General features: G+C 32.2%; 56 protein-coding genes, 1 other RNA gene and 1 pseudogene (2 of these 58 only partly in view). 41 read left to right on the top strand and 17 right to left on the bottom strand.

All coding sequences use genetic code 11. The features are described 5' to 3' along the window. Together BN863_RS07035 and kdsB are read right to left on the bottom strand one after the other, a co-directional pair. On the bottom strand, positions 1 to 571 hold the 5' portion of the coding sequence (locus BN863_RS07035; protein WP_038529039.1) for an HAD family hydrolase. 134 nt of this gene lie to the left of the window's left edge; 571 of the gene's 705 nt are visible here — the first part of the coding sequence; it begins with the start codon at positions 569 to 571; its stop codon lies beyond the left edge, outside the window. Continuing rightward, positions 562 to 1,290: a 3-deoxy-manno-octulosonate cytidylyltransferase gene (gene kdsB / locus BN863_RS07030; RefSeq protein WP_038529036.1), complete on the bottom strand. Its 729-nt coding sequence runs from the start codon at positions 1,288 to 1,290 to the stop codon at positions 562 to 564. The genes BN863_RS07035 and kdsB overlap by 10 nt, the downstream gene beginning before the upstream one ends. A 182-nt stretch (positions 1,291 to 1,472) precedes the next feature. Between kdsB and BN863_RS07025 the strand changes: the two genes are divergently transcribed. The 5 genes from BN863_RS07025 (at position 1,473) to BN863_RS07005 (ending at position 5,858) form a co-directional block, all read left to right on the top strand. Further along, positions 1,473 to 2,117, top strand: a complete 645-nt coding sequence (locus BN863_RS07025) for a DUF937 domain-containing protein (RefSeq protein WP_038529033.1) — start codon at positions 1,473 to 1,475, stop codon at positions 2,115 to 2,117. A gap of 115 nt (positions 2,118 to 2,232) precedes the next feature. Next, the gene (locus tag BN863_RS07020) at positions 2,233 to 2,673 is read left to right on the top strand and encodes a DUF6146 family protein (RefSeq protein WP_038529030.1); all 441 of its coding nucleotides are present in this window, start codon (positions 2,233 to 2,235) and stop codon (positions 2,671 to 2,673) included. Positions 2,674 to 2,698: 25 nt separating this feature from the next. Further along, on the top strand, positions 2,699 to 3,193 hold the full coding sequence (locus BN863_RS07015; RefSeq protein ID WP_038529027.1) for a DUF6787 family protein: 495 nt from the start codon (positions 2,699 to 2,701) through the stop codon (positions 3,191 to 3,193). Between the two features lies 1 nt (position 3,194). Beyond that, on the top strand, positions 3,195 to 3,527 hold the full coding sequence (locus tag BN863_RS07010; RefSeq protein WP_242404080.1) for a hypothetical protein: 333 nt from the start codon (positions 3,195 to 3,197) through the stop codon (positions 3,525 to 3,527). Between the two features lie 57 nt (positions 3,528 to 3,584). Next, positions 3,585 to 5,858 (top strand): TonB-dependent receptor, encoded by a 2,274-nt coding sequence (locus tag BN863_RS07005; protein ID WP_038529025.1) that lies wholly within the window; start codon positions 3,585 to 3,587, stop codon positions 5,856 to 5,858. A gap of 34 nt (positions 5,859 to 5,892) precedes the next feature. Here the strand turns inward: BN863_RS07005 and BN863_RS07000 are convergent, their stop codons facing one another. Beyond that, complete coding sequence (locus tag BN863_RS07000; protein ID WP_038529022.1) at positions 5,893 to 6,204, bottom strand: hypothetical protein; 312 nt, start codon at positions 6,202 to 6,204, stop codon at positions 5,893 to 5,895. Positions 6,205 to 6,258: 54 nt separating this feature from the next. Further along, positions 6,259 to 6,855, bottom strand: coding sequence for a GTP cyclohydrolase I FolE (gene folE, locus BN863_RS06995; RefSeq protein ID WP_038529019.1), 597 nt, complete (start codon positions 6,853 to 6,855; stop codon positions 6,259 to 6,261). A gap of 371 nt (positions 6,856 to 7,226) precedes the next feature. On the opposite strand from folE, the gene BN863_RS06990 reads away from it, so the two are divergent. The 6 genes from BN863_RS06990 (at position 7,227) to BN863_RS06965 (ending at position 12,029) form a co-directional block, all read left to right on the top strand. Then, positions 7,227 to 7,889: an ABC transporter ATP-binding protein gene (locus BN863_RS06990; protein ID WP_038529017.1), complete on the top strand. Its 663-nt coding sequence runs from the start codon at positions 7,227 to 7,229 to the stop codon at positions 7,887 to 7,889. Then, positions 7,870 to 8,454, top strand: coding sequence for a CPBP family intramembrane glutamic endopeptidase (locus BN863_RS06985; RefSeq protein ID WP_051774593.1), 585 nt, complete (start codon positions 7,870 to 7,872; stop codon positions 8,452 to 8,454). The genes BN863_RS06990 and BN863_RS06985 overlap by 20 nt, the downstream gene beginning before the upstream one ends. Further along, complete coding sequence (locus tag BN863_RS06980) at positions 8,454 to 9,218, top strand: TIGR02757 family protein (protein WP_038529014.1); 765 nt, start codon at positions 8,454 to 8,456, stop codon at positions 9,216 to 9,218. Before BN863_RS06985 ends, BN863_RS06980 begins: the two co-directional genes overlap by 1 nt. A 64-nt stretch (positions 9,219 to 9,282) precedes the next feature. Continuing rightward, positions 9,283 to 10,779, top strand: coding sequence for a S10 family peptidase (locus BN863_RS06975; protein ID WP_038529011.1), 1,497 nt, complete (start codon positions 9,283 to 9,285; stop codon positions 10,777 to 10,779). 157 nt (positions 10,780 to 10,936) lie between these two features. Then, positions 10,937 to 11,137, top strand: a complete 201-nt coding sequence (locus BN863_RS06970) for a hypothetical protein (protein ID WP_038529008.1) — start codon at positions 10,937 to 10,939, stop codon at positions 11,135 to 11,137. Positions 11,138 to 11,168: 31 nt separating this feature from the next. After that, the gene (locus tag BN863_RS06965; protein ID WP_038529005.1) at positions 11,169 to 12,029 is read left to right on the top strand and encodes an SDR family oxidoreductase; all 861 of its coding nucleotides are present in this window, start codon (positions 11,169 to 11,171) and stop codon (positions 12,027 to 12,029) included. 131 nt (positions 12,030 to 12,160) lie between these two features. Here BN863_RS06965 and BN863_RS06960 read toward each other — a convergent pair whose 3' ends face one another. Further along, positions 12,161 to 13,633, bottom strand: a complete 1,473-nt coding sequence (locus tag BN863_RS06960; RefSeq protein ID WP_038529003.1) for a potassium/proton antiporter — start codon at positions 13,631 to 13,633, stop codon at positions 12,161 to 12,163. A gap of 364 nt (positions 13,634 to 13,997) precedes the next feature. Here BN863_RS06960 and BN863_RS06955 point away from each other — a divergent pair, with 364 nt between their 5' ends. Next, positions 13,998 to 14,405 carry a UPF0158 family protein gene (locus tag BN863_RS06955; RefSeq protein WP_038529000.1) on the top strand — a complete coding sequence of 136 codons (408 nt, stop codon included), beginning with the start codon at positions 13,998 to 14,000 and terminating at the stop codon, positions 14,403 to 14,405. 133 nt (positions 14,406 to 14,538) lie between these two features. On the opposite strand, the gene BN863_RS06950 is transcribed toward BN863_RS06955, so the two are convergent. Further along, positions 14,539 to 16,614, bottom strand: coding sequence for a hypothetical protein (locus tag BN863_RS06950; RefSeq protein ID WP_038528998.1), 2,076 nt, complete (start codon positions 16,612 to 16,614; stop codon positions 14,539 to 14,541). A 615-nt stretch (positions 16,615 to 17,229) separates the two neighbouring features. Here BN863_RS06950 and BN863_RS06945 point away from each other — a divergent pair. Next, positions 17,230 to 19,083 (top strand): MutS-related protein, encoded by a 1,854-nt coding sequence (locus BN863_RS06945; protein ID WP_038528997.1) that lies wholly within the window; start codon positions 17,230 to 17,232, stop codon positions 19,081 to 19,083. A gap of 123 nt (positions 19,084 to 19,206) precedes the next feature. Beyond that, on the top strand, positions 19,207 to 19,635 hold the full coding sequence (locus BN863_RS06940) for a PH domain-containing protein (protein WP_038528994.1): 429 nt from the start codon (positions 19,207 to 19,209) through the stop codon (positions 19,633 to 19,635). 279 nt (positions 19,636 to 19,914) lie between these two features. On the opposite strand, the gene BN863_RS06935 is transcribed toward BN863_RS06940, so the two are convergent. Next, complete coding sequence (locus BN863_RS06935; RefSeq protein ID WP_038528992.1) at positions 19,915 to 20,796, bottom strand: NAD(P)-dependent oxidoreductase; 882 nt, start codon at positions 20,794 to 20,796, stop codon at positions 19,915 to 19,917. Positions 20,797 to 21,266: 470 nt separating this feature from the next. Here BN863_RS06935 and BN863_RS06930 point away from each other — a divergent pair, with 470 nt between their 5' ends. The 5 genes from BN863_RS06930 to BN863_RS06910 all read left to right on the top strand — a co-directional run bounded on the left by BN863_RS06930 (position 21,267) and on the right by BN863_RS06910 (position 26,914). Beyond that, positions 21,267 to 21,695, top strand: a complete 429-nt coding sequence (locus tag BN863_RS06930; protein WP_038528989.1) for an FKBP-type peptidyl-prolyl cis-trans isomerase — start codon at positions 21,267 to 21,269, stop codon at positions 21,693 to 21,695. Between the two features lie 261 nt (positions 21,696 to 21,956). Then, positions 21,957 to 23,930, top strand: coding sequence for a YgiQ family radical SAM protein (locus BN863_RS06925; RefSeq protein WP_038528986.1), 1,974 nt, complete (start codon positions 21,957 to 21,959; stop codon positions 23,928 to 23,930). Positions 23,931 to 24,147: 217 nt separating this feature from the next. Then, positions 24,148 to 25,068 (top strand): alpha/beta hydrolase, encoded by a 921-nt coding sequence (locus BN863_RS06920; RefSeq protein WP_038528983.1) that lies wholly within the window; start codon positions 24,148 to 24,150, stop codon positions 25,066 to 25,068. 287 nt (positions 25,069 to 25,355) lie between these two features. After that, positions 25,356 to 26,267, top strand: coding sequence for a polysaccharide lyase family 7 protein (locus tag BN863_RS06915; RefSeq protein WP_038528980.1), 912 nt, complete (start codon positions 25,356 to 25,358; stop codon positions 26,265 to 26,267). A gap of 194 nt (positions 26,268 to 26,461) precedes the next feature. Further along, positions 26,462 to 26,914 carry a GNAT family N-acetyltransferase gene (locus BN863_RS06910; RefSeq protein ID WP_038528977.1) on the top strand — a complete coding sequence of 151 codons (453 nt, stop codon included), beginning with the start codon at positions 26,462 to 26,464 and terminating at the stop codon, positions 26,912 to 26,914. A gap of 86 nt (positions 26,915 to 27,000) precedes the next feature. Here BN863_RS06910 and BN863_RS18930 read toward each other — a convergent pair whose 3' ends face one another. Then, positions 27,001 to 28,752: a polysaccharide lyase family 7 protein gene (locus tag BN863_RS18930; protein ID WP_051774589.1), complete on the bottom strand. Its 1,752-nt coding sequence runs from the start codon at positions 28,750 to 28,752 to the stop codon at positions 27,001 to 27,003. A 213-nt stretch (positions 28,753 to 28,965) separates the two neighbouring features. After that, positions 28,966 to 30,267 carry a leucine-rich repeat-containing protein kinase family protein gene (locus BN863_RS06900; protein WP_038528974.1) on the bottom strand — a complete coding sequence of 434 codons (1,302 nt, stop codon included), beginning with the start codon at positions 30,265 to 30,267 and terminating at the stop codon, positions 28,966 to 28,968. A 191-nt stretch (positions 30,268 to 30,458) separates the two neighbouring features. Here BN863_RS06900 and BN863_RS06895 point away from each other — a divergent pair, with 191 nt between their 5' ends. Continuing rightward, on the top strand, positions 30,459 to 31,280 hold the full coding sequence (locus BN863_RS06895) for a sulfurtransferase (protein ID WP_038528971.1): 822 nt from the start codon (positions 30,459 to 30,461) through the stop codon (positions 31,278 to 31,280). A 58-nt stretch (positions 31,281 to 31,338) separates the two neighbouring features. Then, entirely contained in the window at positions 31,339 to 31,632 is a 294-nt protein-coding gene (locus tag BN863_RS06890) for a hypothetical protein (protein WP_038528968.1), read from the top strand. An 87-nt stretch (positions 31,633 to 31,719) separates the two neighbouring features. Here BN863_RS06890 and BN863_RS06885 read toward each other — a convergent pair whose 3' ends face one another. Together BN863_RS06885 and BN863_RS06880 are read right to left on the bottom strand one after the other, a co-directional pair. Next, the gene (locus tag BN863_RS06885) at positions 31,720 to 32,388 is read right to left on the bottom strand and encodes a haloacid dehalogenase type II (RefSeq protein WP_038528965.1); all 669 of its coding nucleotides are present in this window, start codon (positions 32,386 to 32,388) and stop codon (positions 31,720 to 31,722) included. Between the two features lie 45 nt (positions 32,389 to 32,433). Beyond that, positions 32,434 to 33,267 carry a DUF6503 family protein gene (locus BN863_RS06880; RefSeq protein WP_038528962.1) on the bottom strand — a complete coding sequence of 278 codons (834 nt, stop codon included), beginning with the start codon at positions 33,265 to 33,267 and terminating at the stop codon, positions 32,434 to 32,436. Between the two features lie 206 nt (positions 33,268 to 33,473). On the opposite strand from BN863_RS06880, the gene BN863_RS06875 reads away from it, so the two are divergent. From BN863_RS06875 to BN863_RS06825, 11 genes are all read left to right on the top strand, one after another. Then, positions 33,474 to 33,926 (top strand): hypothetical protein, encoded by a 453-nt coding sequence (locus tag BN863_RS06875; protein WP_242404079.1) that lies wholly within the window; start codon positions 33,474 to 33,476, stop codon positions 33,924 to 33,926. Between the two features lie 221 nt (positions 33,927 to 34,147). Continuing rightward, positions 34,148 to 34,489 (top strand): hypothetical protein, encoded by a 342-nt coding sequence (locus BN863_RS06870; RefSeq protein ID WP_038528957.1) that lies wholly within the window; start codon positions 34,148 to 34,150, stop codon positions 34,487 to 34,489. A 73-nt stretch (positions 34,490 to 34,562) separates the two neighbouring features. Further along, positions 34,563 to 34,910 (top strand): hypothetical protein, encoded by a 348-nt coding sequence (locus tag BN863_RS06865; RefSeq protein WP_038528954.1) that lies wholly within the window; start codon positions 34,563 to 34,565, stop codon positions 34,908 to 34,910. A gap of 61 nt (positions 34,911 to 34,971) precedes the next feature. Further along, positions 34,972 to 37,197 carry a TonB-dependent receptor gene (locus BN863_RS06860; RefSeq protein WP_038528951.1) on the top strand — a complete coding sequence of 742 codons (2,226 nt, stop codon included), beginning with the start codon at positions 34,972 to 34,974 and terminating at the stop codon, positions 37,195 to 37,197. A gap of 145 nt (positions 37,198 to 37,342) precedes the next feature. After that, positions 37,343 to 37,804 carry an SRPBCC family protein gene (locus BN863_RS06855; RefSeq protein ID WP_038528947.1) on the top strand — a complete coding sequence of 154 codons (462 nt, stop codon included), beginning with the start codon at positions 37,343 to 37,345 and terminating at the stop codon, positions 37,802 to 37,804. Between the two features lie 92 nt (positions 37,805 to 37,896). Further along, a complete protein-coding gene (locus tag BN863_RS06850; protein WP_038528944.1) occupies positions 37,897 to 38,865 on the top strand; it encodes a YheT family hydrolase in 969 nt (322 codons plus the stop codon). A gap of 115 nt (positions 38,866 to 38,980) precedes the next feature. Continuing rightward, complete coding sequence (gene xerA / locus BN863_RS06845) at positions 38,981 to 40,111, top strand: site-specific tyrosine recombinase/integron integrase (RefSeq protein ID WP_051774587.1); 1,131 nt, start codon at positions 38,981 to 38,983, stop codon at positions 40,109 to 40,111. A gap of 115 nt (positions 40,112 to 40,226) precedes the next feature. After that, complete coding sequence (locus BN863_RS06840; protein ID WP_038528941.1) at positions 40,227 to 40,772, top strand: hypothetical protein; 546 nt, start codon at positions 40,227 to 40,229, stop codon at positions 40,770 to 40,772. 147 nt (positions 40,773 to 40,919) lie between these two features. Beyond that, complete coding sequence (locus BN863_RS06835; RefSeq protein ID WP_038528938.1) at positions 40,920 to 41,342, top strand: hypothetical protein; 423 nt, start codon at positions 40,920 to 40,922, stop codon at positions 41,340 to 41,342. 165 nt (positions 41,343 to 41,507) lie between these two features. Then, the gene (locus BN863_RS06830) at positions 41,508 to 41,783 is read left to right on the top strand and encodes a hypothetical protein (RefSeq protein ID WP_038528935.1); all 276 of its coding nucleotides are present in this window, start codon (positions 41,508 to 41,510) and stop codon (positions 41,781 to 41,783) included. Between the two features lie 58 nt (positions 41,784 to 41,841). Further along, complete coding sequence (locus tag BN863_RS06825) at positions 41,842 to 42,471, top strand: DUF4145 domain-containing protein (protein ID WP_038528932.1); 630 nt, start codon at positions 41,842 to 41,844, stop codon at positions 42,469 to 42,471. Positions 42,472 to 42,518: 47 nt separating this feature from the next. Here BN863_RS06825 and BN863_RS06820 read toward each other — a convergent pair whose 3' ends face one another. Then, entirely contained in the window at positions 42,519 to 43,490 is a 972-nt protein-coding gene (locus BN863_RS06820) for an IS110 family RNA-guided transposase (RefSeq protein WP_038528929.1), read from the bottom strand. A 199-nt stretch (positions 43,491 to 43,689) separates the two neighbouring features. On the opposite strand from BN863_RS06820, the gene BN863_RS06815 reads away from it, so the two are divergent. Both BN863_RS06815 and BN863_RS06810 read left to right on the top strand, forming a co-directional pair. After that, positions 43,690 to 43,878: a PLDc N-terminal domain-containing protein gene (locus tag BN863_RS06815; protein ID WP_242404078.1), complete on the top strand. Its 189-nt coding sequence runs from the start codon at positions 43,690 to 43,692 to the stop codon at positions 43,876 to 43,878. A 160-nt stretch (positions 43,879 to 44,038) separates the two neighbouring features. Further along, complete coding sequence (locus tag BN863_RS06810; RefSeq protein ID WP_158408975.1) at positions 44,039 to 44,767, top strand: hypothetical protein; 729 nt, start codon at positions 44,039 to 44,041, stop codon at positions 44,765 to 44,767. A gap of 51 nt (positions 44,768 to 44,818) precedes the next feature. On the opposite strand, the pseudogene BN863_RS19010 reads toward BN863_RS06810, so the two are convergent. Then, positions 44,819 to 44,920, bottom strand: a pseudogene (locus tag BN863_RS19010) (IS110 family transposase); the annotation flags it as partial. A 354-nt stretch (positions 44,921 to 45,274) separates the two neighbouring features. Here BN863_RS19010 and BN863_RS18740 point away from each other — a divergent pair. From BN863_RS18740 to BN863_RS06790, 4 genes are all read left to right on the top strand, one after another. After that, positions 45,275 to 45,682, top strand: a complete 408-nt coding sequence (locus BN863_RS18740; RefSeq protein WP_316930388.1) for an alpha/beta hydrolase — start codon at positions 45,275 to 45,277, stop codon at positions 45,680 to 45,682. 371 nt (positions 45,683 to 46,053) lie between these two features. Continuing rightward, entirely contained in the window at positions 46,054 to 47,751 is a 1,698-nt protein-coding gene (locus tag BN863_RS06800; RefSeq protein WP_038528920.1) for an amidohydrolase, read from the top strand. Positions 47,752 to 47,889: 138 nt separating this feature from the next. Next, positions 47,890 to 49,086, top strand: coding sequence for an IS256 family transposase (locus tag BN863_RS06795; RefSeq protein ID WP_038527458.1), 1,197 nt, complete (start codon positions 47,890 to 47,892; stop codon positions 49,084 to 49,086). Positions 49,087 to 49,196: 110 nt separating this feature from the next. Then, entirely contained in the window at positions 49,197 to 50,084 is an 888-nt protein-coding gene (locus tag BN863_RS06790) for a TlpA family protein disulfide reductase (protein WP_084817484.1), read from the top strand. A 231-nt stretch (positions 50,085 to 50,315) separates the two neighbouring features. Here BN863_RS06790 and rny read toward each other — a convergent pair whose 3' ends face one another. The 4 genes from rny to BN863_RS06775 all read right to left on the bottom strand — a co-directional run bounded on the left by rny (position 50,316) and on the right by BN863_RS06775 (position 52,737). Beyond that, a complete protein-coding gene (rny, locus tag BN863_RS06785) occupies positions 50,316 to 51,890 on the bottom strand; it encodes a ribonuclease Y (RefSeq protein ID WP_038528914.1) in 1,575 nt (524 codons plus the stop codon). Positions 51,891 to 51,951: 61 nt separating this feature from the next. Further along, a non-coding RNA gene (gene ssrS, locus BN863_RS18235) (6S RNA) lies at positions 51,952 to 52,079 on the bottom strand. Positions 52,080 to 52,132: 53 nt separating this feature from the next. After that, entirely contained in the window at positions 52,133 to 52,426 is a 294-nt protein-coding gene (locus BN863_RS06780; RefSeq protein WP_038528911.1) for a cell division protein ZapA, read from the bottom strand. Between the two features lie 20 nt (positions 52,427 to 52,446). Then, complete coding sequence (locus BN863_RS06775; RefSeq protein WP_038528909.1) at positions 52,447 to 52,737, bottom strand: hypothetical protein; 291 nt, start codon at positions 52,735 to 52,737, stop codon at positions 52,447 to 52,449. Between the two features lie 179 nt (positions 52,738 to 52,916). Between BN863_RS06775 and BN863_RS06770 the strand changes: the two genes are divergently transcribed. The 3 genes from BN863_RS06770 to BN863_RS06760 form a co-directional block, all read left to right on the top strand. Further along, complete coding sequence (locus BN863_RS06770) at positions 52,917 to 54,605, top strand: M23 family metallopeptidase (RefSeq protein ID WP_038528906.1); 1,689 nt, start codon at positions 52,917 to 52,919, stop codon at positions 54,603 to 54,605. Further along, a complete protein-coding gene (locus BN863_RS06765) occupies positions 54,605 to 57,079 on the top strand; it encodes a TonB-dependent receptor (protein WP_051774581.1) in 2,475 nt (824 codons plus the stop codon). Before BN863_RS06770 ends, BN863_RS06765 begins: the two co-directional genes overlap by 1 nt. A gap of 251 nt (positions 57,080 to 57,330) precedes the next feature. Further along, positions 57,331 to 57,671, top strand: the 5' portion of a protein-coding gene (locus BN863_RS06760) for a phosphoglycolate phosphatase (protein ID WP_038528903.1). It continues 331 nt past the right edge of the window; the window shows 341 of its 672 coding nt (coding positions 1-341); it begins with the start codon at positions 57,331 to 57,333; its stop codon lies off the right edge, out of view.

Here is a 57,671-nt window from a genome sequence, read left to right as displayed (position 1 = left end):
GTATTAATGGAAGAACATCTGATTTTAATGAATTTCCTACCATTAAAAATTCGCTTGGCTTGATATCTAAGTGATTCAATAAATTTGAATAATTTTCTTCTTTTTTATCGCTAACCACTTCTATATGATGAAAATAATCAAGCAATCCCGATTGTTTTAATTTTCGTTCTTGATCTAATAAATCGCCTTTAGTAATTACAATTAGACGATAAGATTCTGATAATGTTTTTAAAACTGATTCTACACCATCTAACAATTCTACTGGCTTATTAATCATATCTTTTCCAATATCTAAAATGGCTTTAATGGTATTATTAGACACTGTATTGTTGGATATTTCTAAGGCCATTTCTACCATCGAGAGCACAAAACCTTTAATACCATACCCATACAGAGGTAGGTTTTTAAGCTCCATTTTAAATAGCTCTTGATCTATTTGGTTTATGGTCTCGAACTGCGATAATAATTTACCAAATTCTGCTTCGGCATCTCTAAAGTACGTTTCGTTAACCCAAAGCGTATCGTCTGCATCAAAACCAATAACTTTAATGTTACTGTAATCTATTTCCATAATTTCTTAGCGCGTTCTAAATCTTCTGGTGTATCTATTTCTACACCTTGTACATCTGTTTCTACCATTTTAATGCGCTTGCCATACTCTAAATAACGAATGCATTCAATTTTTTCTGAAGCTTCTAAAGGCATCATTGGTAATTTATAAAAATCTAAAATGGCTTCTTTTCTAAAGGCGTAAACGCCCTTATGTTTAAAATATTTTACATCAATAGTTTTGTCTCGCGGATAAGGAATTGGGCTTCTAGAGAAATACAATGCGAAATTAAAATTATCAACTATAACTTTAACCGTATTTGGGTTATTAATTTCATCTACTTCGGTAATATGTACCATTAAAGACGCTAAATCGATTTGCTTTTCAGTATCATCTTTAAAAACTTCTATTAATTTTCTCAACGATTCTACATCTGTAAAGGGCTCGTCGCCTTGTACATTAACAACAATATCTATGTCTAAACCTACTACCGCTTCGGCAATTCTATCGCTTCCGCATTCGTGTTCTTTAATACTCATCATGGCTTTACCTCCATTATCTATAATTTCTTTATAAATAATATCGCTATCTGTAACCACAATTACATCGTCGAATAATTGAGTAGCTACGGTAGCTTCATATGTCCGTAGAATTACTGTTTTCCCTCCTAAATCTTGCATTAATTTTCCCGGAAATCGAGAAGCGCTATAACGCGCAGGAATCATTGAAATTATCTTCATAAAATAAAACTAAATCAGTTTCAAAAATAAGGTTTTTCAAGTACAATTTAGGTGTGGTTGTTCCTAAAATTTTTATAAGACTGCATTCTAAATCGCATTCTTTTAAATAATCTGTAATTTCAAGGTTTCAATTTGTCCAATTTTTGTACCTTCAGTAAAATATTAATCAAAAAAATTAAACCATGTCTGGTATATTAGATTTATTAAATAGTGACCTAGGAAAGGGTCTTGTTAGCAACCTTGCTGGCCAAACGGGTCAAGACTCAAACAAAACAGGAGATATGCTTTCTATGGCACTTCCTGTGCTAATGCAAGCAATGAATAGAAATGCAACGGCCTCTCCAGAAGGTGCCGATAGCTTATTAAATGCTTTAGACAGTAAACACGACGGAAGTATTTTAGATAACTTAGAAGGTTATTTTAATGGTGGTGTAGACGAAAGTGAAATTAATGAAGGTAGCAATGTTTTAAACAGTGTTTTAGGTTCTAAACAATCGAATGTAGAAAACGCTTTAAGTCAGAAATCTGGAATTGATGCAGGAACAGTATCTCAAATTCTAAAAATGGCAACACCACTTGTCATGGGGTATTTAGGACAACAAAAACGTCAGAATAATATAACAAATTCAAGCGATTTAGGAAGTATGCTTGGTGGAATGGTAAAAGGAAACTCGCCACAACACGAGCAAAGTTTTTTAGAATCTATTTTAGATGCCGATGGAGATGGTAGTATTATGGACGATGTTGCAGGTATGTTTTTAGATGGAAAAACTAGCACTAAAAATAGTGGAGGAATTTCTGGAATGTTAGGCGATTTATTAAAATAAATACCGCTTATTTATAATATTAAAGCCAAGCAATATTGCTTGGCTTTTTTACATCTTGTAATATCACTTTTTTTATCTACAACTTAAAATTGTATATTTAATAAAATCAATTTAAATGAAATCTATCTATTATATTATACTAATTAGTTTGTGTTTTATTGGATGTAATGCTAGTAAACCAAGCACAAGTTCTACTAAAAAGGCTTCGGAAATAAAAGTCGCGGATAACGATACCCTAAGAATTGAAAACGACAGTTTAGAATATCAAGTTATTATTATAGAACCTGGATTTAATTTTTGGCTAGAAAGCACAGCCAAACCCGAAGGCTATTATTCGCAAGAGTTTTTAGAATCTAGAAATTACATTTATGTTGTAGAATGGAACAATAGAGTAATGAATCCAAGCCAATACGATCCTAATTTATACGAGATGCGCATAGACTATCGTCCAGATATAAATTATGGTTACGAGGTAAATTATAAAATGTATAATTACTTCATCTATTTTCAGCTTAAATACAAACAGAAATTGTCTGGTTTTATTCCTAGAATTTAATATATATTTGCAGCTGGAAAAAAATATGGAAAAATTTAAACAACATTGGGAAATCACAAAGAATTGGCAATTTATCTTTCCAATTGCTGGGGTTCTCATTCTTATTTATAGTGCTTTAAAAATATCCATTTTAATTTTCGGAAATAACACGCCTGTAATTATTGGTTTAAGTACAGCTGTCTTTACCTTTGTGTTATTAAAATTCTTTCTTTTTCTCTTCAAAAAACTAGAACACAAATGGGTTTTAGAATATAAATGGGAAATGATTCGCGTATTTATGGTGTTTGCCATAACGGGATCTTCTTCTTTATTTGTAGGACGACCTATTATTAAGTGGCTAGGTGTTACTAAAGATAATTTAAGTCCGTTTTTGTACTGGACGTTATATATCTTTTTAGGTATTATTTTCTATCAGATTCTTCTTGTTTTTTACGGTTGGTTATTCGGTCAGTTTAGGTTTTTCTGGGAATTTGAAAAGAAAATGTTACGCCGATTTGGATTAAATCGGTTTGTAGATTAATATGAATCATTTAAAAACATATATCGTTTTTAAAGTGTTTACAATTGTTTTAGTGTTAGCCTTTTTAGCACCTACGTTTGTAAAGTTTAATCATGTGTTTGAAACGCACCTTCATGAGGTTTGTCATGGTGAAAAAAAAGCGCATTTACATACTGCAGACATCGATTGTGAATTTTATAAATTTCAATTAAATCATCATTTTACCATACCTGTATTTACTGCTGAAATACTTGACGTTAAAGAGAATCACTCTTTAATTTCTACACAATATTTCTTTTTAAATACGTTTCAACAACTTCATTTCTCTTTAAGAGCTCCTCCTACTATAATTTAAACGCTCGTACTTAGACTGATTACAATCAGCATTATACATCATTTAAATTATAAAAAAATGAAATCATTCATATTATTACTATTATTATGCATTGTCGCGACGCCTAGTTTTGCACAAAACATAATACAAGGACGTGTTGTAGAAAACGATACTCAACAAGGCTTGTCTATTATAGACGTTTATTTTCCACTGCTTGAAAAAGGAAGCATTACAGATGACGACGGGTATTTTTCAATAGAAAACATTCCTAACGGCACTTACAAAATTGTTTTCTCTTCTATAGGATACGAATCACAAACTCAAAATATTTCTATTCCATATACCGGTGAGCTTAAAATATCACTAAAAACTTCGGTAACAGAAATGGAAGAAGTTATTATTTCTACGCCATTTCATAAATTACAACGCGACAATGTTATGATGGTTGAACGCGCAAAGGTATCTGATTTAAAAGCTAGCGGTGCAGTAACCCTTGCCGATGGTATTACAGATATTCCAGGTGTTGAAAGTATTACAACAGGTACCAGTATTGGAAAACCAGTAATTCGTGGATTAAGTTCTAACCGTGTTTTAGTATATACTCAAGGTGTGCGTCTAGAAAATCAGCAATTCGGAGACGAGCATGGTTTAGGGATTAGCGATGCCGGAATTGAAAGTGTTGAAGTTATTAAAGGCCCTGCTTCCCTACTCTATGGTAGTGATGCTTTAGGAGGTGTATTGTATTTAAATCCTGAGCGTTTTGCTGCACAAGACGAATCTCATGGGGATTTTGGTACAACTTATTTCGGAAATACTCAAGGTTTTAGTTCTAATGCTGGATATAAAACTTCTGGAAACGGATTTAAATTCTTAATTCGTGGAAGTGCTTCAGAACATTCAGATTACGATACTAAAGACTACCGTGTAACTAATAGTAGATTTAAAGAAAAAGATTTAAAGGCAGGTTTCGGATATCAATCCACGAACTTTAAAACTGAAGTGAGATATAATTTAAATGATTCTAAATTAGGAATTCCTGAAGAAATTGGAGAACAGTCTACAGACAAAACACCACTTCTACCTTACCAACAAGTAACTAATCATATTTTTAGTTCTAAGACCAATATCTTTTTTGAAAATTCGAGTTTAGATGTTACACTCGGATATTTATATAATGACAGAAAAGAGTTTGAAGAAGAACACGATCACGACCACGGTGATGAAGATGATCATGATGACCATGACCATGATGTTGCTGATGAAGATCATGACGATGACCACGATGATCATGATGAACATGAGGAATTACATCCTGCTTTACAAATGAAATTAAAAACATTTAATTACGATGTAAAATACCACATGCCAACTTTTGGTAAATTTGAAACTATTGTTGGTGTTCAAGGCATGAACCAAGTAAATACCAATTATGGTGAAGAAATCTTAATCCCGAATGCAACTACTAATGATATTGGTGTTTTAGCCATGTCGCATATTCATTTTGATAAAATGGATATTCAAATAGGTGCTCGTTTTGACAATAGAAACATTTCTACCGAAGACGATTTAAACAGAACCTATAATAGCTTTAACGGTGCTGCTGGTTTAAAAACTAACATCACTAAAAACACATCTTTACGATTAAATTTAGCTTCTGGATTTAGAGCTCCAAACTTAGCAGAATTAACATCTTATGGTTCTCACGAAGGGACTAACCGTTTTGAAATTGGTAACCCCGATTTAAACAACGAGCAAAATTATCAATCAGATTTAGCTTTAGAATATAAAAACAGACATATTGAAGTTTATGCTAACGGATTTTACAATAAAGTAAACAATTATATTTACCTATCGCCAAATGGAGAGCTTATAAACGACGACCCTGTTTATTTATACTTACAAGATGATGCTGCATTATACGGAGGTGAAATTGGAATTCATATTCACCCGCACCCTATTCACTGGTTGCATATAGAAAGTAGTTTTGAATCGGTAACAGGAAAACAAGATAACGGAGACTATTTACCTTTAATACCTGCAAATAATTTTAAAAACACTGTTCGCGTTGAGTTCGAGAAAAACTGGATTCAGAAAGGATATGCTTTTGTAAAATTAAGCTCAACTTTAGCTCAAAACAATGTCAGTGCAAACGAAACTACTTCAGATAGTTACAACCTATTAAGCGCTGGTATTGGTGGAGATTTTCAGTTGTTTAAAAACACTCTAAACGTAAGTATTACGGGAAGTAACTTAACAGATAAGCAATATATAAACCATTTATCGCGATTAAAAACAGACGGGATTTATAATATTGGAAGAAATTTAAGTGTAGGTTTAACCTATAAAATCTAGTTTCTTATTTAATAAATACACACAAAAAAGTCCCTTAAATAAGGGACTTTTTTGATTCTATTTCTTTCTCTTTACTTGAACTGGAGCTAAACACATAAGTGTAAAACCACATTAATGTAAAGGTTGGTATAATATCTAAGCCAGGCATTGCTTCTTCTAAAAACGAAATTCCTGCTGCCACTTTTCCTTGCTGTCCTTTATATAATTTGGTCATGATGTAAGCTGACGCTGGCGCCCAAATAATATCGGAAAACTCACCTATTCCTGGCACAATAAAACTAACATAACCAACAGCATCTAAAAGAATACTCAAGGCTAATTTTTTATAATTTTTATTTTTAGGCATAATATGTTTTAAAGGTTACAACACTCTATTTGCAAGAAACATACCAAAAATATATTATGACAAATCTTCACTTATCAACTTTAAAAATTCATTTCTTGTTTCAATCTTTTCAAACTGACCACGAAATCCAGAAGTTGTAGTTACCGAATTTTGTTTTTGTACGCCACGCATCATCATACACATATGGCTCGCTTCTATAACCACTGCTACTCCTTGTGGTTTTAAAGTATCGTTTATACAGTCTAATATTTGCTTTGTTAAGCGTTCCTGAACTTGTAAGCGTCTTGCAAAAACATCTACTATTCTGGGTATTTTACTTAACCCAACAATATGTCCGTTAGGAATATATGCAATATGCGCTTTACCAAAAAAAGGCAATAAATGATGCTCGCAAAGTGAATACAACTCTATGTTTTTCACGATTACCATTTCGTTATACGACTCTTTAAACATAGCGCTTTTTAAAATCTCGGCAGCATCTAATTCGTAACCTTGAGTTAAAAACTGCATGGCTTTAGAGGCGCGTTCGGGTGTTTTTTGTAACCCATCTCGCGAAACATCCTCGCCTATGTTTGTAATAATATTTTGGTATTGCGATTTTATTTCATCTGTAATTTCCAGATTATACTCTTCGTAATGTTTATAAGGCATTGATACAATTATTTAGTAATAATAAAGATTTGCGAATCTGTATTACATCATTAGGTTTAAAAAATTTCTAAGGTTGAATTTTAGAATGCTTTTAATTATGCTTCTAAAATCGTCTTAAAATGAATTTGCTATAAACCTAAATTTTTATCTTAAGGCCTTAAAGCAGATTTAAATAACAAAGATATAGTTTTTAATCTTCACTACTTTTAATGAACTTCAATGTTTAATAGTTGAAACCATTTAATTGTTATAATAAACGAATTGAATGCCTTTGTAAAACAGCAGCTTTAGTTAAACCTTTTTAAACTACAGCTATTTAATTTTGTGAGATTGTTTTTAAAGTATTACTTTAATCATCTTAATTACAATGCATGATTCAAGCAAAAAACATTCATAAATATTACGACGATTTTCATGTTTTAAAAGGTGTAAATCTTCATATAAAAAAAAGTGAAATCGTATCTATTGTTGGTGCTTCTGGCGCTGGAAAAACTACTTTACTTCAAATTTTAGGCACTTTAGATTCTCCTTCAAAACAAGATGCTTGCAAACTTGTAATCAATGGTATAAACATTCAAGAGTTAAAGGAAAAAGGCCTAGCGAAATTTAGAAATGAGCATATTGGTTTCATATTTCAATTTCATCAATTATTACCTGAATTTAGCGCTTTAGAAAACGTATGCATACCCGCATTTATTAAAGGCGTTAATCCTAAAGAAGCAGAACCCAGAGCTAAAGAATTACTTGACTTTTTAGGGCTTTCTCATCGCTATCATCATAAACCAAACGAATTATCGGGTGGAGAGCAACAGCGTGTTGCCGTGGCTCGTGCACTTATAAACAATCCAAGTTTAATTTTTGCAGACGAACCTTCGGGAAATTTAGATAGTGAATCTGCAGAACAATTGCATAGTTTGTTCTTTAAATTACGTGAACAATTTGGACAAACCTTTGTAATTGTAACGCACAATGAAGAATTAGCCAACTTGGCCGACAGAAAATTAGTTATGGTAGATGGAAATATTACAATCTAAAGTAGAAATATTTACAGGAATTTCAAAAGTCTTTATAAGCTATTTAAAGGCGCCTTATAATAACGAAGAAAAAACGTTATTTCAAGGGTATTCTAAAGCTAGTGTCTTTATTACGGCACTTATAATTGCCTTTTTTCTAAACTTTTGCTTTACCATAGTGTTTTCTATTATTGAAACCATGGGCCTTGTAGATTTTGAAGATCATGCTTCTACAAAACTGTTTGAAGATTACCCACCATATGTTATTGTATTACTAGGCGTGCTCGCAGCTCCTATACTTGAAGAACTTATATTTAGAGGACCTCTTACCGCGTTTACAGGAAAAAAAGGATTTAAATACGTATTTTATTTTTTCGCTTTAGCCTTTGGTTTGGTACATATTACAAACTTCGAAATCACTCGAAATGTTTTAATCTTAGCTCCAATTTTAGTCGCTCCTCAAATTATTATCGGATTATTTTTAGGAATCATCAGACTACAATATGGGTTAATATACTCGATATTATTTCATGCAATTTATAATGGTATTATAATTATTCCTGCCGTTTTACTTATGACTGAATAATGACAAAAAACGAACTCAAAGAATTTCTAGACGAGAAAGTCATCCTTTACAATAACCCTAAATTTATTGAAAGCGACCCTATTCAAATTCCACATCAGTTTACCTTGAAGGAAGATATTGAAATCTCAGGTTTTCTAACCGCGACTATTTCATGGGGGAACAGAAAAAGCATTATTAAAAATGCAAAATCGATGATGGAATTATTAGATAATTCACCTTATGATTTTGTAATTAATCATTCCGAAAAAGATTTAGAATCCTTAAATGCCTTTGTACATCGCACCTTTAATGGAGACGATTTGTCTCAATTCATTAAAAGTCTGAACCATATTTACACCCAACATTCCGGATTAGAGATGTTATTTTCTAAATACGCCTCTACAGATTCTTTACAACCGTCTATACATGAGTTTAAAAACGTGTTTTTTGAGAATCCACATTTACAACGTACACAAAAACACATTAGTGACCCATTGAAAAATTCGGCGGCAAAACGCATTAATATGTATTTACGTTGGATGGTAAGAAACGACAATACCGGAGTCGATTTTGGAATTTGGAACAGTTTATCTCCGTCACAACTTTCTTGTCCGTTAGATGTACATTCTGGAAACGTGGCTAGAAAACTAGGTTTGCTAAGTAGAAAACAAAATGACGGAAAAGCATTATTAGAATTGGATACTGCGCTTAGAGCTTTAGACGAAAATGACCCCGTAAAATACGATTTTGCACTCTTTGGTCTCGGTGTTTTTGAAGGGTTCTAATTATTGTTTTTAGTACATTTGTATAAATTAATCATTTCCTTAAATCCTTCCAAAAAAATAATTTATGAAACAGTATTTAAATATTCTCTTTGTTCTTTTATCGATAAGTGTTTTTTCTCAATCTCGAAAAATCCCAATAGATACTATGGTTGTAACAACTCATACATCTACTATAAAAGGCAAAAGTATTTCTTATACTGCTACTACAGGAACACAACCTGTTTGGGATAAAAATGGTAATCCTATAGCTTCACTTTATTACACTTATTACGAGCGTAATAATGTAAAAAACAGCACAAACAGACCTCTTTTAATTTCATTTAATGGAGGGCCAGGCTCTGCTTCTGTGTGGATGCATATTGCTTACACAGGACCTAAAGTATTAAACTTAGACGATGAAGGTTATCCGGTTCAGCCTTATGGTGTAAAAGACAATCCGAATTCTATTTTAGATATAGCCGATATTGTTTACGTAAACCCTGTTAACACTGGATATTCTAGAATGATTGCCGATAAAGAAGGAAAATTTCCTGACCGTAAAGTCTTTTTCGGGATTAATGCAGATATTAAATATTTAGCAGAATGGGTGAATACCTTTGTTACTAGAAAAAACCGTTGGGAATCTCCAAAATATTTAATTGGTGAAAGCTATGGAGGAACACGTGTTATGGGATTAGCTAAAGAACTACAAAATAGTCAGTGGATGTATCTAAATGGTGTTATTATGGTATCGCCAGCCGACTATAAATTGTACAGTACGGGACAACCCATTTATTCAGCATTAAATTTACCTTATTTTACTGCAACCGCATGGCATCACAAGGTCTTACCTCCGGAATTACAACAGAAGGATTTATTAGATATTCTACCAGAAGTTGAAAATTACAGTATTAATACTCTTATGCCAGCAATTGCCAAAGGTGGTTTTATATCGGAAACAGAAAAAAAACAAGTTGCAGATAAAGTAGCTTATTATTCAGGTTTAAAAACTGAAGAAGTATTGCAAAGCAACTTAGAAGTACCAAATAATTATTTTTGGAAATCTTTATTACGCGATAAAACAGGTCAAACTGTAGGACGATTAGATTCTAGGTATTTAGGAATTGATAAAACTGAAACTGGTATTTCTCCAGATTATAATGCCGAAATTAGCTCTTGGTCGCATTCTTTTACGCCCGCAATTAATTACTACTTAAGAGAACATTTAAATTTTAAAACCGATATTAAATATAATATGTTCGGTAATGTTCATCCTTGGAATAAAGAAAACAACAACGTAAGAGAAGGCTTAAGACAAGCTATGGCTCAAAATCCTTATTTAAAAGTTTTAATTCAGTCTGGCTATTACGATGGTGCCACTACCTATTTTGCTGCAAAATATACTATGGGACAAATAGACCCTAGCGGAAAAATGAAAGACCGTTTTACTTTTAAAGGATATAGAAGCGGACATATGATGTATTTAAGAAAAGACGATTTAAAGACTGCAAACGATGATATCCGTGAATTTATAAAAACAGCGTCTAGTAACGGAAAAGCTGCCAAATACACGAAAGACTAAGCATAGTCAATTAAAAATAAATTAAACGGTGTTACATTAATTTTCTATAACTCAACATTCTAATTTTACAGCAATTGGTCACACATTTACCATTTTACGCTTAAGATTAACCTTTCGTAAAATCAACTTAAAACAGACCTTTGTAAAAAAATAAATTATGAGCGATGTAGCTAAATGTCCCACTTGTGGAAGTCATTCAAGAATAAAGACTAAAGACGGAGAAATCACATATCAGGCAGTGCAAGATGAAGATGCCTTCAAAAAAGTTGGTCAGATGAAAAAGGCTTTAGAAAAATTTAAAGCTAAAGCAGAAGCGCTTGAAGCAGAATTGAAAGCTTTAAAAACGGATAAAACATAAACCCTTTTCTAAACTTAATACATATTGCGTTATGAAAATTGCAGTTACATCAGCCAGCGGTCAGTTAGGATCTGCCATTGTAAAACAACTAATACAAGAAATAAGTTCAGACCAAGTTATTGCCATTGCAAGAACTCCTGAAAAGGCAAAACACCTTGGTGTAGAAGTTAGAATTGGAGATTATAATAATCGAGAAGATTTTAACAGCGCTTTAAAAGGTGTAGATATAGTTTTATTGGTCTCTGGAATGGACGATCCCCAAAAAAGAATACAACAACACAGAAATGTTATAGACGCTGCAAAACAAAATGGGGTAAAAAAAATAGTGTATACTAGTATTATTGGCGACTCTGAAAACACGGCTTTTAGCCATGTTGTTAAAAGTAATAGACAAACTGAAGAGGATCTTAAAAACTCTGGTTTAGTATGGGTAATTGGAAGAAATGGTATTTATATAGAACCCGATTTAGAGTTTATAGACACTTATATAAAAGAAGGCGAAATTAGAAACTGTGCTCAAACTGGTAAATGCGGTTATACAAGCAGACCTGAGTTAGCTTACGCCTATGCACAAATGCTCTTACATAGTAAACATAACGGAAAAACATATAATTTAATAGGAGAAGCCATTACACAATCGGAATTAGCAACCTATATAAACACCGTTTATAATACAGATTTAAAATACACATCGGTTTCTGTTGAAGAATATAAAAAAGAACGACAACATGCTTTAGGTGAATTTATAGGAACCATAATATCGGGTATCTATGAAGGTATAAAAAACGGAGTTAATAATGTACCTTCAGATTATGAAAAAGCAGCGGGTCGACCGCATAAATCTCATATAGATAGTATTAAAGATTACAAAAGCAATCATACAACGTCTTAATTGACGGATATGCTTAACTTTAAATAATGGTTCAGAAAAGAATTACATTGTAATATTATGCAGATACACACCTAATCTTTCTAGAATCCTAAAAAGGATTGGCAAAATAATATTAATATTAATTCTAGTAATTAAGCGATGGACGTTTGGGCAAGTAACGTTTTCACTTCATCTAAACTTTCATCGTTATCTAATAAAATTACCAGAGTATCGTTAGCTTCTATAACCGTAGAACCGCCTGGACGCACAAATTTACCATTCCGCTTTATCATTACAATAAACGCTGATTTTGGAAAATGCAAATCGATAATTCGTTTATTTACAGCATAACTATTTGCGGGAATTTCAGTTTCCTCCATGGCCGATTTTGGTAAATCTAAAATGTAACGCTCATCGTCTGATGCGCGTTTTATCTTTTCAGGAAGGGCAACATTCAACCATTTTGCTACAACAGATAAGGTTGTTCCTTGAATTAAAATAGAAGTCACTGAAATAAAGAATACAATATTAAAAATCATATTGGCTTTGTCAATTCCTGCCAATAACGGATAGGTTGCAAATACTATCGGTACAGCGCCACGTAACCCGACCCACGAAATATAGAAACGACGTCGCATTTTCATTTTAAAAAACATCGTACTAATTAACACACTAACCGGGCGAGCAACTACCATTAGGAATAATGATATTAATAAACCGATGCCCATATAAGGGATAATTTGCGAAGGAAATACAAGTAATCCTAAAGTAAGGAATAATACAATTTGCATTAACCAAGCCATACCATCGAACATTTTTAAGATAGTAGATTTATGAATTAAATCTTGGTTTCCTAAATATACAGAACAAATGTAAATAGCGAGAAATCCGTTACCACCAAGTGTATCGGTAGCAGAAAATGTAATAAACATTAGTGCAATTACTAATACCGGATACAGTCCTTCAAAATCTAAAGTTATTTTGTTAATAATAAGTTTACTAAGTTTTCCAAATCCAAATCCAGCAATGGCTCCAACTATCATTTGTTGAAAAAACATAAAAATGATTGTAGAAACGTCTTGATCTTGATTGATTACTAACGACAAGAAAGCCAAAGTTAGTACATAAGCCATAGGGTCGTTACTTCCACTTTCCAGCTCTAATGTAGGTCTTAAATTCGCTTTTAAAGCTAGATTTTTAGATCGTAAAATGGAGAAAACGGCAGCAGCATCTGTAGACGATACGATAGATCCTAAAAGCATACTTTCAAAGATTGTAAAATCGGTGACATACCATACAAATACTCCTAATGTAACAGCTGTAAGCAAAACACCCAAAGTAGATAACACCAACCCTTCTTTAAGAATAGGTTTTACGGTATTCCATTCTGTATCGAGACCTCCTGAAAACAAAATAAAGTTAAGTGAAACAATACCAATAAATTGTGCAATTTTAGGATCATTAAATAAAATACCTCCAATACCTTCGGAGCCAGCTAACATCCCTATAGATAAGAATAAAATTAACGTAGGAACCCCAAATTTATATGATGTTTTACCAACGATTATACTTATAAAAAGTAAAAGGGAACCAACTAATACAATATTTTCAATTGTTAAATTCATGCATTTTTATCTTAAATCAATCAAAACAAATTTAGTTTATTTATAAGTAGACCTGAAGAAAATCGATATGCAATTGTAATATTTTATCGATAAACATCATCAAAAGACCTAATCTCTTATTTTGATTTCTATTTAAAAATAATTCCTTTTAACGATTAACACCTTTAAAAAAGAAATTACCTGCTATTATTATCAAATTAACAATTCACAACCAGCTAATTCATTAAATACCTATAATTACAACTTTAAATATATGATATTCGGAATACTTGATTTATGCGTAATAATGGCGGTTCAAGATTTTAAAAAGTGCTCTAAAAATTAATACCTTAGTGTAACTACCAACAAATCAAATCCTTTAGAAATGACTTTAACTGATGACAAAATTAAAGAAATCGCTGAATTATTAGAATGTGGCATGGTATGTTATATTCATAAACACACATTAAATATAGAATATTATCCTGATTATAATGAACTGTATATGGATCCTGAAGAGTGGGAAGATACTATTAAAAAAGTGCAGTCTCATCTAGACGAATATATATGTATAAAGAAAATGGATGCCAAACATGCATTTCAAGTTATGGAAGCTTTTACTCGAACTCTAACTGACTTGGAATTTAAACAAGAATTAGAACACTGTTTATCTACCAAAAAACCGTTTCAGAATTTTAGATTCTTAATGGTTAACTCTAAATACAAAAGCATGTGGCTAGAACATAAAAAACAGGCGATTATAAATTGGGTAAGACACCAATTAGACTTCTAGGGATTAGGGAATCTTAATCTAATTTCACTTCAAAGCTCAACTAAAAAAAACACACAAAAGATTTGAAACCTACAGAATTATAGATCTGCTCCTAACCTCTTGTATGCTTTAATTTTTTATATTGAAACGGCCTTTAATCTAATAAATCAGGTGTATTTAAAATCAGTTCAATTTTTCTGATAATCACGATTACTTGATTCATTTGGGCTTCAATATTTCTAAAATAAATACTAATATCTCGGTTTACCCAACTTTCTGAAATAACTCGAGCTCCAAGACTAATTCTTAAAATAGCACTTGGTAAATCGTTTCCATATTTTACATTAACTGCTTGCCCTATATGACATTTTTGGGCTGCAAGTCGAACAATTTCTAATGGTGAACCTTCAAACAAATCAGATATATCTGAATTTAACAGCACATAAAGTTTCTTAACCTTATCTACAGTAAGTGCTTGATTGTCTTTTATAATGAAAAACGGAAAAATGGTACGTATGCTTCTTATTCCGAAATCATAACTCTTATTACTAGCATCTGTTTTAGTTAAATCGCTATAAAGTGGTTCTAAAAATGAAACATCCTTTATAGAATCTTCAATAAAATTACAGAACATCTCGATACCTAAATTACGGTATAAAATTGGCGTTTTGTAATATCTATCCATTTCTACAATAGCAGCATTCCAACGCATGTAAGAGCCATAATTAAATCCGTCTGATAAATCTTTCGAACAAAACCACGTTGTTGGCCAATCTGATCGGTTATAATATTGATTTAAACTTACAGGTAACTTTACTTTAGACGACTCAATAGATTCACATATTGTTTCTGGTATAATAAGTGCACCTGCATACGGAGGTCCTGTAAAATATTTACTTCCGGTTATAGACACTATATATCCAGCTGATAAATAATTCTGAATATCTGAAGGATCTAATCGAAGCTGTGCGGCATCAACCACAATCTGTAAAGGAATGTCGTTTAAGGTGTTTAATTTTTGCATCATGTCTTCACTAGGCGATTGATATCCTAATTTTGAATGATCCATAACATGCAATACAATTTGATGTCCTAATTTATTAGTTTCAGTAATTGCATTTAAAACTTCTTCATCTAATTGATCTGCAGATTTTAAAATACCACATTCATCTCTAAATGGAATTTTAATGACATTAACATCTCTAAAACCGTCCATTTTTTCACCCTTTTTAACCTGGTAATTTAATGCCGTTGTATTTTCGAAATGACACCCTTTTAAAGCTCCTGCTACACCACTACCTGTTTCATCTGAAGCAACTAAAATATGTGTGATATCTTTTTCTGTAATAATTTGAGTTATGGCCGCAACTTGAAGTGAAGAATCTGTACCCGATGGAGAAAATATAATCTGACACTCGTCGTTTAATTCAAAAATATTTTTAAGGTTATTTTTTAAAGATTCAGCATAGGCAATAGTCGTGTCTTTAAATCCATTCTTTAAACTATCTTTAATTAATATACTTCTAACTTTTGCAGCTTTATCGAACGCAAAATTAGACACACTAGTAGCTGTAGACGATGCAAAAGTAAAAGCTTCTGGCCTTGGAAATGGTCGACAACCATATTTATTTAGCAAATCAATTTCGTCTATATTCAATCTAAGATCACCACCAGACATAAGTAAATACTCTGTTGGCTTAGCTAAATTTTCAATTATAGGCTCCCAAGATGGTTTAAATAATTTATCTGTATTTTCTAATCCATGGAAAGCTTGTAACTCTTCATTTTCTAACAGAGCTTCTGGACTAGAAAACGTATCGTTTTTAATTAAATTTATTAATACATAGTCTAAAGATTCTAACTTCTCTTTGTCTTCTTTTGGTAATAATTTATAAAATATTCGAGCGACTTCAAAAGCAGCTATATCGCATAAAACAGTATCGTTTTCTTTATCATTTAATGCTTTATACCACAGTTGCCATTCAATTGCATATCTTAAATACACCAATGCCAACACAGGTTTTCTTAAATATAAAGAGCCAATTACAATGGCTTGATTAGGTATAATTTTAAATATTTTAGGTTCCTTTTCGGAAGTAATAATATTTATGTTGTTTAATTTAGGTACCGTATTAAATCTTTTTAAAACGTGAATTAAAAAATTTACATTTTCTTTTTCGAACAAAGGCGTTCTTTTATATTGATTTTCAATAGGTATGCTATTCTTCATAGGTGCTTTAATTAATTACGTTCCACAGAACGGTGGTTCTCTCTCCAGAGTAATTGCCTGATAACTTTATCAGTTTAGGGATTTAGAACAATCTAAAAATTTTATAAAAATAGGATTATTTTAAAAATTAAAAACCATTACTCTTTTTAATTATGTAATTAAATATATAGCTCGGTTTTATAACTGATTAATAAAACGCACGTAATACACAGTATGTCTAGCTCTTAGACGCTTTTAGTAATAACTATTATCTTGTTTTTCATTAAAAAGCTATTAACAGTTTTTAACAGTATTATTCCTATAAATAGCAACTTTGCATAGTGGATTAAACATTAAAATTATAAGACCATTTTAACTTCTACCAACATCATACATAAATTACATCTCATTTAAAGTATACATGACTTCTCAATATTGTTTTTCGGAACACAGTTTTTAATTTAAAGAGAAAAGAAACTTAGATAACATACAGTGTTTACTTATAACAATACACCTGATTTAAAAATGTCTTTTGCAAAAAAACATCTATATTTAGATATTAAGCATAACAACTTATTATTAACTGACTCCCGGCATTGTGCATATGTACAACCTCATATTCTTTAAAGCTAATTGATGGAAATTTATAAAGACAATATAAAAAAATACACAGTTAGAATAGCCGCTTTAAAGCAAGTTTTACGTAAATTATCATTTATCAGGCTGACTGTTTTTGTAACATCTATAGCTATTATAATTCTACTATTTAATCTAAAACTCACTATTCTTGGCTTCATATTTATACCCGTTACTATTCTATGTTTTGGTTTTATATTAAAGCGCCACGACAAAACAGCTTACCAAATACAACATACCAAATTTTTAAAACACATCAATGCATCTGAAATTCTAAGAGAAAATTGTGATTTGAACGGATTTAATGCAGGAGCCCAATTTAGTGACCCCAACCATCCGTATGCATCGGATTTAGATGTTTTTGGAGAACATTCTATTTTTCAGCTGCTAAACAGAACGACGACAGAATCTGGAGAAATACGTTTATCGGAATGGTTAACTAAGCCTGCTACTAACACCGAAATTTTTAATAGACAAGAAGCTATAAAAGAACTCGCTCTTAAATTAGACTGGAGACAAAATTTTCAAGCATCGGGTTTACATTTTCAAAATAAAAAAAGTGATTATCTTAAGTTGTTAGATTGGGTAAAACAACCTGTGGTTTTAATAAAAAAACAATATCTATATATAGCCATAGCTAGTATTCTTCCCATTCTTTTTTTTGTAAGTGTTTATTTCTTTTACGTTAATTTAGGGGCTTCAAGATGGTTCATGTATTTATTATTTATGATTTCAATTTTGGCTATCAACTATTTCATTTTAAAACAAATGAAATTCATTGCCGAAGATATTGTATTTACATCTACAAATAACCTTAGTACATTAAAAGGGTATCAAGCACTTCTAATTCATATTGAGAGCGTCACGTTAAAGTCTAAAAAATTACACGAATTACAGGCTATTCTATTACAGGAAAAGTATTCAGCAAGTAATGAAATTAATAAGATTTGCCGATTATTAGAATTCTCGCATCAAAGACCTATAAAAAAGATACCTATTGGAGGAAACTACATGTATCCGCTATTAAACAGTGTATTTCTATTAGACATTTACTTAATTCTTGGAACCGAGAAATGGAAATTAAAGAATAATACATTTTTAAAATCTTGGGCGAATATAGTAAGTGAATTTGAAGTTGTAAATAGTTTTGCTGGCTTTACCTATTCAAATCCGTCGTATAACTTTCCAGAATTAACAGACCAACATAACTATATCCATTTTAAATCTTTAGGACATCCTTTATTGCATCCGGATTCACGTATTTGTAACGATTTTCATTCCGAAGGTCATGGTCAAGTTGTCATGATTACGGGGTCCAACATGGGTGGAAAAAGTACATTTTTAAGAACCGTTGGGGTAAACCTTGTATTAGCTCTTGCTGGTGCTCCGTGTTGTGCAAAACATGCTAAAGTTGCAAACATGAACATCTTTACAAGCATGCGAACTCAAGATAATTTAATGAAAGGCGTGTCCTCGTTTTATGCTGAATTAAATAGAATAGAACACATGCTAACATGTATCGATAAAAGTGAAAATGTTTTTTTCCTATTAGACGAAATGTTTAAAGGGACAAATTCAGAAGATAGACAAAGAGGTGGTTATTCTTTAATTAACCAGATAAGTAAATTGAAAACGTCTGGTATAATAGCGACGCATGATATTGAACTTGCAAAACTTTCAGGGCAAAAAAACTTAGTAACAAATTACAGTTTTAACAGCAAGATTGAAGATAACACCATGGTTTTTAGTTATAAGTTAGATCCATTTATTTGCACAGATTTTAATGCCAGTGAACTTATGAAAAAAAGCGGTATTAAAATTTTATCGGATATTACAGATGAATTAAATACCTAAACTGCAACGTTTGTTACTAATCTATTTATTTTACTTAGAATGCGTGAAACATGACTTATAAGTGATGAAAAAAATTTAAACACGAAATAGAATCATAATTCAAATTATAAAAAAGTACTATAGATGACGATATACAAATCTAAATTTGGTTACGAAACCATCATACTTTTAACCTTAATTCTAGTTTGTACTTTAGGGTTTATGATTTATAATAATGAACCCGTTGAGGCAATGTTAACAGTTGGAGGTGTCTTTGCGCTAGTATATACATTTTGTTTGTATATAAGTTTTAAAACCAAGTATACTATCGCCGATGAAGGCACATTAAAATTAACCTGCGGATTTTTATATTCTAAAACTTACGATATACAAAAAATTACATCTATATCTGAAAGCAATAATCTAATGTCGTCTCCGGCACCTTCTATAGACAGACTTGAACTTAGTTATGCTAAGTACGATTTAATTATTGTATCTCCTAAAGACCAAATAGGCTTTGCTAACTTATTGAAAAGTTTAAATCCCAATATTGTAAATAAATTAATTGGATAATATATTCACTCCTTTATATATTTTAAATTAAGTGCTTCACCTATTCACGAAAACTATGTTTTCTATAAAGAGTTCTAGATGATAAATTCAATAATCTAAAAACGAAACAAAACACAATTTTAATTAGATTGCATAAAAAAAACCTAAGACATCATTATTAAATGGTGCCTTAGGTCATTATAAAGGTTGTTATGCTTTTATTAGTAACATGAACCTACAGAACATATTGCTTATTAAAGTGTAACTATCTATTTACACATTACTTGTGTATAATCTTGATTACTTCTTTAAATCTACGAAATAATCGAAAATTTCTGGAACATTTCCGTTACCCATATCTGCAGCTACAGCAGCTTGAAGGTTAGAAGATGTTGCTTCAGCAATTGCAGAAGTTGATCCAAGATCATTCATCATTTGTACAAAGTATCCAAGATCTTTGTTCGCATTGTTAATAGAGAATCCTAAATCACTTACGTTATCTACAGCATAATTCTTACAGAATTTCATAAATGGAGAGTTAGAAGGACCTGCAGACATAATGTCGAACAATTGTTGTGTGTCTACACCTGCTAATTTTGCTGCTGCAAAAGCCTGAGACATTGCAACTACAGTTGTCATACCCATAAAGTTGTTGATGAGCTTAGTCGTATGACCAGCACCTAGAGCTCCTAAATAGAATACGTTTTCACCTTGTTCGTCTAAAACTGGTTTAACCTTCTCGAAAGTCTCTTTATTACCAGCAGCCATAATATTAAGTAATCCATCTTTTGCATGCGCTGGTGTGCGTCCTAGTGGAGCATCAATCATACCAGCACCTTTTTCAGCTAGATCTTTACCTATCTTTTTAGTAGATGCAGGAATAGATGTTCCAAAATCAATTAAAACAGCACCTTCTTTAATACCGGCTAAGATACCTTCTTCACCATAAACAATCTTTTCTACAACTGCAGAAGTAGTAAGACAGAACATAATGATGTCGCTTTTTTCAGCTAATTCTTTAGGTGTAGTAGCTTCGGTAGCATTACCGCGAGCGATAACCTTTGCAACTTCATCTTTATTAAGATCCATTACTGTTAGCTCGAAACCTCTCTTTTGAAGATTTTCAACCATGTTACCTCCCATAAGGCCAAGTCCGATAAATCCGATAGTGGGTTTTTTCATATTTAATTATTTAATTATTTAACTTTAAAATGTTAGCACAAAGATAGGCATCTGTTCGCATTTACAAAATTATTTCTAACTTTCAGTGATTCAAATACTTCAAAAAAACAAAATCCACTAATTTTAAATGTGTTAGTCTCTTATGAATTATAATCTGAAGAATTCATATAACCCATCTGTAGTTATTAAAACAACTTAAAATACTACTCCCACTCCCCTTTAATCACGATTTAAATACTACATCTCAGTAAAACAGAGTCAAATTAAATGCATAGTGTAACTATTAACTTAAATCAGTCCCATAACAACTAACACACTAATAATCTTATATTTAAAAACTATAAATACATATTAAGTTCGTGTAATTAGACGTTAAACCTTTCTTAATTATTTAAGATTTTAGCCATATTCTATGCTCTTCCAACATATAAACCCTAGTTTTGCCTTTTATTAAACATTAAAAATTTAGTATGAGTCAAGTAAAAGAGAATGATACAGTAAAAGTGCATTACACAGGTAAATTAAGCAACGGTCAAGTATTTGACAGCTCTTTAGAGCGTGAACCATTAGAAATTACTATTGGTCAAGGTATGTTAATTCCTGGTTTTGAAAATGCTATCATTGATATGAAAGTGAATGAGAAAAAAACAGTTGAAATAACTAAAGCGGACGCATACGGCGACATAAATGAAGCGTTATTCCATGAAGTAGCTAAAGAACAGTTACCTCCAGATGTTAAGCCAGAAGTTGGAATGGGATTAACCTCTAAAAGTGAAGATGGAAGAGAACACCAATTTAGAGTTGTAGATGTTAAAGATGATCATATTGTTGTAGATGGAAATCATCCACTTGCAGGTCAAGATTTAGTATTTGATTTGGAATTAGTGGAAATTAAATAAGAATTTCAATCCATATAAAACATTAAAATCCGAACACTAGTTCGGATTTTTTTTTATGAAATAGATTAGCTTTCATCCTACTCCAATACGTCTATATTCAAGACCTATTTTCTTTAAACATAGACACTTTATATATAAGAGTCTACCTGATTTAAAAATCTCAACTTTTATTTCAATATAAAATTCACTTTGGAGCACCTTTTGATAGACAGGTTTTTAGTATTGATTAGTAATAGAATTTAATTGTACCTTTGCAACCATATGCATATAAACAAACTCACAGACTGGTTACCAACAACTAACAAAGAAGTAAAGCTTCGTGGTTGGGAAGAACTTGACGTTATTTTATTTAGCGGAGACGCTTACGTGGATCATCCATCTTTTGGACCTGCCGTTATTGGTCGTATCTTAGAAAGTTACGGACTAAAAGTTGCTATTGTTCCGCAACCCAGTGTTAACGATAATTTACAGGACTTTACAAAACTTGGTACACCCAAATTATTTTTTGGAGTAACAGGTGGTTGTATGGACCCCATGGTTAGTAATTATACGGCAAGTAAAAAACGCCGAGATAAAGACGCCTATACTCCAAATGGAGACAAAGGGTTTAGACCAGATTATGCCACATCTGTATATTCTAACATCTTAAAAGAAAAGTTTCCTGATGTTCCCGTTCTAATTGGTGGTATTGAAGCATCCTTACGCCGTGTAACTCATTACGATTACTGGAGTGATAAATTGATGCCGAGTATTTTAGAAACCTCTAAAGCAGACATGCTCGTATACGGCATGGGCGAACAACCTTTAAGAGAAATTGTAGAATTATTACAAAAAGGAGTTCCGTTTTCTAGTTTAACCACTGTAAAACAAACTGCCTTTTTATTAAATGCTGATGAGCCTCTACCTAAAAACAAAAATTGGGAAGATGTCGAAATCCAGTCGCATGAAGTCTGTTTAAAAGACAAAAAGAAATTTGCTTCTAATTTTAAAGTTATCGAGCAAGAATCTAATAAGCTTAATGCGAATAGAATTTCTCAGAAAATAAACAATAAAACCTTAGTTATTAATCCACCTTTTCCAACTATGTTAGAAGAGGAGATTGATGCCTCTTTCGATTTACCATACACACGATTACCTCATCCAAAGTATAACAAGCGTGGACCCATTCCTGCGTTCGAAATGATTAAGTTTTCTATAAACATTCACCGTGGATGCTTTGGAGGCTGTAGTTTCTGTACCATTTCTGCACATCAAGGAAAATTTATTGCGAGTCGTAGCCAGGAATCTGTTTTAAAAGAAGTCGATAAGGTGGCTAATATGCCAGATTTTAAAGGCTATTTATCTGATATTGGCGGACCTTCTGCGAATATGTATAAGATGAAAGGAAAAGTACAATCTATTTGCGATAAATGTGTTGCGCCGTCTTGTATTTCGCCTGTAATCTGTAGTAATTTAGACACATCGCACAAGCCTTTAACCGAGTTATACCAAGCGGTAGATAAGCATCCTAAGATTAAGAAATCATTTATTGGAAGTGGTATTCGTCATGATATGTTAGTGCCTGAATTTAACAAAAATGCAGATCCTAAAGAATTAGACGATTATACTGAAGAAGTGATGACTAAGCATATTTCTGGGCGCTTAAAAGTTGCTCCAGAGCATACGTCTGATCCCGTTTTAAAACTGATGCGTAAACCGTCTTTTAAATATTTTCATAAGTTTAAAGAGCGTTTCGACAAAATCAATATTAAAAAAGATTTAAAACTTCAACTGATTCCTTATTTTATATCGAATCATCCAGCTTGCGAGGTTGAAGACATGGCAAATCTAGCTGCAGAAACCAAAGATATGGGCTTTCAGTTAGAGCAAGTGCAAGGGTTTACACCAACACCAATGACGGTTGCTACGGTTATTTATTATAGTGGATATCATCCGTATACGTTAAAGCCAACAAAAACACCTAAATCTAAAAAAGAGAAAGACGAACAACACCGTTTCTTCTTTTGGTACAGACAAGAAAATAAAGATTGGATTAAAAAGACTTTAAACAAAGTTGGAAGAACCGATTTGTTAGATGTGTTATTACCAGAAGCCAAAGACGGTAAAGCCTGGAAAAAAGTAAATCTTAAACCCGTTAAAAACACTTTCGATGATGCTGTTCCATCTAATAACGACAATCCAACTATTGGATCTCGTAGAAAAAAGAAACAATATTCTAGAAAGAAAAGACGTTAAAACGTTTAAATAGTTTTTAATTATTATATCATTTTTAGTAGGCTAAATATACTTAATTCTCATAATTTAAGATGTATTTAGCCTACATTTATTTATAGACTTATCTTAATTATGCCCTACTGATATTCGATAAACCGATCCAATTTTTTCTTATACTTTTATTACCTTTAAGTCTAGATTTTTAGTCGCACTACTCAGCACTTAGTAAGCATACACAATGGATTTAAACACAAACTTTACAACAGAAACCATTAACCTCAACCCAGACTACGAAGGTGAAGTTATTGCCGTATTAATAGCGTCTAAACTCAATACAAACAACAGAAAAAGTGTATTATATATTCATGGGTATGTCGATTATTTTTTTCATTCTCATTACGCCGAGCAGTTCAATGCAAATAACTTAGATTTTTATGCGTTAGATCTTCGTAAATATGGACGCTCACTCCTACCTCATCAGCATCCTAACTACTGTAAAAATTTAAAAGAATATTACGAAGAAATTTCATTCGCAATTCGTAAAATAAAAATAAGCAGTACTGGTGTATATTTACTCGCACATTCTACCGGAGGCTTAACCACGAGCTGTTACATGAACGAGGGAAAAGAAAGACACCATATTGATGGATTAATTCTAAATTCTCCATTTCTAGATTTCAATCAATCTAAAATCGAAAAATGTGCTAGTCTATTCGCTTCTAGAGTAATTTCAAAATATGCCAATTACGCTAAAATAAATGGTGTCCTCTCTCCTGCCTATGCCCAAAGTATACATAAAGACTATTATGGCGAATGGGATTTCAATTTAAATTGGAAACCTATAAAAGGGTTCCCTACTTATTTTAAATGGGTGGTTGCTATCGCAAATGCTCAAAAAAGTTTAGAACAATCTAATATTCAAGTTCCAGTATTAGTCATGTATTCGTCGGGTTCCCTAAAGACATCTAAATTCTCTAAAGCTGCCATGTCTAATGATATTGTATTAAATAATGACGATATTAAACGAGTCGGAAAAACTTTAGGTTCAGACGTGTCTCTCATGAAAATTGAAAACGCACAACACGATATTTTTTTATCACCTAAAGCGGTAAGAACCGAAGCCTTCAAGCGCATGTTTTCTTGGCTTTCTACACATTAACTGTAGCGCAAACCAAAGTTTATCTAGGCATTCTGGACTAAGTGGTTTTTGATTAAAACACAGAGCAGGTTCTGAAAAATCAGTGATAAACCCAATAAAAAATAAACTTTCATCGAAGACCTTTGGCATCGCTTTTGTTACTCAAAAGAAGATGTTTTGTATGCGACTAGAAAATCATTTAAAATAAATGTATCTTGGCGCGCAGAAAACTAAAATCTATTCAAACACAATTGCTTACACGTTTAATTAGATACGCCTAATTTAATAGTAAACCACATTAAATATATATGATAACAAAAGGAATTTTTAATAGTAAATTACTGTTTATTTTATCAATTATGCTATTCGTAGCTTGTAGTTCCGATAGCACAGATAATGAGAATACAAATACCGATGGTGACGAAATTACAGATGCTGATGGAGATGGAGATGAAACAGAAGAACCAGATATTACAGAAGAAAACATCTCGTGGAAAAATTGGTATTTATCTGTACCTATAGATTCTGGAAATGGAAAAGCAACATCCATACAACCTTCAGATATTATAAATGATAATCTATCGTCTAGCCAGTCTAAATATTTCTATAAAAACGATGACGGCTCGTATACACTTTGGACTAAATTTACAGGAATAACAACCTCTGGTGTATCTACTTTAGGCGATAAATATTGTAGAACAGAACTTAGAGAATATTGGAAAGGTAATCAAGATACCAACGATAATTGGTCTATGTCAACTGGCGTTCATATTTTAGAATCTACTATTAATGTTGATTATGTTGAAGGTAATGGCCGTACTATTGTGGCTCAAATCCACGGTAAATCTTCTGAAGGTATTCCGGGTGATCCTGCAACTGTTAAAATTAGATGGAATAGCGGAATGATACAAATAGACCACTACACCAAGCCTGATAATAACGAGGCGTGGACAAGTGCCTATGATGATAAAATTGATTTTGGACGAGTTGATAATGAAATTTTCACATTTAAAATGAAAGTTGAAAACGGAAAATTATATTGTGCGCTAGTCTGTGAAGCTAAAGATTTAGATATTGAATATACTGAAATATACGACTATGTTGGCAACGGTTATATTCATGAAAATTACTTTAAAACAGGTAACTATTTCGGTTGGCACGATGATTACGAAAAATCGGCTCAAGTCGTACTTCATAAAGTAGTCACAAGCCATGAATAAGGAACTTCACTAAGATTTACGAAGATTTAAATCATATCAAATTTGTAGACTACAATATTTACCGTATTAAAAAATGAACTCCGAAGTTTTTAATCGCATTAAAAATTTCGGAGTTTTTAGCTTACTTTTATTCTTGAGCACTCTAAAATTAGTACGTTTATAATACCGATTAACCCGACTACGAAATCAAGCTTATGACAATTAGAAAAGCGACCATTAACGACCTATATGCCATTGTAGATTTACTTGCAGATGATGAACTTGGACAAATAAGAGAACAGTTAAAAAATCCACTCCCAACATCTTACATTAAAGCGTTTGAAACTATTACTGAAGACGCACATCAAGAACTTATGGTAGTTGAAAATGAATCTTCAGAAATTATTGGAACTTTCCAACTGACATTTATTCAATACTTAAATTATAGTGGCGGATTAAGAGCACAAGTAGAAACTGTACAGATTAGAAAAGACCACAGAAGCTTAGGCATTGGAAAACGAATATTTGAATGGATTATACAACACGCCAAAGCACGTAACGCTATTATCCTTCAATTAACTTCGGATAAAAAAAGACCTAGAGCCATCAAATTTTACGAAGCCCTCGGTTTTACAGCCACACATGAAGGCATGAAAATGCACTTTTAATCGAGTAAGACCCATGATCTAAAATAGAAAAGGGTCAGAACAAAGAAAACTTCATTTTGACCCTTTTTAATTGGTATTAGAAGTGTTTATTTTTTAATTACTCGTTTATTAATAGATTGTGATGCTCCAGATAATCTAAAGATATATAAGCCAGAACTTAAATGGGAGATGTTTATAGCTCCATCTGTAATAGTGCGCTGCATAACCAATTTTCCTAATTGATCGTAAACTTGTAAAGTGTTATACATTTCTGCCCCGCTTATATTAACGATATCTGAAGTAGGATTAGGAGATAATGTAATATTAGTTACATCAGAAGTATTATCATCTATACTTAATGACGATTCGCCATAGATTCTAAATTCAGATAAACTAACCCAAGGTCCGTCGTAAACAGCAGCTCCTGTAACGGTTAATTTAATAAAGCGTCCATCTACAGCTGAAAATAAATCTACAATTGGATTTGCAGCATCACCAGGAGTTACATTTTCAGTTCTATCTACAATCTCGGTATAAGTGCCGTTTTCTGTATCAGACACAGCTATTGAATATTGATATGCTCTATCTGTATAACATACAACCTCGGATCGGTGTAAACTATACTGCTGACCTAAATCTATAATTGCAGTTTGTGGAAATCCAGAAACAGACCATCTTGTAGAAGTTGAACCATCAACCAAATTTTCTACCACGTTATCTGCATCATGAGTTCCTGTACCTGTTACGGGTTTATTGAGTGCTAAATTATCTCCCACTGGGTTACCAACAACATCTACTGTAATGGTGTCTGTAAAACCGCCTTCTACAGTGGTTGCTGTAACAGTAGCACTTCCTTCTGCAATACCCGTTAAAACGCCATTTTCATTTACTTCTACAACAGCTGTATTTGAAGACGTATAAGTTACAGATTTATTTGTTGCGTTTGCAGGAGTAATAGTTTTTGTTAATTGAAAAGGTCCGCCTATAGAAAGATTAACATGACTAGGTGTAAGTGTTACACCGCTTACTAAAACTTCATCGTGAACAACTGTAAAATCATAAACTAAAACTTCGCCATAATTTTCAGGATTATTAACATCATAACCCTCTTCTTTTGAATTACTTTGAGTATAGTTCCCAACTTTAAAGTAAGAATCTTCATAATTCAAATCCATCACATAATCGTTATCATTTTCAATATCTCTAATAAGGTATTGCGAAGCATCATTATTATTATAAGCCTCTAAAAGCTTACCATCTTCAGCATAATAACAATAGTGTTTACCATTAACTACCAAGAAAATAACTTCATGCTTAGTTCCTAAAACATAATCTTCTTTTATGGTTATGTTTTTTCTTAATTTACCTCCATTAAAAGATAAAAATAAATGAGATTCTTCTAGTCTCATTACCATAGAATCATCAATACCTGCTTCTTTATTTCCATGTATTTGCGAGGCTACTAACTCAGGTTTGTTTATAGGTAAATGAGTAATCGCTTGTTCTACATAGAGCATATGCGACCCTTCGGTAGTCCAATAAATATCTACACTGCCATCTGCTTCACGTTCTCGAAGCTCTGATCGTATATTATCTGAATTTGGTGTTGTACCATTATCTAATCGAATAGGCGTACGAAAAACGATAGCATCTTCTGTTTCATTAACAAAAAAGTATTCGTTATTAGGTTCATCGCATAATTGTTTTTCTTCTTGACCTGTAGGATATGTTATTTTCCATTGTAAACAATTATCCATTAAATCGGATGGAATTTTCTGTGCCCACAGTGGATTATTAAGGTTAAAAAGGATAATGAATGCTGTAAAAAATTGTAATAGTGTTTTGTAATTTATTATCATAAATATGTTTTATAGAATAGCGTTCTGTTAAAATTGGCACACCAATTATTTAAGTCCGAAAATATGAAAAAAAAAGAGCAATCTAAAGAATTGGTTAACCAATTTTGATTTAATATATAGATTCACAACAGACGTAAAATAAAAGCATACACAAACATAAAAAGCATATCTATTTATCTAGCAGAAATAGAAACTAAGGATAACTATAATGTCTTAGAATCGCTCTAGTTTTTCTAAGATTTCTATAAAATTTGGACGCCATTGCACCTCTGGCAAGAAACAATCTGAAATTAAACTTTCCCATGTCGTTCTCTTTTTAGAATCCATTTGCGTTTCAGGAACGAGATTTAAAAGATCTTCTATTAAACAGCCATATGCACGTACTTCTACACGCTCTATAGCATGAGCATCATTGGCATAAATATCGTAAAATGAAGCTGCCCCAAAATCTCCTAATAAACAATCGGCTGTATCGTTAACCAAAATATTGTGCGCATACAGATCGCCATGGTTTATACCTCTAGCATGTAATTGTGCACTTACCGAAGCTATATTTTTAGCTATTTTAAGTAATTCGTTGTCATTAAAAGTAGTATCCTCATCAAACACATCTCGAGTACAAGATGCCATACTCGGTGGGTTTCCTAAGTTTATATAAGAAGGAGCAATTAAACTCATAATTAAACCACTCTTATCTTCTGGATGATCTTTTAATTTTCCTAAAATCGGAATTAAACTGTCATGTGAACCCGCTGCTATAGAGGCCGACATTTCATCATCTGGTAATCCATCACTCGTAACATCGCCCTTAAAGATTTTAATTGCGACATCGTCTTGTTGCGAATGCCATTTGGCTTTAGAAATTAATCCAGATGCCCCCTCGCCTAGTAACGTTTCAATACTAAAGTCTTGCCAAGCGTATGAATCCAAATCTGTATCGATTTCTATGTCATGTGCTCCTGGGTTTCCTCCAAAAGCTACCCAAGATAATTTAGGCAAATTAAACAGCCATTGTGGAATTATTTTTAAGTTATTAGCAGAAATCCTTAATAGTTCTAAATTCTTGCAATTAGCCATTTCTTCAGGAAGTTCTGTAATTTGATTACCTGCTAAAGCACATTTTTGAAGCCACTTACAATCTCCAATACTTTTTGGTAAGGTCGTTATCTTATTATCGGTTAAAATCAACCAATTTAATTTTGGAGGAAACACATTTTCGGGAACGTTTGTAATCTGATTTGATTTAAACCCAACCATATTCAATTCTGGACATTTCGCTAAACCCTTAGGAAATGCTGTAAAATTATTGCGTGCAAAAAATATGATTCTTAACTTCTTAAGTTCAGTAATAGAATTTGGTATAGAAGATAAATGATTATCAGACAAGTCTAAAACTTCTAACGTATCTGCCAGTTCTAATATTTCTGCTGGAAAGGTTTTTAAACCACAGGCTAGTTTTAATGTTTTTAATCCGACTAATTGCCCTGATTTTAATTCTTCTAAAGTATGTAGCATTTTTGAAATATTAGGCTACAAACTTAACTATTCTTCACTTTAATTGAGAATTAAATTCGGTCATTTTCTACCAAATAATTCTAGCTTCTAAATATTATTTATCTTTAAAAATTCAATACGTCTTAATATCATGTCTAGATGATTTTTGACAATTTAAACTAAACACTCATTTATTTTTTTATATTTTGAATATGAATAAAGCAATACTATCTGCCGAAGGGCTAAACCAGATATTAAATACTGAAAATTTAATCATCTTAGACTGTACTTTAAAAAATCAACTTTTAAAACAACCTATAGAAATTCAAGATATTCAGATTAAGAATGCGCGTTTTTTTGATCTTAAATTTAAGTTTAGTGATCTAACCAATGAATTCCCTACAGCTTATCCTTCAAAATCTCAATTTGAAACAGAAGCGCAAGCATTAGGTATTAATACGAATAGTACTATTGTGGTTTATGATGCCAACGGTATTTATTCTAGTCCGCGGGTTTGGTGGCTGTTTAAATCTATGGGACACCAAGACGTTTATGTTTTAGATGGTGGTTTACCAGAATGGATTTCTAAAGGGTTTCCTACAGAAACAAAAACTGAAAGCAATTACCCAAAAGGAAATTTTAAAGCCAATTTAAATCCTGAAATCGTAAGAAGATTCGATGATGTCTTTAATAATCTAACCACTAAAAAAGAATTGGTTGTTGATGTGCGTTCTGCAGACCGCTTTAATGGCGTCGTTAAAGAACCTCGCGAAGGACTTAGAAGCGGACAAATTGATAATTCCATCAACATACCCTATACCAAGGTACTTAACAACGGGAAATTTGAAAGTGAAGCCAAGTTAATTGAACTATTTAAATCTTTAGAACAAGAAGACAAACCTCTTGTTTTTAGTTGTGGTTCGGGCATTACAGCATGTGTTATGTATTTGGCTTCCGAAGGCATATTAAAAAACAAAAAAGCGGTCTATGATGGTTCGTGGACCGAATGGGGTGATAAAGTTAAAGCTGATTAAAACAAATCGTTTTCCTTTTACAGAAACAAACATTTAAACATAATCAATATTATTTTTAATGGATATTTTAAAACAATTTACTAAAGTTATACTTTATAGTTTAGGTGTTTTAATACTTATCTCTGTATTCTTTGGTGACTTGGTACTCTTATTCGGATTACTTTTTGGCATTTTATTTTTATACTATTTTCTACTTTATCAGCTTATTAAATGGTGGTCTAAGAAAGATAACGATTGGTCTATTTATGTAATAAGTTTATTATTTGTTATTCCTTTGCTGTGGGGTATTATAGATTGGGAAAGTCTTTTTAATTTCTTGCTTCAATGGATACATCTAGATATGAGACATTAATTTAAAACGATGTTATAAACAAAAAAGAACAGTGTTTTACAACACTGTTCTTCTATACTTATCATTCCTTAAAAAAAAGTTTTAATTTTATTTCATCGTGATGATTTGTTCCATCAAATCATTTAAATCATCAGATTTTAAATCAGCTTGCAAATAAAACGGATGATAAATTTCTTTCTTCCTTTTAATATAAGCCGTTGTTAATCCTACTTTTTTAGCTCCAAATAAATCCCAATCGTGAGTAGCAACCATCACAATATCTTTAAGCTGTAAACCTTCTTTCGCTGCTACAGTGATATAGATATCCTTAAAAGGTTTGTACTTCTTAACATCGTCTACAGAATAATACGAGTCAAAATATTCAATAATACCTGCATTTGTTAATTGTTCCTTTATCATCTCTAAAGACGAATTAGAAACTGCAATAACCCGAATATTGTGTTCCCTAAGTTTTTTTACAGCGGGAATAACATCATTATAAGCTGGTAACTTTTTAAACGCTCCTAGAATTTCTGTTTTAACCTCGGAAGATAAATGTGTATTGGTTTCGAAAAACAAATTTTCTAAAGCCACATCGGCCAACTCTCCAAAATTTTTATACGTATCCATAGTTCCCATTACGGTAGAACTATGAAGTAATTTTGTAAACCAATATTTAAGCACAAAAACGTCATCGAAATGCTTATCAAATTCAGTTTTAAGAACACTTAAATTTAATAAGGTTTCGTTCATATCAAAGAATACTGCTTTTTTCATAAGGTTTATATTTGAAGATTAAATAGGCAAGCTTAAACGGTATTTCTATTTTGTAAAATCGGCTTTAGTTAAACCGTTATTAAATGTAATGTCTGTCCAATTTACTAAAACCCATGGATCTTCTGTAACTTCGGCATCCCAATTAGACGCTTTATATTTACGTTTTGTTGGCAGTAATATACCATCTACGTTCTCGTATTCTAACTGCATTAATAAAGGATCTGCTTTTCCGAAATCCATAACAGTAAATAAGAATTGATCTACTAGTTTAGTGTCTTGATTAATATACACCTGATAGATATCTTTTGGTTTTCCATTGGTAGACTCGAACGATACTTTTACAACATCGTATTTTACGCCTTCCACAGTTTGTTCTTTTACATACTCGTAAATTACACCTGGATCCATTAATTTAGGCATCATTGTAAACCAATAAAAGTTTGTAGGTCTATTAAAAGCAACACGTTTTAAATACACAGAATCTGTTAGCACTTTACCTTCATGCTTTAACCAATACTCGTTACCATCGTAACCTTGTTCTATAGTACCTTCTAACTCTGCAAGTGATCTTTCGTGTTTGGTGTACTTCCCGTAAGACAATTCGCCATTGAATATATATTTCTCTGTAGTAACATCTGTTTTACCATCTGGAGTTTGGTAGGTGTAGGTATAAACAACATCTTTTTTACTCATTAATTTACTGTAATCTCCAACTTTCTGAGTCATTTCGTAAATTAACTCATGTGCTTTATTTGTAAATTCTGGCGTTGTATCTACAACTTCCGTTACAGGCAAATCTGTCTTAACTTCTTTCTTGTCTTCTTTACATGAAGTTAAAGTAAAAATAGACATCATACTAATTGCTAAAATGTTTTTCATGTTGTTTTTTTTCTTTTGTTATTACAAATTTAATGTGATTAGTGGCTTTACAAACTATTTCCTTACATCTATTTTAAAAGGATTTCAAACCTTCAAAATTCAGTTGAAATTTTCAAGTGGTAACTTGAAAAACAATACATACTATTATATATGTTTGTATTAGAAACTAAACTATTAGTGAACCTCTTAAACTATAGATGTCTGTTATGAACACATTAAAATTTTCACTTATAATTGTAGCGATACTTTTATGTAATGCATGTGGATTAAAACCTATTGCTTCTGAATATACATTCGTTAAAACAGATGTTGAAGATGTAGATATCAATCAATTAGGCGATGGCCATGTGCTTATTTATAACGGCGCTAATATGCTACACACGGTAGACAATACCGCTCGGTTAAATGTTTGGATTGATAATATTCCATTAGGACAAATTAGACCGAGTGAATATGCGATTCTAAACTTTAAACCGAAGTCTTATCAGTTTAAATTACTTCATATTGATTTTGTAAATATGAAAAGTGAACATACCGTTGAAATTAATAATCAGACAAAAGTAATTATGATTAAACCAACAGTAACGTCTAACAAATTAGAGATTACAAACGAATTACCGTCGAAGTTTGAAAAATTTAAATATGCAGAAAAACGATAGCATCCTTATGATTGCTATTTATTGTAAATCAAAATACTTACAATAACATATATCGCTTAGATTTTATGTGAAAGCATTAATTTCTTATTGTCTTGGTTTGGTTTTTAAATTTCATCTTCAATAGTTAAGATGTTGCTTTTATAAAAACTGATTTGTAAAAACAGAACAATTGCTTTTGTCTAACATAAATCGTCTTCAGAATTTTATATATTTGTTACGTAATGAAACTTATAACATACATATTAGCTTTTATGGTGCTTTCTCTTTCGGTTAAATCTGGAAGCGATACTGTATTGTTATCAACTAACATTGAAAAACCGTGTTGTTCGCTTAAATCTGCTCCAGTGTCGGAAACTCAGAACTCAGAGCATAAAGACGACAATACTAGTAATGATAGCTGTAATCCGTTTCAGGCGTGTTGTTCTTGTTTACTTGTTAGTTTTCATTTCCCCTTTACTATTCAGCCAAATATTGATATTTCAACCGAACAATATTTCGGATATCAATCATTTTTAGCTTCACAATTCATTTCTGATTTTTGGCAACCCCCACAATTTGTTTAATTAAATCGCAGTATTACCGAATCGGACTTTCGATTCAAAATTCATTTTAAACAATATCAAAATATCAGAACACATGAAATTATCACATATTTTCGCATTAGCCATTACATTTACATTAGCTTCTACAACTGCAACTTTTGCTCAATCGGCAACAGAAAAAACAGAAATTGCAGCATCATTTACAACTCTTAATACTAAGGTAAAAGGTATTACTTGCTCTAGCGATTTAAAAACCATTTCTGCAAACGTAGAGAAATTAGAAGGTGTAAATGCATGTAAACCAGGAAAAACTGGGCCAACTACACAATTCGAAATTGCATACGACCCTGCATTAGTATCTGAAGACGATATCTTTACTGCAATCCAGAACACTGCCGGTTGCGAAGATCCAAACGACAGACCTTACAAAGTAAAAAAGTAAATTTATTTAGGCAAGGTGTTGCGTAATTACACCTTGCATTTTTCACTTTAAAAATCTAACAATGAAATTTTTTGTATTCATTGTCGGTTTGCTAGTTCCGTATGTTTTGTCGGCTCAATACATTACAGGAACAGTAACCAACAATAATAACGAACCACTTGCTGGAGCCAGTTTACATTGGAAAAACACAGCTATTGGTACGACCACAGATATTAACGGACAGTTTAAACTTACTGCAAGAAAGATTCCAATTAAAACATTAATTGTGAGTTATGTAGGGTATACCACACAAACGCTAGATGTTACCGATGAGACAGAAATAAACTTTATTCTAGAGGCATCGGAGTCTCTAGACGAAGTTGTCATAGAGAGTCAGCGCGATGGTGTTATCATTTCAAGTTTAAGTCCTATTAAAACAGAACTCATTACTCAAACCGAGTTGGCAAAAGCTGCCTGTTGCGATTTGGCAGGCTGTTTTGAAACTCAAACTACCGTACAAGCACAAACCACCAATGTAATTACAAACTCTAAAGAACTTCGTATTCTCGGACTTTCTGGTGTGTATAACCAAGTGCTAATAAATGGTTTTCCAATGATTCAGGGGTTAACTTACACCTACGGTATTAGTAGTATTCCTGGAACTTTGGTCGATAATATTTATATTTCTAAAGGTGCAAATAGTGTGCTACAAGGTTTTGAAAGTATTAGTGGACAAATAAATGTAGAAACTAAAGACCCTGCGCATACAGACATGCTGTTACTTAACGCCTATATTAATAGTTTTTCGGAAAAACACCTGAATGCCAACTATGCCTTTAAAAAAGGAAAATGGAGTAATCTTACCGCTGTGTCAACCGTACAACCTGCGAATGCATTTGATAAGGATGATGATACCTTTTTAGATTTACCAAAACTAACGCGCTATACCTTTTTTAACACGTTGAAATATGGAAATGAAGCACATTGGGGTTGGAATAGCGAATTAGGCATACGCTTTGTTAACGAACAACGTATTGGCGGACAAATTAATTTTGATGCTGATACAGACAAAGGGAGTAACGAAATCTACGGACAAACCGTTAATTTTAATCAGCCAGAAGTGTGGAGTAAAACAGGATATAGAATGAACGACCAACACAATTTTACATTCTATGCTTCTAGTTTTTATCAGAATCAGAACTCTTATTTCGGAACCGTTAAATATGATGCCGAGCAAACCAATGTCTTTGCAAACCTGCAACATGAATTTAAATATGGTGCACATAGTTTAAAATCGGGATTGAGTTTTAAACATTTAAATATCGATGAAACTGTTCTGTTTACATACAACGATTTAAACCGAACTTATGATGGCGATTATTATAGAAACGAGAATATAGTAGGTGTTTTTGCTGAAAATACTATGACTCTTTTCGACGATAAACTGACTTGGATTTTAGGACTTCGTGTAGATAATCATAATGAATTTGGAACTAAAGTTACACCTCGTACTTTAATAAAATACAACATTGCTCCTAAAACAGTTATCCGTGCCAATATTGGTACAGGTTGGCGCACGGTAAATTTATTTAGCGAAAATGTAGGCTTACTGGTGAGTTCTAGAGATATTATTTTTAAAGAAGCATTAGAACCGGAACAAGCCTTGAATACTGGAATTAATATTACACAAAACTTTGACGGCGAAAATATAAATGGATTCTTTAGTGCCGATTTTTATCATACAAATTTTAAGAATCAGGTATTCCCAGATTACGATACAGACCCCACGAAAGCCATTATAGAAAATTTTAAAGGAAAGAGTATTAGTAATGTTTTTCAGGCCGAAGTTTCTCTTAATTTATATAAGCGCTATGAGTTTAAAACGGGATATAGTTATTTAGATGTGTATCGAGAAATTGATGGCGAAAAAGACGTATTACCGTTTAACCCAAAACATAAAGTAGTAGCTAATTTTGGTTACAAACCCTTATCGAATACATTTAGAATAGATGTAAATTTCCATTGGTATGGCGAACAACGTTTACCAGATACAAAAAGTAATCCTGTGGATTATAGACGACCAGATTTTTCTGAAGACTATGCGATTATGAATGCACAATTTACCTATAATTTAAACCGTGTTGAATTGTACACTGGTTGCGAGAATATATTCGACTTTAGACAAGAACAACCCATTTTAAGTTGGCAAGATCCGTTTGGGGCTTATTTCGATACCAGTTCGGTTTGGGGTCCAACACGTGGACGTGAATTTTATTTAGGGGTTCGTTATAAAATTCCGAGTAAATAAATCTTCATCATCACATTATAAATTGGTGTTAAAATATTAAGCTTATGGTTGAGAATTGATTAATTTTCAATCATAAGTTTTTTCATTTGTAATTTTACGTTAGTGTAATTACCTATAATAACTCCTTAATTTGTAATCGTAACCTATGGCAGTCTATCAATTTAAACGTGAACAATTTTTCAATCAGTCTATAGATGTTTTATGGGAATTTATATCGAGTCCTAAAAACCTAAAAACCATTACACCAGATTATATGGGCTTCGATATTGTATCTAAAGATTTACCAAATGCCATGTACGAAGGGATGATTATTAACTATAAAGTCTCCCCTGTTTTGGGTATTAAAACCACCTGGGTTACAGAAATAACACATGTAAAAAACAAACATTATTTTGTAGACGAACAGCGTGTTGGTCCTTATAAAATTTGGCATCATCAGCATTTTTTAGAAGAAACAAATGGAGGTACTTTAATGAAAGATATTGTAACATATCAGCCGCCTTTCGGCATTTTAGGAGTACTTGCCAATAGCATAATGATTAAGCATAAATTAAATGAAATTTTCGAATATAGAAATACTGTTCTAAACGAATTATTCGGTACTTAGAATTCATCTCAATATTAATATATAGCCTACAAAACAGGTTATAATCTCTATGAGATCAAACTTAAAATAGCTCACACCAGAAGTCATTATCAATGCCAATAATTTCACAATCAAAATACCAAGCTCCTAGATTAGTCCATAGAAATCCGCATTTTTCTACCATATATGCCGCCAAAATTAAACATGTAGACACACCAAATTACAAGACAGAAATATTAGAGTTAAGTGATGGCGATTTCCTAAACATCGACTACAGTATTAAAAGCCTGAAGAAAGCCGTTATTTTATGTCACGGATTAGAAGGAGATTCTAGACGCACTTATAATAACAGTTGTGCTAATTATTTTTTAGAACGTGATTTTTCTGTTATTGCATGGAATAATAGAACCTGTGGCGGACACATGAATCGTTTACCACAAATGTATCATCATGGCTCTATAGAAGATTTAGATGCTGTAGTACAATTTGCATTTAGCCAAGGTATAGCATCTGTATATATTATTGGATATTCTATGGGTGGTGCACAAGTTCTAAACTATTTAGGAAAACAAAAGCTTGATTCTCGTATTAAAGCTGCCGTTGCTGTCTCTGCGCCTACGCATATAAGAACATGTTCTGATACTTTAAAAGTCGGATTCAATAAAGTCTATTTAAATACATTTAAAAAAGGAATAGTAAATAAACTGAAACAAAAAGTAATTCAGTTTCCCGAATTAGCAAATACCGATAAAATAAACGCATTACACAGTTTTGCTGAGATTGACGATTATTTTACCGCACCTATGCATGGTTTTACCGACAAGGATGATTATTACGAAAAAGTTTCACCAGAATTTATCCTTAAAAACATTACCACCCCAGTACTTATTATTAATGCTTTAGATGATCCTTTTTTAGGCGAACGTTGTTACCCCAACTCGATTGCGGAAAACAGTAAATATGTCTATTTAGAAACGCCTAAATACGGAGGCCATTGTGCGTTTCCTTTAAAAGATTCTAAACAATCTTATGCTGAAGTTCGTGCTTTCGATTTTTTTAATGAACGTTCTTTTAAAAAGTAAGCACTAATTTAGAAAGGAATAAACAACTATTAACCAGACGTTTCATCATTATTTTTTCACAAAAACCCGTATCTAAATCATTTACATTCAGTAAATTGTATAAAAATACGGCATTATGGAGCATGGAAGAAGTATTACATTAAAGCATCTTTTTATTAAAAACAAAAAGTACATCGGACTACAATACAGTTCGGATAAAATTATAGATGCTCTAATAAAACAATTGGCAGACATTAAGTGGAGTGACGAATTTAATATGGCTTACGTTTTAAATACAAATGAAAACCTTAATAGCATTTTCGACACTTTTAGAGGCATTGCGTGGATAAATTCTAGATATTTTTTCGACCAAAAACCAATACATGAAAACAATGAACCCATGGATATTACGTGGTTTAGGAAACGTGTAGTACCTAACTCTTATCGGCTGTGTCCATCAACTTATTTAGATAAATTAGAATTAAAAAAATATGCAAATAATACTGTTAAAAGTTATATTCTGGCGTTTGAAAAATTTATAAATTACTATAAGTCAAAACCATTATTGGAGATAAATGAAAATGATGTTAGGCAGTATATTCTATCGCTAATTCATGAAAACAAATCGGACTCTTATGTTAATATAGCCATTAATAGTATTAAGTTTTATTATGAAACTGTACTAGGAATGCCAAATCGGTTTTATAAAATAGAACGTCCTAGGAAAGCTAAAAAGTTACCCAAAATACTATCGAAAGCAGATGTATTAAAAGTAATAGACCATACAAATAATTTGAAACACAAATGCATAGTGAGTTTATTGTATTCGTCTGGTATACGAAGAAGTGAATTAGTCAATTTAAAAATTTCGGATATAGATAGTATAAGAATGCTTATTCGTATAGAATCTGCAAAAGGTAAAAAAGACAGATACACACTTTTATCTTATCAGTTACTAAAAGAATTACGAGAATATTACAAACAATGGAAACCCAAAACATATATAATTGAAGGTTTGCCAGGGCAACAATATTCTGCTCAGAGTATAGGACGGATAGTAGTTAATGCCGCTAAAAAAGCAGGATTACGAAACACAGTAACCCCACATATATTAAGGCACAGTTTTGCAACACATTTGCTAGAATCTGGTGTAGATATTAGACAGATTCAAGTTCTACTAGGCCATAGTTCTACAAAAACCACAGAAATTTACACACACGTTGCCACAACAACCTTTAAAAAAATTATAAATCCATTAGACAATTAATATATAAGATATATAAAACATATGTTCTATATATCTTATATTTGGTATATATAGAACACAAGTGCTATATACTAACGTTGTAACACATTTGAACAAACCAACAAAATCCTGAAAAATGAACGAAATTGAATTACTAAAAGAACTTATTGAAGCAAAAAGAATTGCACACGACTTACAATTGAGGATTGAGATTTGGACTAATGATGCGGAAAGAATTCGTTTTGCTCAAGAATTGGAAAATACGAGCGTACAAATTGAGGATTTGGAAACTCAAATAGTCGAAATCGAAGACAAAAGGTACAGCAGAGAAGCAAAAGCCAGTATGATTGAACAACTGGAACGCTATATAACAGAAATTAATAAAGCTAATCCTCATTTAAATCTCTCACGTAATCAAGGACTGATAATTGACAACGAGCTGTTTTCTGGAATTGTAAGGGATATAAATTATTTGGTTACTGACCGAGTTTTTGGAATCCATATTCCAGCATATTTACAATATACAACAAACCCAGATGATTCAGTTAGCATACCAGAATTGACTGACTTTTTGCGGAATGAAATAAATATTTTGCGAGGAATTGACTCACCAAACTATTTAATACTTTGGCAATATAAAGACCAATTAATTGACCGAATTAGAGCGCAGTTCATTGAATAAAAAACGTGTTACAACAATGTATAACCGCAATTACGGCGGATTCGACTACGTCCGAATCCACTCGGAATTGCTGACGTCTGTGCTAAATCGAAAATAATCGCTAATTTAACCCGTAACTGACGGTTATACGAGACCGTTACCATACATTTGAAAAAAGACATTCTCATATTAATTTTTACTGTTTCAATTGGAGTGAACTTTTCATTTTCTCAAGAGATAAAAGATATTTATAAATACCGAAAACAGATTGAAAAAGTAAAATATTACAAAAACAAAGAAGGTATAAATCCAGGAAAAATGGAATTAGATAGTCTAGTTTTATATAAGAATGGAACTTTCTACAGAAAAAACTTTTATACTCATCGCGGAATAAAATGGCTTGAACAGAAAGGAAACTGGACAGTTGAGAACGGAATACTTTTTTTAATTATCAACGGAATCAAAACTGAACCGACTCAAAGAAAATGGACTTTGACAAAATCAGAATATGAATACTCAATGAAAAGAAAAAAACTTATACCCAATTCTGGATTTGAATTTAAATCTGACCAAAAATTGAAACGGAATTAAAAAACGTATGGTAACACCGTGTAAAAATAATTGCTTGGTTCTAGCCTACTCGGAAAATCCTGCGGATTTTCCTCTGGTTCGTTCCATTTTTAGTAAGTTAGTTGCTTGCACACGCAACTATCCTTACACAAACACGTTGCCACCAATTAAAACTCACTCATATTTATGAATTTTGACGACATAAAAGACGAATTAAACAATCCCAAATTTAATATTGACATTCCTACTTTTTTATTAGAATTAAAGGCTGATTCTCTAATGAATAGCTACAAATTAGATTCAATACTAAAAAGGCAAATTGAAATATTAGAATTACATAAAGGAAAAACAGGACAAGAACTTGAAAACGCTGTTGAATCAGAGATTGAAATGTTGAACGAAAAATATTCTGAATGGCTAAAAGCCGACTTAATTGATATTGTAAGCGGTTCTGATATTTAAAAAGAATAATTAAACACACCACTAATCATACACTAGACCTTTGCCAACAATTTGAGAAATGACCGAAAACGAGGAACATAAAGAAATGAATTTTTGTCCGACTTGCAATTCTGTAGTCGAAACAAAAATTATTTTCACATATACTGCCGAACGTGAAATGAACGATGAAATGTTTGGAAACACTACTGAAATTTCATTGAGTAAGTGCTTGAAATGTCAAAATCCGTTTCTAAAACAAAATCATTATCAAATTGTCGAGGGAGAATTTTATCCGAATAGTGAAATTCAATTCTTTCCAAATACAGAAAACATAGCGATTAAAAATTGTCCGAAAATTGTATTTAACCCTTATAAAGAAGCTTTGAAATGTTATCGTGCGCACGCATATGACGCTTGTGTCATAATGTGTCGGAAAGGAATAGAAGCAATCTGTATGGACAAAGGAGAAATTAAAGGAAATCTCGCAACTAAACTGAAAAATCTAAATTCAAAAGGAATTTTAGAAAATACTCTATATAGTTGGGCGAACGAATTGAGACTAATCGGAAACGATGGAGCACATTCGCACGACCAAATTGTTGACCAACAAGATGCGAAAGAAGCGATTGATTTTTTTGACGCCTTAATAACTTATTTATATCATTTAGTAAACCAATACGAGGAATTAATTAAACGTCGGAAAAAATAAAAACTGGTGGCAACAAAGTACTGTGGTAAAAAACAAGTAAAAAAGCATTAACTTTTCACTAAAGTACTTCGATAAGAATCATCATATATTAAACCAGATTTTGCGATAGCAAAAGCCTGTTTTAGAAGCTTATTACACACAGCTATTAAAGCTAGTTTTTTACTCTTCCCTTTTGCTACAATTCGTTCATAAATATCTCTGCATGCTTTGTTGTATTTACAGGCATTAAAACTGCACATAAATAATAAATTACGAAGCTTTTGATTTCCTATTTTACTTATTCTACTACGTCCATTTACACTGCTACCACTCTTTCTAACTACAGGAGTTAATCCAGCATAACTGCAGAGTTCACTACCGCTTGTAAAACGCTCAAAACCATCCGTAAGAACCACAAGCATCAATGCCGTTTTATTTCCAATTCCTGGTATGCTTTTTAAGCGAGTTAATACATCCTGGTGGACTTCTTTAACTAATACCATCAGTTTATCTTCTAAAGTTTTGATTTCTTTTAAAACGTGTTTTAAGCTTCGTTTAATAGAACTTACAACTGCTTTGCTAGGATTTCCTAAAACGGCTTCACCATGTATTTTATTCTTCAGCATAGTACTCTGTTTTGTATACACAGTAAGGAGTCTGGTCATTTGAAGACATTCTGTTTGATGTTTGGATTGACCTTCCCAGGGCTTTAAATCTACTTGTTTTGCATATTCACAAACAAGTTTAGAATCACTCTTATCGGTCTTGATCTTAGACAACTTCATCTGGATAAAGCGTTTAACAGCTAAAGGGTTTTCTACTGATACTTTTATCCCTAATTCTAGTAAATAATAGGCCAATTGATAGTGGTAGTATCCCGTGGCTTCCATAACACAATGACTATCCAAATCTAAGAGTTTTGTGAATTTTTTAAAGCCAGAAATTGTGTTTTTAAATTGGTAGTAATTGCCATCTGAATCTGTCACATCAAAAACTAAATGGCTAATATCAATTCCAAAATATTTAATATCTTTATTCATAAGAAAATGATTTTTGAAAGGACGACTACGCGAGTTTCAACGACTTAAAATCGAGGTCTAAAAGCCTCATAGAACTGTACGAAATCTGTGTAGTAAAAGAGAGGGGATTTTCAATGTTGACGAGATCTGTAGTCTCTCCGTGTATAATAACCTTATTCCTCTCTTTTGTTCTTTCTAATTTATAGGTATTAATTTAGTCTTGTTTATTTGGCAAGCTTTAATATTAATTTCTATTGGACTTTGGATTTTTTGTTTAATTGACATTTTAAGAAATCAGTTTCAGAAAAACGACAAAGTTATTTGGGCTTTGGTTGTTATATTACTTCCACTTTTAGGTTCACTTTTATATTTATTTATTGGAAAAAGTAAAAAATTAAAACTGAATTAATAACTTTAGAGAAAAGCACTAAAAGCTAACACAGTATATAAAAAATTGCTAGTTTTAGCTTAACCAATGTTAGTTGCTTTGTTTGCTAGCTTCTGATTTTCCTTCGGAAAATCCTCGCACACAAACACTCAACTTTCCATATACATAAACGTTGTACATAATGCTAAAAAAACTCATACTCATATTCATATTACTAAGTTTTTTCTTGAGTTTTTCTCAAAAGACAAAAGCAATTACTGAATTCAGAAAAGAAATTGACACGATTATTAAAGTTAGAAAGAGTTATTTTAACAATAGAGGTCGTTTAATTAAAGAAGTTCGTTTCGGTGGTTATGATATCATTTCAAAAACTTTTAGAAATAGAATAAAAAATATAACTTATTATAAAAACAGAAAGAAACTAGAAACTAATTGTGAGTATTTTATAAGTTCTGATACTTGTATCGCACTTCCTTTTTCAAAATATAATTATAACAAGAAAAAGAAAACTGAAAAACGAATATTTTATGATTCTGACTCTTTAATTATTTCAATTACAGAAACCAAAGAGTTAAGACAAAAAAAATATGTTACAATTTATGCTTGGGACTTTGACCCTGTAAAAGAACCAAACTATAAAACAGCTTTTGTAATTAAAGATACTTTATTTTTTGACAAAAAAAGGAGAATTTTAGAAAGTTATAGCTACAGAGAAAATTCTGAAAAACCAGTTATTATTGAAAAATACAATTATAGAAAAGATGGTTATACATTACAAAAAGAGTCTTATGGAAAGAAATCTATAATTGAAATTAAATACTCAAAACAGCAAATTTGGGCGAACAAACGAAATTTAGAATATGACTTTTCGAATGGTGAAAATTATTACTATGAATTTGAAAGCTATTAAAAAAGTACTATGTACAACAAAGTACTGTGGTAAAAAACAAGTAAAAAAGCATTAACTTTTAACTAAAGTACTTCTATATGAATTATCATATATTAAACCAGATTTTGCGATAGCAAAAGCCTATTTTAGAAGTTTATTACACACAGCTATTAGCTTCCTAATAAAAATATTTAAATTATAAAAATTAAATACTAACATATAAACTTAAAACAATTATGAATGATAAATTTTATGTCAAATTGGGTTATTTGTATTTCACGAAAAAGGCGATTTTAATATTGGCATTCGGATTTCTATTAACAGGAGTTACATTGGGTAGTTTAATTTTTAGTAGTATAAATTCAAATGAAAGTTTTAACTTAATGTATTTTATGTTAGTAAATATTCCTATTTGGTTTTTTACTTTTCGTTCTTTGAGAAATGAAGTTGTTGAGAAATCAAAAATTAAATAAAGATTTAATTAATAACTTATTATTTTTTTAAAGATATTTAAACATCTTCCTTTGAATTACTCAAAAGATAATACACTATCCTGAAATTTATTTACTCGACGAATCCAAAGATGAAGATTTTATACATACTTCTGGAATAGTTCAGTTCGCTTCATTTTCTTGGATTAACATGATTCCGGAATCTATTGTTGTTGGAATTGGAAATGTAGACCGAAAAAAAGATTTTACATATCCTTCCCAAAACAAACTTGACCAAAAAGAATTTCCAACATCTGGAAAATCTAAAAGTTTTATTGCTTTTATACAAAATGAATTTCAACCATTTATCGATTCTACTTACAGCACAACATCAACCAAAATCATTATAGAACTATCATTAGGCGGATTATTAGCTACAGAAATTCTATTCAAAAAACCTGAACTTTTTGAAAACTATCTTATAGTGAACCCAAGTTTATGGTGAGACGACGAAAACCTCTTAAACGAGTAACCTAAGGAATTAGAGTCAAATAAAACTGTCTATATCGCTGGAGGAAAAGAAGGAGAAATCATGGAACGAACTACCAAAGCTTTATATGACAAGCTAAAAAGAATGAAAAACAAAATACACGGAGACGCATTACACATTGCGGTATACAATGCATTTGAAAAATATTCGATTAAAAATGATTAAAAACACATTAAAGGCGCCAAAAAAATAAAATAAATTACACTATAAATACCATTACACGTATCTTTATACAACAATGCATCTCATGTGACACATTAATAATCGATGTTAAAGCAATTTTTAAATGTGTCATATTTCAATACAGACTTATTAAATCTATTAAGATGAAAAACAGCTTGCTATTAATTTTAGGACTTATTCTGTTCTCTTGCAATGACAATGAAAGAAAACACATAGAAAATAAGGCTTCCGTTTATTATGGAGGAGACATTATAACTATGGCTGGAGATTCTCCCGAATATGTAGATGCTTTGGTTATAAGAGATGGCAAAATAGAATTTGCAGGTGAATCTAGTAAAGCCATGGAAATTGCGGGTTCTGGGCATAAAATGATTAATCTTGAAGGCAAAACATTATTACCTGGTTTTATTGATGGTCATGCACATTTCGCTAGTTTTTCTTCGCAAGCTATTGGTGCACAAATATTACCATCGCCAGATGCTCAAGCAGATGATATTCCTAAATTAATTGAAATTCTTAAAGCTTGGAATACTCCTGAAAACAGAGCCCTTACAGGGTGGATATTCGGAATGGGATTTGACGATTCGGTGCTTAAAGAAAAACGATTCCCTACAAAAGAAGACTTAGACCAAGTGAGTACAGAAACACCTATTATGATTATTCATATTTCTGGGCATTTTGCAGCTCTAAACTCTAAAGCTCTTGAACTTTTAGATATAACAGCCAATACTAAAGATCCTGAAGGCGGTATTATTAGAAGACTGCCAAATACTACAGAGCCTAATGGCGTTTTAGAAGAACTGGCAGCCATTCCACTATATGCTAAGGCGCTAACGCCTGCGTCTAAAGAGGCATTACTGCAGTTCATGACAGCCGGACAAGAGATGGCTCTATCTTATGGATACACCACCGCTCAAGAAGGACGTGCCATGGAACAACACGATTTGTTAGCAGAATTTGCCGAAAATAACTTTTGGAAACTCGATGTAGTGTCTTATGTAGATTATATGTTTACAGATCCTTTAGAATCTAAATGGTATTCTCAAGACTATACAAATCACTATCGCGTTGGCGGAATGAAAGTCACTTTAGATGGCTCCCCACAAGGAAGAACAGCTTGGAGAACTATCCCTTATTTACTGCCTCCAGATGGTGCCGATAAAAACTACTTAGGATATCCTGCCATTCCAAATGATGCAGATGTTACAGCCATTTACGAAAAAGCCTTTGCTAATAATTATCAGGTTTTAACTCACGCTAATGGAGATGCGGCCATGGATCAAATGATACGAACCATGAAGCCTTTAGCCGAAAAATATGGTAACGATAATCGTAGAAATGTCTTAATCCATGGGCAATATGTTAGAGACGATCAATTGGATGCATTTAAAGATTTAAATGTAATTACCTCTTTATTTCCGTTACATACTTTTTATTGGGGCGATTGGCATAAAGAGATTATAGGAGATTCGTTAGGAAACAGAATTAGTCCGGTTAAAACAGCTCTTAATAAAGGTCTAAATATCTCGATTCATACAGATGCACCTGTAGCATTACCTAACTTAATGCGAGTTGTTTGGACAGCTGTACAACGCACCTCACGATCTGGACAAATTATAGGAGAAACGGAACGACTTTCTCCTTTTGAAGCCTTAAAAGCCATTACAATTTGGTCTGCCTATCAACACTTTGAAGAACAGAATAAAGGGACTTTAGAGCCAGGAAAATTAGCAGATTTAGTCATTTTAGATAATAACCCTCTTAAGGTAGATCCTGCTACAATAAAAGATATTCAAGTTGTTGAAACCATAAAAGAAGGACATACTGTTTATAGAAGATAACGATTACCTTGTTGAACAAAAGAAATGTATTTTTTGAGGTTCAATGGCAGTATCTCATAAACTGTGTAAGTTTTAAAATCTCAGGTTAAATATTAATCTGAGATTTTTTTATTCATTAATTTTAACTTTTACACACTTATGAAACCAGAAGATTTATTAAACGAAGACTTTTTAAAACAATTCAAGAATGCACCAGAGCTAACATCCTTTTTAGAACAGTTGCACAAACGTGGTATTGAGAAGTTACTAGAAGGGGAACTAGATGCCCATTTAGACTACGATAAGCACAAAAAAAGTAAAGCAGCCAACCTTCGAAATGGTTACACTAAAAAGAAATTAAAATCCGTTTTAGGAGAAACAGAGATTCAAGTTCCTCGAGACCGTGATAGTTCTTTTAATCCTTTAATTGTAAAGAAAAGAGAAAGTACAACAGAAGGCATCGAAAATATTATTATATCGCTTTATGCCAAAGGCATGAGTAACAGTGATATTGAAGAACAAATACGTGAGCTGTACGATTTTAATATTTCTACATCCACTATTTCAAGGATTACAGATAAGATTACAGAAGATGTTATTGCTTGGCGGAACAGGCCTTTGGAGGCCACTTACCTAATTGTTTGGATGGATGGCATCGTATTTAAAGTTAGGGAAAACTCTAAAGTCATAAACAAGACTATTTATATTGCAGTAGGCCTGAGAACAGATGGCAAAAAGGAAGTCCTAGGATTATGGTTAGGTAAAAATGAATCTTCAGCCTTTTGGATGAGTGTTTTAACCGATATTAAAGCTCGAGGAACTCAAGATATACTTATCACAGCTACCGATAATTTAAATGGATTTACGGATACTATTAAAACTATTTTTCCGAAATCAACGACTCAAATTTGTGTTGTGCATCAAATAAGAAATTCGTGTCGTTACGTGGTCTGGAAGGACAAAAAGGAATTTACTCGTGACATGAAGCAAATCTATACTGCTCCTACAAAAGAAGCTGCCAAAGCTGCTTTAAATGACTTCAAAACTAAATGGGATTCTAAATATTCTTACGCCATTAAAAGTTGGGAAAATAATTGGGATGAGCTTACAGTATTCTTTGATTTTCCTATTGAAATAAGAACCATAATCTACACCACAAATCTTATAGAAAACCTAAATGGAAAGATACGGAAATACACAAAAAACAAACTCTCGTTTCCAACCGATGAAGCAGTTATGAAATCCGTGTTTTTAGCTTTGAGAGAAAGCACTAAAAAATGGACCATGCCAATCAGAAATTGGGGAGTGATACTAAATCAATTTTTAGCTATATTTGAAAACAGGATTAAGTTATAAATAACCTAACCCTGAAATTTTGAACTTACACACTTTTTAGGATAGTGTCGGTTCAATCAAAAAAACGCATGTATTATTACAATACACTACTATAATTTAAACCACCCGAGATGCCTCAAATAAAAATATTCCTGTTAGTATGTTTGGGAACTATGTTAATCGGATGCCAGAAAGAAACTAAGAGTTTATATAAAACCTCTGTATTGCAAGATGGCTTCCCAGAAATATTAAAACCTCTTGAAAAGGATTTACCTTTTGAATTATTAAGTCAAACACATTTAGAGTCCAATAACGACTCAATTGATATATATTTTGGAAGTCTAAAACAAGGCAACCAAAAAGGAAACTGGATTGCGTTAGCTTCAAATAAAAAAATTAAACAATTCAGTACGGTTGACTTAGAGCAAAACCCAGAAAACGAAAAAGAAAATGATATAGATTTAGAGTTTAACAATGCAACTAATAGAATATCATTAAGAATTAAAGAGTTTGATACTATCATTAATAGTATAACGTATTCTTGGATCAATAAAACTACTTTAACCGACTCCCTGACAGTAATTACAATCGACAAACCTCTTGCAAAAGGAAAAACTTTTCCATTTATCAAATTCACGGACCGTAATGGAAATGAAATCAATTTAGAGAACTTCAAGGATCAAACCATAGTTATTAATTGGTGGGCAGTTTGGTGTACTCCTTGTAGAAAAGAAATTCCTGGCTTAAACAAATTGGTTAATAAATATTCTGATAAAAATGTCAAATTTGTTTCAATTACTGACGATTCAGTCGACAGAGTTTCTAACTTTTTGAAAGAACATGAATTCCTTTACGATATCACCTTTATTTCTGAAAACGATAGGGTTTTATTTGGTAATTCATACCCTAAACATATTGTAATAGATAGCAACAAAACCATAACATTTTATAAGGAAGGTGGAAATGAATTTTTCTGGGAAGAACTTGACCGCCACTTGACAGTACTGCAAGCAAATTAATATAAAAACCAATACTAATATATTGAATATAAACACTTAACAGCCTCCTAAACATTAAAATAACATATTTTACTTGTTCCAATTTTGGTATAGAAAATTCCCTCCAATACACCTACACATCTAGAATTATTTAGATATATCAATTTAAATTATAACATACTCTAAAATATTAAACAAAAAAAATCCAGCTAAATAGCTGGATTTTTTGTTCTATAAATGTAAGTCTTAATATTACTTCGCAATGTTAACTGCTCTTGTTTCACGAATTACAGTAACTTTAACTTGACCTGGATAAGTCATATCCGTTTGGATTTTCTGTGAAATATTGAATGATAAATCAGATGCATTTTGATCTGTTACTTTTTCACTCTCAACAATTACACGTAATTCTCTACCAGCTTGAATAGCATAGGCTTTCTTTACGCCTGTAAATCCGAAAGCAATATCTTCAAGATCTTTTAAACGTTGTATATAACTATCGAGTACTTGACGTCTTGCTCCTGGTCTTGCTCCTGAAATAGCATCACACACCTGAATAATTGGTGCCAACAACGATTTCATTTCTATTTCGTCGTGGTGAGCTCCAATAGCATTAATTACGTCGTCTTTTTCTCCGTATTTCTCTGCCCACTGCATCCCTAAAATAGCGTGAGGTGTTTCCATGTCTGCTTCCGCATCTGGCACTTTACCAATATCGTGTAATAACCCTGCACGTTTAGCTAACTTCGGATTTAATCCTAACTCTGCTGCCATGATTCCACAAAGCTTAGCGACTTCACGCGAGTGTTGTAGTAAGTTTTGACCGTAAGACGAACGGTATTTCATACGTCCTACCATTTTAATAAGTTCTGGATGTAAATTATGAATTCCAAGATCGATAACTGTACGTTTACCAACTTCAATAATTTCTTGTTCAATTTGTTTTCTTGTCTTCTTAACAATTTCTTCAATACGCGCTGGGTGAATACGACCATCTGTTACTAATTTGTGTAACGATAAACGAGCAACCTCACGACGAACAGAATCGAAACATGATAAGATAATAGCTTCTGGCGTATCGTCTACAATAATTTCTACACCTGTTGCAGCTTCAATAGCACGAATATTTCGACCTTCACGACCAATAATACGTCCTTTAACATCGTCGCTTTCAATATTAAATACAGACACACAGTTGTCTACCGCTTCTTCTGTACCAATACGTTGAATGGTGTTAATAATAATTTTTCTTGCTTCTTGTTGTGCGGTAAGTTTAGATTCTTCAATCGTACTTTGAATAAATGCTAAAGCATCGTTTTTAGCTTCACCTTTTAAAGATTCTACCAATTGCGATTTCGCTTCTTCTGCAGATAAACTAGAAATAACTTCTAATTGTTCGACCTGACTTTTGTGTAAGCGTTCAATTTCTAATTCCTTTTTATCTAAAAAGTCTAATCTATAATTGTAATCTTTTAATTTAGCTTCAAACTCACTGTTTAATTTTTTTTGTTTTGAAAGCTCATTAGAGACTTGAGATTCTTTGTCTCTAGTACGTTTCTCAGCATCAGCAATCTTTTTATCACGACTTAAAATTACTTTTTCGTGTTCAGATTTCAGTTCAATAAACTTTTCTTTTGCTTGTAATATTTTATCTTTTTTGATGGATTCTCCATCGTTAGTAGCGTCTTTAATAATGCGTTGTGCTTCTGCTTTAGCATTCGAGATACCTTTAGCAGCATTGCTCTTTTCTAAAGTTTTGGCTATTATAAAGCCAATGATTACGCCTAGTAGCGTTCCTCCTGCAATCAATATAATTGAGTTATCCATGGGTTAAGGTTAGTAATTAGTATATATAAAAAAAGCCTGTACCGGTTTTATAGTTTTGTATAAACTCCTTAAATACAAGTTTAGGGTTAACAAGCTGATCAAGGGTCTGCCTAAATATTGAATAAATTCAATATTAGCAGCATGCTTTTACAACTTAAACTCACCCTCTTTAAAGAATTAACGTTGAGTTTATCAAAAAAAATGACCAATACAGGCAGTAACTTTGTTTATTTTAAAGACCGTTAAGAATTCAATTGTTCTTGTAATAAGCGATTTAAAGCATTTAACTTCTCCTCGACATGTTCACTAACCGATTCCTTATCTATTTGTTTTTGTTCTACTTGAGATGCAAATTGTAAAGCACACATGGCTAAAACATCTTGTTTATCTCGCACAGAATAACTTTGCTCAAACTGTGTAATCATCGCTTCTATTTCTTTTGCTGCTTTTCGTAATCCTTCTTCTTGCTCTGGAGCAATAGTTAACGGATATACTCTGTTTGCAATAGAAAGTTTAATTTTCAGCATCTCTGACATAAAATCAATTTATGATTACATTATTCTGAGAGTTGTGAAATACAATAATCAATCTCTCTTACTAATGAATTTATTTTAAGCTTAGTTTCTTTTTTATTATCGTCACTGCCAAGTATACTTTTTGCTATTTTGAGTGCTTCATATTTTTCTTCCCAAGCTTCAGTTTCTTCCTTTTTTAACTGAAGGTTGTTCTGAGATTGCATTAAATCCTCTTTCAATCTAGCATTCGTTTGCTGTAAGGCTTCAACTTTACGCAACATTTTGCTAATTTTATCCTCTAGAGCATCTACAATATCTTCAATATTACTCATTTGCAATTACCATACTTATCTCACAAAGTTAACATACCTAGGGAAAAATAACAATTGTTTTGCCTATAAAATTTAAAATACTTTGTTCTCTCTCATTTTCAATATGATGTGAGGCTTATGTAAATTTAAACTTTGCATATTGACATCAAATAATTACTTTAGTGCCTCAATTTTACTATATGCGCATTCCTGTATTTTTATTCTTTTTTATTCCGTTAACACTTTTTTCTCAAAACCCTTATCCTCAAGATTATTTTGGGAATCCGTTAGATATTCCTATAGTTTTAGCTGGAACTTTTGCAGAGTTACGATTTAATCATTTTCACTCTGGAATGGATATAAAAACACAACATCGTGAAGGCTTAAACGTTTTAGCCTCTGCAGATGGTTTTGTAAGTCGTATAAAAATATCACCTTTTGGTTACGGTAAAGCGCTTTACATTACTCATCCTAACGGTTATACAACTGTATACGCTCACTTATCTAAATTAGCTCCTAAAATTGAAGCCTATTTAAAAGAACAGCAATACGAGAAGGAATCTTACACCATAGAATTGTTCCCTCCTATTAAAGCTTTAGTGGTTAAAAAAGGAGAACTTGTAGCGTATAGCGGTAATACAGGGAGTTCTGCTGGACCTCATTTACATTTTGAAATCCGAGACAAAAATGAACATCCTATAAATCCAATGTTATTCGGGATTAATACTAAAGACACCACGCGCCCACTAATTAATGCCCTTTATGCCTTCCCGATAGATGAAGATGCTCAGATTAATAAGTCGAATAAAAAACAGCAAATACGTCTTATAAAGCAACCCGATGGTAATTTTACAACAGAATCTATTGAAGCTGTTGGTAAGATAGGATTTGGAATTGAAACCATAGACCGTCAAGATTTGGCAAACAACAAAAATGGTGTATACAACATACAAACATTGTTTAATGGTAATCCTAATTTTGAAATTGATTTTAGAACATTTTCTTTCGATGAAACCAATGATATTAATCGTTTAATTGATTACGATATTTATAAAAATGAAAAAGACAAAATTCAGAAGTTATTTATCGATACCAATAACGGGTTAAGCTTGTATAAAAACACTTTAGATAATGGCTATTTAACGATTTCTGATAGTACGTCTGCTGTTTACAAAATTAAAGTAAGCGACTTTAGAGGAAACGAAACTTCGGTTACGGTTTCTATAGATGGAAAATTTAATACCGATGTTTTAAAAACCAGCCCAGAAGTTACACCTTATTATATATACGAAAATCAAGCCGCTACATTATCCGAAGAAAATGTAACTGTAAACTTCTATAAAAATACATTTTATGAAGATTTCTATATCGATTTTAAAGTTTCTAACGATACGTTACAGTTGCTTCCTATTGGACATGCAGCTCGTAAAAACTTCAATATAACTTTCGATATTTCTAAATATAACGAAGCTGACAAAGACAAACTTTTTATTGCAGAATTGGTTGGCTATAAAAAATGGCCAAGCTATTCGTCTACTAAAAGAACAGAAAACACTTTAAGTACGTTTACAAAAAGCTTGGGGTATTATACAATAGCCTCAGATACGACTGCACCTAAAATTACAGCTGTTAATTTTAAAGATGAACAATGGATTAGTAATGCCAAAACCTTGAAGGTTAAAATTACAGACGACTTGTCTGGTATATCAGACTATAGAGCAACAATAAACGGAAAATGGATTTTAATGGAATACGAGTATAAAACGAATACATTAACTTACAATTTTGACGACCAAATTAGTACAGAACCACACAACGATTTTAAAATAATTGTAACCGATAATGTAGGAAATAGTTCTACTTTTGAAGCGCGCTTTCACAGAAAATAATGAACGTAACTAACAACCACAAACGTTTTCTTTTAAACATATTCTATTTTTTAATTCCCTTATTTTCCATTGCTCAAAATGGAACCTTGCAGGGTGTTATTTTAGATGAATTAAATCAGCCTATCCCGAACGTGAACATCACGACCAACGGCAAAGGCACTCAATCTAACGAAAACGGATTCTATTCATTAAAAATAACCGACAACAAAGATGTTACAGTTGTGTATTCGCATCTTTCATTTAAATCGATTACGGCTAGTTTTAACCTTAAAGATGGTGAATTTTTCGAGTTCAATCCAGTCATGAATCCTAATGTTGAACAAATTGAAACCGTGGTTTTATCTGGAAGTACACGTAAAGATGTTCAAGGTATTGTAACTTTAAATCCGACGGTTATCCGTAAAATTCCGGGCGCCAATCCAGGAATAGAAAACCTATTAAAAACACTTCCTGGTGTGAGCAGCAACAACGAATTAAGTACCCAATATTCTGTTCGTGGAGGTAATTACGACGAGAATTTAGTGTATGTAAATGGCATAGAAGTGTATCGTCCTTTTCTAATTCGTTCGGGGCAACAAGAAGGGTTGAGTTTTGTTAATTCTGATATGACGCAGAATGTAGATTTTTCTGCGGGTGGATTTCAGGCGAAATACGGCGATAAATTATCATCTGTATTAGATATAACTTATAGAAAACCTGTAGATTTTGCTATTAGTACAGATTTAAGCTTACTTGGCGGGAGTTTAACTGTAGAAGGTAAAAGCAAAAATTCTAAACTTACTGGACTAGTTGGTATGCGTTATCGTGATAACAGCTTATTGGTAGATGCAAAGGAGACAGAAACAAACTACGATCCTAAATTCGCAGATATACAGACGTATTTCACGTATCAATTTACAGATAAATTCAGTTTGAATTTCTTAGGAAATGCTTCCATCAACAAATACAATTATGAACCTGAAACACGACAGACTAATTTCGGAACTTTAGATAATCCGCTGGCTTTATTGGTGTATTACGACGGACAAGAAAAAGACGCCTACCAAACGCTTTTTGGTGCTTTACAGGCAACTTACACTGTTAACGATGCTTTAAACTTACACTTAATTGCATCTTCATACCATACAACAGAAGAAGAATATTTCGACATACTCGCGCAATACCGTTTGGGTGAAGTAAATAGTAATATTGGTGATGAAGATTTAGGAGAAGTAGAATATAGCGAAGGTATTGGAGGACAATTAAATCACGGTCGTAACGATTTAGACGCTCTAATTTCTACTGTAGAACATAAAGGTAGCTACAGCAATAACGGAAATGATTTTGATTGGTCTGTAAAATTTACAAACGAAGATATTAAAGACCGTTTAGTAGAATGGGAAGTTATAGATTCTGCAGGTTTTTCTATAAATCCACCTAAATATAGAAATCCGAATAACCAACCTTACGCACCTTATGAAGGTCCATTAGTGGCATTTCAAAATGTAAGAGCAACAAATAGTACAAGTATAAACAGATTTCAAGCATACCTGCAATGGAGTCGTCGTTTTGAATTGGGAGAGCATGAAGTTTGGGCCAATGCAGGAGTTCGCTCCCACACTTGGAGTGTATCTGGAGAAGATATAAATAAAACAACCCAAACGGTAGTTAGTCCGCGTGCTCAATTTGCCATAAAGCCAAACTGGAAACACGATATGCTTTTTAGAGCGTCTGGAGGATTATATTATCAACCGCCATTTTATAGAGAGTTAAGAGATTCTACAGGTACCGTAAATCCAGAAGTAAAAGCACAAAAATCTATTCATTTTGTAGTTGGAAACGATTATAGCTTTTTAATTTGGGAACGCCCTTTTAAATTAACCACAGAAGCGTATTATAAAAAAATGACGGATGTTAATCCGTATACCATAGAGAATGTTCGTATTCGATACCGCGCAAATAATAACGCCGAAGCTTATGCTTATGGTTTAGACTTACGTATAAATGGGGAGTTTGTTCCTGGAACAGAATCTTGGTTTAGTTTTGGATATTTAAAAACTGAAGAAAATATAGATCATCGCGGATACATAGCAAGACCTACAGACCAACGTTTAAAATTTGGAGCATTATTTCAAGATTATGTACCTAAACTTCCGGCTATGAAAATGTATTTAAACTTAGTATACAATACAGGCTTACCTGGTGGATCTCCTAGTTACGCCGATCCTTACGATTACCAAAGCAGACTACCAGATTATAAACGTGCCGATTTAGGATTGCAATATGTAATTGTAGACGAGAATAAAGCGTTTGATAATGGTTGGAAAAAACCATTCAAATATCTGTCTGTAGGATTTGAAATTTTTAATGTATTCGATGTACAAAATTCTATCACCAACACTTGGGTTCGTGATGTATATAGCAAACGCCAATATGCAATCCCAAATTACCTTACACCAAGAGTATTCAATGTAAGAACTACTATGAAATTTTAGTCATCACCTAAAATCACAGCGTGCTGAATCATTAATCTCGCAGTTTTAAAGACATATATAAGCTAGAATGCTTAATTTCATAATGCAAGATTCATAAAAAACACATTAAAATTATACTATATAATTGAGTTTTATGTACTCTATTTTAATCATTACTAAAAAAAGTAAGCATAACCGCTTATTGTTTTCAAAATCCCATAAACACTTACTTTTCTATTAAAACTTATGCATCTTTGTAATAAATAATTGTTGTGAATTTTACAGATAAAGATTTAATTATATTCGACTTTGATGGTACGCTAATCAATAGTATTCCAGATCTTACCATAGCCGTAAATAAAATGTTAGCGCATTATAATCTATCGCCTTTAACCGTTGCTCAAGTCACGCCATTTATTGGAAACGGTGCAAAACCACTAGTTAAAAGAGCTTTAGTATCTGCTATGGGTGAAGACAAGATTACCAACGCTTTATTAGATGAAGCATTCAAGATTTACTTCTCTGCTTACAAAGACGTTACTTGCGAAAAAACCTTCATGTATCCTGGGGTATTAGACACCTTAAACCTATTAAAACAGAAAGGGTATACACT

This window comes from Formosa agariphila KMM 3901 (assembly GCF_000723205.1).
GTDB classification, from domain to species: domain Bacteria; phylum Bacteroidota; class Bacteroidia; order Flavobacteriales; family Flavobacteriaceae; genus Formosa; species Formosa agariphila.
The sequence above is the reverse complement of the archived record's forward strand: the minus strand, read 5'-3'. Positions and strand labels throughout refer to the sequence as shown.

Bases quoted from the DNA above. Each gene is read 5' to 3' on its own strand.
- kdsB (WP_038529036.1), bottom strand. From the start codon at position 1,290: ATGAAGATAATTTCAATGATTCCTGCGCGTTATAGCGCTTCTCGATTT.
- BN863_RS07025 (WP_038529033.1), top strand. From the start codon at position 1,473: ATGTCTGGTATATTAGATTTATTAAATAGTGACCTAGGAAAGGGTCTT.
- BN863_RS07020 (WP_038529030.1), top strand. From the start codon at position 2,233: ATGAAATCTATCTATTATATTATACTAATTAGTTTGTGTTTTATTGGA.
- BN863_RS07015 (WP_038529027.1), top strand. From the start codon at position 2,699: ATGGAAAAATTTAAACAACATTGGGAAATCACAAAGAATTGGCAATTT.
- BN863_RS07010 (WP_242404080.1), top strand. From the start codon at position 3,195: ATGAATCATTTAAAAACATATATCGTTTTTAAAGTGTTTACAATTGTT.
- BN863_RS07005 (WP_038529025.1), top strand. From the start codon at position 3,585: ATGAAATCATTCATATTATTACTATTATTATGCATTGTCGCGACGCCT.
- BN863_RS07000 (WP_038529022.1), bottom strand. From the start codon at position 6,204: ATGCCTAAAAATAAAAATTATAAAAAATTAGCCTTGAGTATTCTTTTA.
- folE (WP_038529019.1), bottom strand. From the start codon at position 6,855: ATGCCTTATAAACATTACGAAGAGTATAATCTGGAAATTACAGATGAA.
- BN863_RS06990 (WP_038529017.1), top strand. From the start codon at position 7,227: ATGATTCAAGCAAAAAACATTCATAAATATTACGACGATTTTCATGTT.
- BN863_RS06985 (WP_051774593.1), top strand. From the start codon at position 7,870: ATGGAAATATTACAATCTAAAGTAGAAATATTTACAGGAATTTCAAAA.
- BN863_RS06980 (WP_038529014.1), top strand. From the start codon at position 8,454: ATGACAAAAAACGAACTCAAAGAATTTCTAGACGAGAAAGTCATCCTT.
- BN863_RS06975 (WP_038529011.1), top strand. From the start codon at position 9,283: ATGAAACAGTATTTAAATATTCTCTTTGTTCTTTTATCGATAAGTGTT.
- BN863_RS06970 (WP_038529008.1), top strand. From the start codon at position 10,937: ATGAGCGATGTAGCTAAATGTCCCACTTGTGGAAGTCATTCAAGAATA.
- BN863_RS06965 (WP_038529005.1), top strand. From the start codon at position 11,169: ATGAAAATTGCAGTTACATCAGCCAGCGGTCAGTTAGGATCTGCCATT.
- BN863_RS06960 (WP_038529003.1), bottom strand. From the start codon at position 13,633: ATGAATTTAACAATTGAAAATATTGTATTAGTTGGTTCCCTTTTACTT.
- BN863_RS06955 (WP_038529000.1), top strand. From the start codon at position 13,998: ATGACTTTAACTGATGACAAAATTAAAGAAATCGCTGAATTATTAGAA.
- BN863_RS06950 (WP_038528998.1), bottom strand. From the start codon at position 16,614: ATGAAGAATAGCATACCTATTGAAAATCAATATAAAAGAACGCCTTTG.
- BN863_RS06945 (WP_038528997.1), top strand. From the start codon at position 17,230: ATGGAAATTTATAAAGACAATATAAAAAAATACACAGTTAGAATAGCC.
- BN863_RS06940 (WP_038528994.1), top strand. From the start codon at position 19,207: ATGACGATATACAAATCTAAATTTGGTTACGAAACCATCATACTTTTA.
- BN863_RS06935 (WP_038528992.1), bottom strand. From the start codon at position 20,796: ATGAAAAAACCCACTATCGGATTTATCGGACTTGGCCTTATGGGAGGT.
- BN863_RS06930 (WP_038528989.1), top strand. From the start codon at position 21,267: ATGAGTCAAGTAAAAGAGAATGATACAGTAAAAGTGCATTACACAGGT.
- BN863_RS06925 (WP_038528986.1), top strand. From the start codon at position 21,957: ATGCATATAAACAAACTCACAGACTGGTTACCAACAACTAACAAAGAA.
- BN863_RS06920 (WP_038528983.1), top strand. From the start codon at position 24,148: ATGGATTTAAACACAAACTTTACAACAGAAACCATTAACCTCAACCCA.
- BN863_RS06915 (WP_038528980.1), top strand. From the start codon at position 25,356: ATGATAACAAAAGGAATTTTTAATAGTAAATTACTGTTTATTTTATCA.
- BN863_RS06910 (WP_038528977.1), top strand. From the start codon at position 26,462: ATGACAATTAGAAAAGCGACCATTAACGACCTATATGCCATTGTAGAT.
- BN863_RS18930 (WP_051774589.1), bottom strand. From the start codon at position 28,752: ATGATAATAAATTACAAAACACTATTACAATTTTTTACAGCATTCATT.
- BN863_RS06900 (WP_038528974.1), bottom strand. From the start codon at position 30,267: ATGCTACATACTTTAGAAGAATTAAAATCAGGGCAATTAGTCGGATTA.
- BN863_RS06895 (WP_038528971.1), top strand. From the start codon at position 30,459: ATGAATAAAGCAATACTATCTGCCGAAGGGCTAAACCAGATATTAAAT.
- BN863_RS06890 (WP_038528968.1), top strand. From the start codon at position 31,339: ATGGATATTTTAAAACAATTTACTAAAGTTATACTTTATAGTTTAGGT.
- BN863_RS06885 (WP_038528965.1), bottom strand. From the start codon at position 32,388: ATGAAAAAAGCAGTATTCTTTGATATGAACGAAACCTTATTAAATTTA.
- BN863_RS06880 (WP_038528962.1), bottom strand. From the start codon at position 33,267: ATGAAAAACATTTTAGCAATTAGTATGATGTCTATTTTTACTTTAACT.
- BN863_RS06875 (WP_242404079.1), top strand. From the start codon at position 33,474: ATGAACACATTAAAATTTTCACTTATAATTGTAGCGATACTTTTATGT.
- BN863_RS06870 (WP_038528957.1), top strand. From the start codon at position 34,148: ATGAAACTTATAACATACATATTAGCTTTTATGGTGCTTTCTCTTTCG.
- BN863_RS06865 (WP_038528954.1), top strand. From the start codon at position 34,563: ATGAAATTATCACATATTTTCGCATTAGCCATTACATTTACATTAGCT.
- BN863_RS06860 (WP_038528951.1), top strand. From the start codon at position 34,972: ATGAAATTTTTTGTATTCATTGTCGGTTTGCTAGTTCCGTATGTTTTG.
- BN863_RS06855 (WP_038528947.1), top strand. From the start codon at position 37,343: ATGGCAGTCTATCAATTTAAACGTGAACAATTTTTCAATCAGTCTATA.
- BN863_RS06850 (WP_038528944.1), top strand. From the start codon at position 37,897: ATGCCAATAATTTCACAATCAAAATACCAAGCTCCTAGATTAGTCCAT.
- xerA (WP_051774587.1), top strand. From the start codon at position 38,981: ATGGAGCATGGAAGAAGTATTACATTAAAGCATCTTTTTATTAAAAAC.
- BN863_RS06840 (WP_038528941.1), top strand. From the start codon at position 40,227: ATGAACGAAATTGAATTACTAAAAGAACTTATTGAAGCAAAAAGAATT.
- BN863_RS06830 (WP_038528935.1), top strand. From the start codon at position 41,508: ATGAATTTTGACGACATAAAAGACGAATTAAACAATCCCAAATTTAAT.
- BN863_RS06825 (WP_038528932.1), top strand. From the start codon at position 41,842: ATGACCGAAAACGAGGAACATAAAGAAATGAATTTTTGTCCGACTTGC.
- BN863_RS06820 (WP_038528929.1), bottom strand. From the start codon at position 43,490: ATGAATAAAGATATTAAATATTTTGGAATTGATATTAGCCATTTAGTT.
- BN863_RS06810 (WP_158408975.1), top strand. From the start codon at position 44,039: ATGCTAAAAAAACTCATACTCATATTCATATTACTAAGTTTTTTCTTG.
- BN863_RS06800 (WP_038528920.1), top strand. From the start codon at position 46,054: ATGAAAAACAGCTTGCTATTAATTTTAGGACTTATTCTGTTCTCTTGC.
- BN863_RS06795 (WP_038527458.1), top strand. From the start codon at position 47,890: ATGAAACCAGAAGATTTATTAAACGAAGACTTTTTAAAACAATTCAAG.
- BN863_RS06790 (WP_084817484.1), top strand. From the start codon at position 49,197: ATGCCTCAAATAAAAATATTCCTGTTAGTATGTTTGGGAACTATGTTA.
- rny (WP_038528914.1), bottom strand. From the start codon at position 51,890: ATGGATAACTCAATTATATTGATTGCAGGAGGAACGCTACTAGGCGTA.
- BN863_RS06780 (WP_038528911.1), bottom strand. From the start codon at position 52,426: ATGTCAGAGATGCTGAAAATTAAACTTTCTATTGCAAACAGAGTATAT.
- BN863_RS06775 (WP_038528909.1), bottom strand. From the start codon at position 52,737: ATGAGTAATATTGAAGATATTGTAGATGCTCTAGAGGATAAAATTAGC.
- BN863_RS06770 (WP_038528906.1), top strand. From the start codon at position 52,917: ATGCGCATTCCTGTATTTTTATTCTTTTTTATTCCGTTAACACTTTTT.
- BN863_RS06765 (WP_051774581.1), top strand. From the start codon at position 54,605: ATGAACGTAACTAACAACCACAAACGTTTTCTTTTAAACATATTCTAT.